General features: G+C 68.5%; 45 protein-coding genes, 3 pseudogenes and 1 CRISPR repeat array. Of the genes and pseudogenes, 32 read left to right on the plus strand and 16 right to left on the minus strand.

The window, feature by feature from the left end; genetic code table 11:
• Positions 1-449 precede the first annotated feature (449 nt).
• Positions 450-1,011: direct repeats of the CRISPR family, unit length 36 nt; unit sequence GTTGCAAACCACATAGCCCCGTAAGGGGATTGCGAC.
• A gap of 120 nt (positions 1,012-1,131) precedes the next feature.
• A complete protein-coding gene (locus tag ABJK26_RS03420) occupies positions 1,132-1,842 on the minus strand; it encodes a pseudouridine synthase (protein WP_347240827.1) in 711 nt (236 codons plus the stop codon).
• 142 nt (positions 1,843-1,984) lie between these two features.
• Between ABJK26_RS03420 and ABJK26_RS03425 the strand changes: the two genes are divergently transcribed.
• Positions 1,985-3,106 carry an alanine--tRNA ligase-related protein gene (locus ABJK26_RS03425; protein WP_347240828.1) on the plus strand — a complete coding sequence of 374 codons (1,122 nt, stop codon included), beginning with the start codon at positions 1,985-1,987 and terminating at the stop codon, positions 3,104-3,106.
• 4 nt (positions 3,107-3,110) lie between these two features.
• A complete protein-coding gene (locus ABJK26_RS03430) occupies positions 3,111-3,881 on the plus strand; it encodes a glucose 1-dehydrogenase (protein WP_347240829.1) in 771 nt (256 codons plus the stop codon).
• A gap of 2 nt (positions 3,882-3,883) precedes the next feature.
• Here ABJK26_RS03430 and ABJK26_RS03435 read toward each other — a convergent pair whose 3' ends face one another.
• On the minus strand, positions 3,884-4,426 hold the full coding sequence (locus ABJK26_RS03435; RefSeq protein WP_347240830.1) for an FAD-dependent oxidoreductase: 543 nt from the start codon (positions 4,424-4,426) through the stop codon (positions 3,884-3,886).
• 57 nt (positions 4,427-4,483) lie between these two features.
• Here ABJK26_RS03435 and ABJK26_RS03440 point away from each other — a divergent pair, with 57 nt between their 5' ends.
• The 11 genes from ABJK26_RS03440 (at position 4,484) to ABJK26_RS03490 (ending at position 14,050) form a co-directional block, all read left to right on the plus strand.
• Positions 4,484-5,608: a PASTA domain-containing protein gene (locus ABJK26_RS03440; protein WP_347240831.1), complete on the plus strand. Its 1,125-nt coding sequence runs from the start codon at positions 4,484-4,486 to the stop codon at positions 5,606-5,608.
• Positions 5,596-5,934 (plus strand): YraN family protein, encoded by a 339-nt coding sequence (locus tag ABJK26_RS03445; RefSeq protein WP_347240832.1) that lies wholly within the window; start codon positions 5,596-5,598, stop codon positions 5,932-5,934. Before ABJK26_RS03440 ends, ABJK26_RS03445 begins: the two co-directional genes overlap by 13 nt.
• 16 nt (positions 5,935-5,950) lie before the next feature.
• On the plus strand, positions 5,951-7,774 hold the full coding sequence (locus ABJK26_RS03450) for a menaquinone biosynthesis decarboxylase (RefSeq protein WP_347240833.1): 1,824 nt from the start codon (positions 5,951-5,953) through the stop codon (positions 7,772-7,774).
• 67 nt (positions 7,775-7,841) lie between these two features.
• Positions 7,842-8,792: a tRNA (guanosine(46)-N7)-methyltransferase TrmB gene (trmB, locus tag ABJK26_RS03455; RefSeq protein ID WP_347240834.1), complete on the plus strand. Its 951-nt coding sequence runs from the start codon at positions 7,842-7,844 to the stop codon at positions 8,790-8,792.
• Between the two features lie 4 nt (positions 8,793-8,796).
• On the plus strand, positions 8,797-10,158 hold the full coding sequence (gene glmU, locus ABJK26_RS03460; RefSeq protein ID WP_347240835.1) for a bifunctional UDP-N-acetylglucosamine diphosphorylase/glucosamine-1-phosphate N-acetyltransferase GlmU: 1,362 nt from the start codon (positions 8,797-8,799) through the stop codon (positions 10,156-10,158).
• 142 nt (positions 10,159-10,300) lie between these two features.
• Positions 10,301-10,522: a twin-arginine translocase TatA/TatE family subunit gene (gene tatA / locus ABJK26_RS03465; protein ID WP_347240836.1), complete on the plus strand. Its 222-nt coding sequence runs from the start codon at positions 10,301-10,303 to the stop codon at positions 10,520-10,522.
• The gene (gene tatC / locus ABJK26_RS03470; protein WP_347240837.1) at positions 10,519-11,259 is read left to right on the plus strand and encodes a twin-arginine translocase subunit TatC; all 741 of its coding nucleotides are present in this window, start codon (positions 10,519-10,521) and stop codon (positions 11,257-11,259) included. Before tatA ends, tatC begins: the two co-directional genes overlap by 4 nt.
• Before the next feature lie 33 nt (positions 11,260-11,292).
• Complete coding sequence (locus tag ABJK26_RS03475; protein ID WP_347240838.1) at positions 11,293-12,360, plus strand: bifunctional 3-deoxy-7-phosphoheptulonate synthase/chorismate mutase; 1,068 nt, start codon at positions 11,293-11,295, stop codon at positions 12,358-12,360.
• Positions 12,360-13,304: a 4Fe-4S dicluster domain-containing protein gene (locus ABJK26_RS03480; protein WP_347240839.1), complete on the plus strand. Its 945-nt coding sequence runs from the start codon at positions 12,360-12,362 to the stop codon at positions 13,302-13,304. Before ABJK26_RS03475 ends, ABJK26_RS03480 begins: the two co-directional genes overlap by 1 nt.
• Positions 13,305-13,313: 9 nt before the next feature.
• Positions 13,314-13,712, plus strand: a complete 399-nt coding sequence (mce, locus tag ABJK26_RS03485) for a methylmalonyl-CoA epimerase (RefSeq protein ID WP_347240840.1) — start codon at positions 13,314-13,316, stop codon at positions 13,710-13,712.
• Complete coding sequence (locus ABJK26_RS03490) at positions 13,712-14,050, plus strand: VanZ family protein (protein ID WP_347240841.1); 339 nt, start codon at positions 13,712-13,714, stop codon at positions 14,048-14,050. Before mce ends, ABJK26_RS03490 begins: the two co-directional genes overlap by 1 nt.
• Here ABJK26_RS03490 and ABJK26_RS03495 read toward each other — a convergent pair.
• The 5 genes from ABJK26_RS03495 to ABJK26_RS03515 are packed head-to-tail and all read right to left on the minus strand — an operon-like array spanning position 14,004 to position 20,199.
• A complete protein-coding gene (locus tag ABJK26_RS03495) occupies positions 14,004-14,687 on the minus strand; it encodes an SDR family oxidoreductase (protein WP_347240842.1) in 684 nt (227 codons plus the stop codon). The genes ABJK26_RS03490 and ABJK26_RS03495 overlap by 47 nt on opposite strands.
• Positions 14,688-14,691: 4 nt before the next feature.
• A complete protein-coding gene (locus ABJK26_RS03500; RefSeq protein ID WP_347240843.1) occupies positions 14,692-15,681 on the minus strand; it encodes a hypothetical protein in 990 nt (329 codons plus the stop codon).
• Positions 15,678-18,152: an LPS-assembly protein LptD gene (locus ABJK26_RS03505; protein ID WP_347240845.1), complete on the minus strand. Its 2,475-nt coding sequence runs from the start codon at positions 18,150-18,152 to the stop codon at positions 15,678-15,680. Before ABJK26_RS03505 ends, ABJK26_RS03500 begins: the two co-directional genes overlap by 4 nt.
• On the minus strand, positions 18,149-19,192 hold the full coding sequence (locus ABJK26_RS03510; RefSeq protein WP_347240846.1) for an LptF/LptG family permease: 1,044 nt from the start codon (positions 19,190-19,192) through the stop codon (positions 18,149-18,151). Before ABJK26_RS03510 ends, ABJK26_RS03505 begins: the two co-directional genes overlap by 4 nt.
• The gene (locus ABJK26_RS03515) at positions 19,189-20,199 is read right to left on the minus strand and encodes an LptF/LptG family permease (RefSeq protein WP_347240848.1); all 1,011 of its coding nucleotides are present in this window, start codon (positions 20,197-20,199) and stop codon (positions 19,189-19,191) included. The genes ABJK26_RS03510 and ABJK26_RS03515 overlap by 4 nt, the downstream gene beginning before the upstream one ends.
• A 273-nt stretch (positions 20,200-20,472) precedes the next feature.
• Between ABJK26_RS03515 and ABJK26_RS03520 the strand changes: the two genes are divergently transcribed.
• Positions 20,473-20,901 (plus strand): hypothetical protein, encoded by a 429-nt coding sequence (locus ABJK26_RS03520; protein WP_347240849.1) that lies wholly within the window; start codon positions 20,473-20,475, stop codon positions 20,899-20,901.
• Positions 20,902-21,013: 112 nt separating this feature from the next.
• On the opposite strand, the gene gyrB is transcribed toward ABJK26_RS03520, so the two are convergent.
• Positions 21,014-22,918 (minus strand): DNA topoisomerase (ATP-hydrolyzing) subunit B, encoded by a 1,905-nt coding sequence (gene gyrB, locus ABJK26_RS03525; RefSeq protein WP_347240850.1) that lies wholly within the window; start codon positions 22,916-22,918, stop codon positions 21,014-21,016.
• Between the two features lie 139 nt (positions 22,919-23,057).
• On the opposite strand from gyrB, the gene ABJK26_RS03530 reads away from it, so the two are divergent.
• Positions 23,058-23,441: a hypothetical protein gene (locus ABJK26_RS03530; RefSeq protein ID WP_347240851.1), complete on the plus strand. Its 384-nt coding sequence runs from the start codon at positions 23,058-23,060 to the stop codon at positions 23,439-23,441.
• On the opposite strand, the gene ABJK26_RS03535 is transcribed toward ABJK26_RS03530, so the two are convergent.
• Both ABJK26_RS03535 and ABJK26_RS03540 read right to left on the minus strand, forming a co-directional pair.
• On the minus strand, positions 23,428-24,714 hold the full coding sequence (locus tag ABJK26_RS03535; RefSeq protein ID WP_347240852.1) for a TaqI-like C-terminal specificity domain-containing protein: 1,287 nt from the start codon (positions 24,712-24,714) through the stop codon (positions 23,428-23,430). The two genes, ABJK26_RS03530 and ABJK26_RS03535, sit on opposite strands and share 14 nt — an antisense overlap.
• Positions 24,715-25,902, minus strand: coding sequence for a glycine C-acetyltransferase (locus ABJK26_RS03540; protein WP_347240853.1), 1,188 nt, complete (start codon positions 25,900-25,902; stop codon positions 24,715-24,717). It abuts the gene before it with no gap.
• A gap of 64 nt (positions 25,903-25,966) precedes the next feature.
• On the opposite strand from ABJK26_RS03540, the pseudogene ABJK26_RS03545 reads away from it, so the two are divergent.
• From ABJK26_RS03545 to trpD, 8 genes and pseudogenes are all read left to right on the plus strand, one after another.
• Positions 25,967-26,155 (plus strand): annotated as a pseudogene (locus ABJK26_RS03545) (transcriptional regulator); the annotation flags it as partial.
• A 343-nt stretch (positions 26,156-26,498) separates the two neighbouring features.
• Positions 26,499-27,011, plus strand: a complete 513-nt coding sequence (locus ABJK26_RS03550; protein WP_347240854.1) for a CsgG/HfaB family protein — start codon at positions 26,499-26,501, stop codon at positions 27,009-27,011.
• An 80-nt stretch (positions 27,012-27,091) separates the two neighbouring features.
• Positions 27,092-27,751 (plus strand): GntR family transcriptional regulator, encoded by a 660-nt coding sequence (locus tag ABJK26_RS03555; RefSeq protein WP_347240855.1) that lies wholly within the window; start codon positions 27,092-27,094, stop codon positions 27,749-27,751.
• Positions 27,748-28,671, plus strand: coding sequence for a proline dehydrogenase (locus ABJK26_RS03560; RefSeq protein ID WP_347240856.1), 924 nt, complete (start codon positions 27,748-27,750; stop codon positions 28,669-28,671). The genes ABJK26_RS03555 and ABJK26_RS03560 overlap by 4 nt, the downstream gene beginning before the upstream one ends.
• A gap of 16 nt (positions 28,672-28,687) precedes the next feature.
• Positions 28,688-30,238 (plus strand): L-glutamate gamma-semialdehyde dehydrogenase, encoded by a 1,551-nt coding sequence (gene pruA / locus ABJK26_RS03565; protein WP_347240857.1) that lies wholly within the window; start codon positions 28,688-28,690, stop codon positions 30,236-30,238.
• A gap of 154 nt (positions 30,239-30,392) precedes the next feature.
• Complete coding sequence (trpE, locus tag ABJK26_RS03570) at positions 30,393-31,781, plus strand: anthranilate synthase component I (RefSeq protein ID WP_347240858.1); 1,389 nt, start codon at positions 30,393-30,395, stop codon at positions 31,779-31,781.
• A gap of 90 nt (positions 31,782-31,871) precedes the next feature.
• Entirely contained in the window at positions 31,872-32,453 is a 582-nt protein-coding gene (locus tag ABJK26_RS03575; RefSeq protein ID WP_347240859.1) for an aminodeoxychorismate/anthranilate synthase component II, read from the plus strand.
• Entirely contained in the window at positions 32,441-33,439 is a 999-nt protein-coding gene (gene trpD, locus ABJK26_RS03580; RefSeq protein ID WP_347240860.1) for an anthranilate phosphoribosyltransferase, read from the plus strand. The genes ABJK26_RS03575 and trpD overlap by 13 nt, the downstream gene beginning before the upstream one ends.
• Here the strand turns inward: trpD and ABJK26_RS03585 are convergent.
• Genes ABJK26_RS03585 through ABJK26_RS03610 form a run of 6 tightly spaced genes read right to left on the minus strand, consistent with a single transcriptional unit; the run spans position 33,406 to position 37,957 of the window.
• Positions 33,406-33,969 (minus strand): Uma2 family endonuclease, encoded by a 564-nt coding sequence (locus ABJK26_RS03585; protein WP_347240862.1) that lies wholly within the window; start codon positions 33,967-33,969, stop codon positions 33,406-33,408. The two genes, trpD and ABJK26_RS03585, sit on opposite strands and share 34 nt — an antisense overlap.
• A gap of 20 nt (positions 33,970-33,989) precedes the next feature.
• A complete protein-coding gene (locus tag ABJK26_RS03590) occupies positions 33,990-35,216 on the minus strand; it encodes an adenylosuccinate synthase (protein WP_347240863.1) in 1,227 nt (408 codons plus the stop codon).
• Between the two features lie 32 nt (positions 35,217-35,248).
• Entirely contained in the window at positions 35,249-35,917 is a 669-nt protein-coding gene (locus ABJK26_RS03595) for a queuosine precursor transporter (RefSeq protein WP_347240864.1), read from the minus strand.
• Positions 35,914-36,450 carry a hypoxanthine phosphoribosyltransferase gene (gene hpt, locus ABJK26_RS03600; protein WP_347240865.1) on the minus strand — a complete coding sequence of 179 codons (537 nt, stop codon included), beginning with the start codon at positions 36,448-36,450 and terminating at the stop codon, positions 35,914-35,916. The genes ABJK26_RS03595 and hpt overlap by 4 nt, the downstream gene beginning before the upstream one ends.
• 5 nt (positions 36,451-36,455) lie before the next feature.
• Entirely contained in the window at positions 36,456-37,172 is a 717-nt protein-coding gene (locus tag ABJK26_RS03605; protein WP_347240866.1) for a pseudouridine synthase, read from the minus strand.
• Positions 37,169-37,957 (minus strand): enoyl-CoA hydratase/isomerase family protein, encoded by a 789-nt coding sequence (locus tag ABJK26_RS03610; RefSeq protein ID WP_347240867.1) that lies wholly within the window; start codon positions 37,955-37,957, stop codon positions 37,169-37,171. Before ABJK26_RS03610 ends, ABJK26_RS03605 begins: the two co-directional genes overlap by 4 nt.
• Positions 37,958-37,992: 35 nt before the next feature.
• Between ABJK26_RS03610 and truB the strand changes: the two genes are divergently transcribed.
• The 9 genes and pseudogenes from truB to ABJK26_RS03655 all read left to right on the plus strand — a co-directional run.
• A complete protein-coding gene (gene truB / locus ABJK26_RS03615) occupies positions 37,993-38,931 on the plus strand; it encodes a tRNA pseudouridine(55) synthase TruB (RefSeq protein ID WP_347240868.1) in 939 nt (312 codons plus the stop codon).
• A 1-nt stretch (position 38,932) separates the two neighbouring features.
• Complete coding sequence (ald, locus tag ABJK26_RS03620; RefSeq protein ID WP_347240870.1) at positions 38,933-40,042, plus strand: alanine dehydrogenase; 1,110 nt, start codon at positions 38,933-38,935, stop codon at positions 40,040-40,042.
• A gap of 1 nt (position 40,043) precedes the next feature.
• Positions 40,044-40,385, plus strand: coding sequence for an Asp23/Gls24 family envelope stress response protein (locus ABJK26_RS03625; RefSeq protein ID WP_347240871.1), 342 nt, complete (start codon positions 40,044-40,046; stop codon positions 40,383-40,385).
• The gene (locus ABJK26_RS03630; RefSeq protein ID WP_347240872.1) at positions 40,378-41,943 is read left to right on the plus strand and encodes a DAK2 domain-containing protein; all 1,566 of its coding nucleotides are present in this window, start codon (positions 40,378-40,380) and stop codon (positions 41,941-41,943) included. Before ABJK26_RS03625 ends, ABJK26_RS03630 begins: the two co-directional genes overlap by 8 nt.
• Before the next feature lie 220 nt (positions 41,944-42,163).
• Positions 42,164-42,592 carry a hypothetical protein gene (locus ABJK26_RS03635; protein ID WP_347240873.1) on the plus strand — a complete coding sequence of 143 codons (429 nt, stop codon included), beginning with the start codon at positions 42,164-42,166 and terminating at the stop codon, positions 42,590-42,592.
• Between the two features lie 19 nt (positions 42,593-42,611).
• Positions 42,612-43,727 (plus strand): FtsX-like permease family protein, encoded by a 1,116-nt coding sequence (locus ABJK26_RS03640; protein ID WP_347240875.1) that lies wholly within the window; start codon positions 42,612-42,614, stop codon positions 43,725-43,727.
• A 36-nt stretch (positions 43,728-43,763) separates the two neighbouring features.
• Positions 43,764-43,887 (plus strand): annotated as a pseudogene (locus tag ABJK26_RS03645) (DUF3341 domain-containing protein); the annotation flags it as partial.
• A 145-nt stretch (positions 43,888-44,032) separates the two neighbouring features.
• The gene (locus ABJK26_RS03650) at positions 44,033-44,497 is read left to right on the plus strand and encodes a cytochrome c (RefSeq protein WP_347240876.1); all 465 of its coding nucleotides are present in this window, start codon (positions 44,033-44,035) and stop codon (positions 44,495-44,497) included.
• A pseudogene (locus ABJK26_RS03655) lies at positions 44,481-44,927 on the plus strand (hypothetical protein); the annotation flags it as partial. The gene ABJK26_RS03650 and the pseudogene ABJK26_RS03655, both read left to right, overlap by 17 nt.
• Between the last annotated feature and the right edge of the window lie 204 nt (positions 44,928-45,131).

The raw sequence follows: 45,131 nt of genomic DNA on the forward strand, positions 1-45,131 counted from the left end.
AGCCCCTGGGGGAGCTCTTACCAGGCCCGGCGCCTGAAGGCCGCCCTCTTGGGACGGGAGCGCTACACGCCCTTTTACTTGCGAAAGCGCTAGTTGCTACACTTGTGCGCAAAATTGCGGGGCAAAGCCGTCTTTTAAAGCTTTCTCATCTGGTAGCTTCGTCCTGAAGGTTTCTTTCCTCGCAAAAGTGGACTTGGTACACCGTTGCCCTCATGTGCTATACTGACCCTAACCCGGACCTCCGGGTGGGGACCTTGAAAGCCAGTTCTTCCCTTGGGGATGGGCAATATGCGTTTTCCCCTTCTCATCGCCCCTTTCTCCTGTGGCTTTTCATCGGCACAAACCCCCGAAAACCCCCGTTATTCGCCGTGTGCATATTCCAAGCTTCATCTTTCTCATAAACCCCCCTCTGGCGGTGCCGTCCAGGACGGGGTTCTTAGAGGGGTAGAGTTGCAAACCACATAGCCCCGTAAGGGGATTGCGACCTCCCCTGAGGAGGAGGGAGAGCATCGATGCCATGAGGGTTGCAAACCACATAGCCCCGTAAGGGGATTGCGACTGAAAAAAAGTTGCGGCGACCCCGATTCCCTTGATTTCTAGGTTGCAAACCACATAGCCCCGTAAGGGGATTGCGACTTAGATAGCGTAGCTTCCGCGACCAAGGTCGTGAGGTAGGCCGGTTGCAAACCACATAGCCCCGTAAGGGGATTGCGACCCGGGGGAGTGGCTCATCACGATAACCCCCGCCTGCAGTTGCAAACCACATAGCCCCGTAAGGGGATTGCGACATGCTCAGGATGGTCCTCGCATACTGCAGCTTTTCGTTGCAAACCACATAGCCCCGTAAGGGGATTGCGACTGGACCGCTCCAGCAACCGGAAGGCTACCGGTTGAGCCTGTTGCAAACCACATAGCCCCGTAAGGGGATTGCGACACGTTGAAGACGAGGGGGCCATAGACCCCGTACCACCCCTCGTTGCAAACCACATAGCCCCGTAAGGGGATTGATACTGTCTTGAGCGTCAAGCCACCCCCTGGGCCAACCGACCGGCGTAGTACTCCCTGAGCCGCCCCATCATCCGCCTGAGGAGCTTGTGGGCCACGGCCGCCCACCCGGCGCGGGTCGGCGCCTCACGGCAGAAGGCCTACGGCGGCGTAAAGGGCCTTTTCCTCTTCCTCCGTGAGAAAGCGGGCCTTTCCCGGGGGGAGGTCCCCAAGCCCCAGGGGGCCGAGGGAGAGGCGCTTGAGGTAGAGGACCCGGTTATCCCGGGCCTGGAACATGCGCTTCACCTGGTGGAAGCGGCCCTCCCTCAGGACCACCTCGGCCCAGGTGGGGTCTTCTAGGGGGTAAAGCTCGGCGGGGAGGGTCTTCTCGCCGTAAAGGAGAATCCCCTCCCGGAAGGCCTCCACGTCCTCGGGCCCCACGGGCCGCTCCAGGTGCACCAAGTAGCGCTTTTCCACCTTGTGCCGGGGGTGGGTGAGGCGGTGGAGGAGCTCGCCGTCCGTGGTGAAGAGGAGGAGGCCCTCGGCGTCCTTGTCCAGGCGGCCCACCGGGGAGAGGTCCCGGGTGGGAAAGCCCTCCAGGAGGGCGTAGACCGAGGGCCCCTCGGCCCGGCTCGTCACGAAGCCCCTGGGCTTGTAGAGGAGGACGTGGTGGTGGCGCCGCACCTCCAGGGGCTTCCCCTCCACCTCCACCCCGGCCCCCTCCGGCAGGAGGAAGCCGGGGTCCCTGACCACCTGGCCCAGGACCCGCACCTTCCCCGCCCGCACCAGCCGGGCCGCCTCCTTGCGGCTTCCCAGGCCCAGGCGGGCGAGGATTTTATCCAGCCTCTCCCCCCTCATGCCCTTTCCCGTGCTCCATGGAGGCTTTGCCGGGAGCGTGGGGCGGCGCCTTCCGGCCACCCAAGGGCCTCCACCCGTACCAGGTTAAACCCTGGAGGGCAACCTGGGCTTTCTGCACCCGGCCTTCCTTATCCTAAGGGGCGTGAGGCTTTACCAAGAGGACAGCTACGCCACCCGCTTCCGGGCCCGGGTGCAAAGGGCCTGGAGCGACGAGAAGGGCCACTACGCGGTGCTCTCCGAAACCCTCTTCTACCCCGAGTCCGGAGGCCAGCCCGCGGACACCGGGGTCCTCCGGGGGCCTTTCGGCGAGGTCCGGGTCCTCGAGGCCTACGAGGAGGAGAAGGCCTTCGGGGACGTGGTCCACGTGCTTTCCGCCCCCATCCCCGAGGGGGCGGAGGTGGAGGGGGAGATTGACTGGGGAAGGCGCTTCCGCCACATGCAGCGCCACACCGCCCAGCACCTCCTCTCCCAGGCCCTTCTCCGGGCCGGGGGGTACCACACCGTGGCCGTGAGCCTGGACTCCCCGGTGTGCACCGTGGACCTCGAGGAGGAGGCGGAGGAGGCCCGGGTGCGGGAGGCGGAGGCCCTGGCCAACTTCGCCGTCTACGCCGACTACCCGGTGGAGGCCTTCTTCGTCTCCGAGGAGGAGCTCGCCCAGTACCCCTTGCGGCGCCCCCCCAAGGTGCGGGGCAAGGTGCGCCTGGTAAGGATCGGGGACTTTGACCTGGCGGCCTGCGGGGGGACCCACCTCAAGACCAGCGCCCAGGCGGGGCCCATCAAGGTCCTGAAGTGGGAGCGCTACAAGGGGGGGACGCGGGTCCACTTCATGGCCGGGTGGGAGGCCCTGGAGGACTACCACGCCAAGCACGCCCTCCTTTCCCGCCTGGCCCTCGCCTTCTCCACGAACCCCCTGGAGCTGGAAAAGCCCATCAAGAGGCTCCAGGAGGAGCTCTACGCCCTGAAGGGGGAAAACCAAGCCCTGAAAGAGGCCCTGGTGGAAGCCCTCCTGCCCCGGGCCCTGGAGGAGGAAGCCCTCCTCGTGCCGGAGGCGGTCCTGGGGGAGCTCGCCAAGAGGCTCCTCGCCTGGAGCCAAAGGACCTTCCTCCTCGTGAGCCCGGAAGGGCGCTTCGCCCTCCTCGGCCCGAGGGCCCAGGAGGTCCTGGCGAGGCTCAAGGCCCTGGGGGCCAAGGGGGGCGGCAGGGAGGTGGTCCAGGGAGCCCTGCCCCGGGAAAGGGCCCTGGAGGCCCTGGGGCTTTTAGGCTAGGGGCATGGGGCTTTTTGAGGGCAAGGGAGTCTTGGTCACGGGGGCGGCCCGGGGCATCGGCCGGGCCATCGCCCTGGCCTTCGCCCGGGAGGGGGCCATGGTGGCCCTGTGCGACCTTTTGCCCGAGGGCCGGGAGGTGGCCCGGGAGGTGGGAGGGTTCTTCGTCCAGGCGGACCTCGCCGAGGAGAAGGACCGGGTGCGGTTCCTCGAGGAGGCGGCCCGCGCCCTGGGGCGGGTGGACGTCCTGGTGAACAACGCCGCCACCGCCCATCCCGGCTCCGTCCTCACCGTGCCCCTCCCCGCCTGGCGGCGGGTCTTGGAGGTGAACCTCACCGCTCCCATGCACCTCTCCGCCCTGGCCGCCCGGGAGATGCAGAAGGTGGGGGGCGGGGCCATCGTGAACGTGGCCAGCGTCCAGGGCCTCTTCGCCGAGCAGGAAAACGCCGCCTACAACGCCTCCAAGGGAGGGCTCGTCAACCTCACCCGCTCCATGGCCTTAGACCTCGCCCCCCTGGGCATCCGGGTGAACGCCGTGGCCCCGGGGGCCATCGCCACCGAGGCGGTCCTGGAGGCCATCGCCCTCTCGCCGGACCCCGAGAGGACCCGCCGGGACTGGGAGGACCTCCACGCCCTAAGAAGGCTCGGGCTTCCCGAGGAGGTGGCCGAGGCCGTGCTCTTCCTGGCCTCGGCGAAGGCCAGCTTCATCACCGGGGCCATCCTCCCCGTGGACGGGGGGATGACCGCGAGCTTCATGATGGCGGGCCGCCCGGTGTAGGCCTACTTGGCGTGATCCTTATAGGGCTCGCCCCGCAGGTCCGAGACCAGGTGCACGGCCACGTAGGCCCCGTCCCCGGCGCTCACGATGGCGTGACCCGGCACCTTACCCCGGGCCACCCCGGCGGCGTAGACCCGGGGGTAGCTGGTGCGCCCTCCCTCGTCGGTGTCCAGGAAGGTGCCCCGGCGGGCGAGGCCTAGGAGGGAGGGCAGGGTGGGGTCCTTGTGGGTGCAGAGGAGGAGCCTCTCCGCCTCCTCCAGGCCTCCGTCGGTCTCCACGGCGAAGACCCCGCCCAGGTCCCGCACCCCCCGCGCCAGGCCCCGCCGCACCTCGGCCCCGTAGCGCTCGGCGTGCTCCCGCAGGCGTCTTAGGAGTTCTTCCCCGGAAGGTTCGTCCAAGAGCCCCGGGTAGTTGGGCACCTGGCTTACCTGGGCGATCTTGGCGTGGCCGCCGTCCAGCACCAGGACCTTGAGCCCGGCCCGGGCCAGGAAAAGGGCGGCGGAAAGCCCAGCAGGCCCCCCACCCACCACGAGAACGTCCCACATAGCACTTCCAAGTATAGGCGAGGGAGGGGCTCTGGCGGCGGGTATAATGGGCCACGCATGCTTTTGGACGACCGCTACCCGGTTTTGGAGACCCTGAGGGCCCAGGAGGGCGTCACCCTCTACCGGGTAGAGGGGGGGCTGGTCTTCCTCTTTGACGTGAAAACCCCCGAGGACAAGGAGCGCTTCTACCGCTACCGGGCCGCCGTGCGCCGGCTTCAGGAGCTCGGCCTTCTGGAGGCCCAGGTCTCCGCCAAGCCCGGGAGGCACTACGTCTTTTTCCCGGAGAAGCCCCTGGCCCGCAAGGCCCCGCCCAAGGCGGCCCTCGAGGCCCTGGCCCCCCTGGGCTTTGGGCGGGAGCACCTGGCCATGGCCGAGGACGGGGTGGCCTACCTCGCCCCCTGGCCCCTCCAGGGGGGGCTTCCCAGGCCCAAGGGGAGAAAGCCCGGGGAAAGGCTTCTAGGGGTGGTCCCGGGCCTTTTCCTTTCCCTCCTGGGCCTCTTCCTTTTGGGCCAGGCCTTCTACCGCTACTTCAACCCGCCGGAGTACACCGTGCCTGACCTCGTGGGCAAAAGCGCCCGCGAGGCCTTCCTCCTCCTCAAGGACACGGGGCTTAGGGTGGAGGCGGCCGCGGGCAACGACCCCACCAAGCCCAAGGACGTGGTCCTGGCCCAGGACCCGGCCCCGGGCACCCGCCTGAGGGAGGGGCGGGCGGTGCGCCTTCTCCTGAACCAGGCCCGCTTCAACCCCTTGCCCGACCTCGGGGGTCTTAGGGAGGAGGAGGCCGAGGCCCGTCTTGCCGAGCTGGGGTTTAAGGTGGCGAGGAAGGCCTATCTCCCGAGCCAGGAGCCTCTGGGCGTGGTCCTGGCCCAGGACCCCGCCCCCGGCACCCCCGTGCCCCCGGGGGGCGGGGTGCGCCTCCGGGTGGCGGTGCGGGGGGGGGTGCTCCTGCCTCCCGCCCCTCCCGAGCCCCAGGCCCGAACGGTGAGCCTGGCCTTGGACCTCCCCCCGGAGGCGGAGGGCAAGGGGGTGCGCCTGGTCCTCCTGGACGAGCGGGGGGAGCGGGTGGTCTACGAGGGGATGGGGCGGGAGGGTTTAAGGCTGGAGGGAAGCTACCAGGTCCAGGGGGAGGCCCGGTTCCGCCTCTACCTGGACGGGGAGCTCTTCCAGGAATGGGCGCCTTGAGGGGAAGGTGGGCCGAGGAGGAGGCTCTCCGCTTCCTTCTCGGCAAGGGCTACCGCCTCCTGGGGAAAAACCGCCGTACCCCCTTCGGCGAGGTGGACCTCTTTCTGGAGAAGGAGGGGGTCTACGTGGTGGTGGAGGTGAAGCAGAGGGGCTCCTCGGCTTTCGGCACGCCCCTCGAGGCCATCACCCCAAAGAAGGTGGAAAGGCTCCTAAAAAGCGCCCGCTTCCTCCTCGGGCGGGACGACCTCCCGGTGCGCCTCGAGGCCGTCCTGGTCCGGGGTACCCCTCGGGACTTCCGCTTAGAGCACCTTGTTCTGGAGCTCTAGGGGTAAGCTAAGGCCCGTGTTTCGGAACCTTCGGGCTTACCTCGAGGCCCTGGAGAGGCGGGGAGAGCTCAGGCGCATCCGCGTCCCGGTGAGCCCCGAGCTGGAGATCGCTGAGATCGCGGACCGGGTGGTGAAGGCGGGGGGCCCCGCCCTCCTCTTTGAGCGGGTTTTGGGCAAGGACTTCCCCGTGGCCATCGGCCTTTTCGGCACCCGGGCCCGCACGGCCTTCGCCCTGGGGGTGGAGGACCTGGACGAGCTGGCGAGGAAGGTGGAGCTCCTTTTGCAGCTCAAGCCGGGGAAGGGGGGGCTTTCCGCCCTCATGGGGCTTATCCCCAAGCTCCCTCTCCTTAGGGGCTTCTTCCCGAGGAGGGTGCAGAGGGCCCCGGTGCAGGAGGTGGTGCTCCGGGGCGAGGCGGTGGACCTAGGGCGCCTTCCCGTCCTCAAGACCTGGCCCCTGGACGGGGGGCCCTTCCTCACCCTGCCCCTCGTCATCACCAAAGACCCGGAGACCGGGGAGCTCAACCTCGGCATGTACCGCATGCAGGTCCTGGACCGAAGGAGCACCGCCATGCACTGGCAGCTCCACAAGGTGGGCCGCCGCCACCTGGAGAAGGCGAAGAAGCTGGGGAAGAGGCTGGAGGTGGCCGTGGCCTTGGGGGGGGACCCGGTCCTCACCTACGCCGCCACCGCCCCCCTGCCCCCTCTGCCGGGGGTGAGCGAGTTCCACCTGGCGGGCTTCCTCCGGGGAGCCCCCATTGAGCTCGCCCGGGGGGTGACCGTGGACCTTCCCGTGCCCGCCGAGGCGGAGTTTGTCCTCGAGGGCTACATAGACCCCGAGGAGCCCTGGGTGGAGGAAGGCCCCTTCGGCGACCACACGGGCTTCTACACCCCCATAGACCTCTACCCCCGCTTCCACGTCACCGCCCTCACCCACCGCAAGGGGGCCATCTACCCCGCCACCTTGGTAGGGGTCCCCCCCATGGAGGACGCCTACCTCATTGAGGCCACGGAGAGGCTCTTCCTCCCCGCAATCCGCCTCGTCCTCCCCGAGGTGGCGGACTACCACCTGCCCCCCGAGGGGGTGGCCCACAACTGGGTGAACGTGGCCCTGCGCAAGGAGTACCCGGGGCAGGCCTACAAGGTGGCCTACGGGATGCTGGGCCTCGGGCAGATGATGTTCGCCAAGGTCCTCGTGGCCGTGGACGAGGGGGTGCCGGTGAAGCCCGGGTTTTCCGCGCTCCTCGAGGCCCTCAAGCACGCCCTCCCCGGGCGGGACACCCTCCTCCTAAGGGGCCCCTTGGACGTCCTGGACCATAGTTCCCGGGCCTTCGCCTTCGGGGGGAAGCTCGTCATTGACGGCACGAGGAAACTCCCCGAGGAAGGGGGGGAGGTGGCCTTCACCCCGAGGGTCCACCCCGAGCTCCCCGAGGACCCCGAGGTCCTGGCCCAGAGGCAGTGGCCGGGCCTCTGGGGGGCGGTGCTGGAGAAGCGCCGCCCCCACCAGGCCTGGGAGGTGGCGGAGAGGCTCCTAAGCACCCCGCAAAGCGCCGGGGTCCGCCTCCTCCTACTCGCCGACGGGGATACCGCCCTAACCCCGGAGGAACTCCTCTGGTACGTGCTCAACAACATAGACCCCGAGCGGGACGCCCGGGTCATGCCGGGGGCGGAGGGGCCGGTTCTGGTCCTGGACGGCACGAGGAAGCTTCCCGAGGAGGGGTTCCAGCGGGTCTGGCCCGAGAGGATCCGCATGGCCCCCAAGGTGAAGGCCCTGGTGGAGGCGAGGTGGGAGGAGTACGGCCTTATTGGGTCCACCGAGCGGATGTACCCGGGCTTGAGGTAAAGGGTGGTGGGCGGGATGTCCTTAACTCCCTTTGAAGGCGCTGTGAAAACCCCTATAATCGCTCCTCGTGCTGGTGCGCCCCGCCCTCCTTCCCTCCTGGCCTCCTGGCCCCGTGGACCTCTTCGGGCGGGAAGGCCCCTTGGTCCTGGAGATCGGCTTCGGGGACGGGCGCTTCACGGCGGAGCTCGCCAGGGCCCACCCCCACTGGCTCGTTCTGGGGGCCGAGGTCTCGGCGGCGAGCGTGCTCAGGGCCTACCGGAGGATGCGCCGGGAGGGCTTGGGGAACGTCCGCCTCTACCACGGGGAGGGCCCCTTCGCCCTAAGGAACCTGGTGCCCCCGGGGAGCCTTCACCGGGTCATCGTCAACTTCCCCGACCCCTGGCCCAAGAAGCGTCACCAAGAAAGGCGCCTCCTGCAGGAGGGGTTTTTCCGGAAGCTTTCCACTAGGCTTGCGGAAGGGGGAAGCCTCCTCCTCACCACCGACCACGAGGAGTATTTCCGCTTCGCCCTCGAGGAAGCCGAGAAGACGGGGCTTTACCGCATAGAGGTGAGGCCCCCCCCGGAAAGCCACCTCCGCACCAAGTACGCCCTCAAGTGGAAGGAGGCGGGGAGACCCTTTTTCCACGCCGTCTTTACCAAAGTGGCCGAGGACCCCACCCCTTGGCCCCCCGTAAGGAGGTACGCGGTGGCCCACGCCCTTTTGGAAGGAACCTTGCCCGAGGCCCTGCCCCTGGCCAAGACCCCCCTGCCCCTGGAAGGCGGGGTGGCGGTCTTCCTGGAGGTGGCCCGGGGAGAGCACGGCTTCTACGTCCTCACCCACGTGGAGGAGGAGGACCTGACCCAGGACCTCCTCCTGGAGGTGCGCACGAGCGCCCACGGGATCTACGCCGGGGTGAGCCGCTTCGGAAGCCCCCTCATCACCGACGGGGTCAGGGAAGCGGTGGCGGCCCTGGCGCGCTTTCTGCAGACCCTGGGCTTAAAGGTGGCGCAGGACCACACCGGAAAGGGGCTAAGATAGCTTTATGCACGCCCACGTGATCCTGGCCGCGGGGCAGGGGACCAGGATGCGGTCCCGCCTGCCCAAGGTGCTTCACCCCCTTTTGGGAAAGCCCATGCTCCTCTACGCCGTGGAGGCGGCTTTGGTCCTTAGGCCCGAGCGCCTCGTGGTGGTGGTGGGCCACGGGGGGGAAAAGGTGGTGGAGGCCCTGGAGGGCTACCCCGTGGAGGTGGCCTGGCAGAAAGAGCAGCTCGGCACCGCCCACGCCCTCCTCCAGGCGGAAAGCCTCCTCCAGGGCTTCCCCGGGCCCTTCCTCGTTACCCAGGGGGACACCCCCCTCCTTTCCCCGAAGACCCTGGAGGCCCTTCTCCAAAGGGTGGGGGAGGGGGCGGGGATGGCCCTCCTCACCGTGGAGCTCCCTGACCCCACGGGCTACGGCCGGATCCTCAGGGAGGGGGAGGAGGTCTTGGGGAACGTGGAGGAGAAGGACGCTTCCCCCGAGGTGAAGGCCCTCCGGGAGGTGAACGCCGGGGCCTACGCCTTTGACGGCTTCCTCTTCCGGGCCCTCAAGGAGGTGAAAAACGAAAACGCCGCCCGGGAGTACTACCTCCCCGACCTCCTCGCCATCTATCGCGCCCACGGCAAAAGGGTGGTGGCGGTGCGGGGCGTGGCGGAGGAGGCCTTGGGGGTGAACACCCGGGAGGAGCTCGCCCGGGTGGAGGGGGTGCTTCTTAGGAGGCTTCGCGCCGAGTGGATGGGGAAGGGGGTGCGGATGATCCTCCCCGAGACCATCTACCTGGAGCCCTCGGTGGAGCTCGCCCCCGACGTCACCCTCTGGCCCGGGGCGGTCCTTAAAGGGAGGACCCGGATCGGCGAGGGGTGCGAGGTGGGGGCCTACAGCGTCCTCGAGGACACGGTGTTGGAACCCGGGGCCAAGGTCCTCGCCCACACCGTGGCCCAGGGGGCCCACCTCCACCCCGGGGCCTCCGCCGGGCCCTTCGCCAGGCTCCGCCCGGGGGCGGTCCTCATGGGGGAGGCCCACGTGGGGAACTTCGTGGAGGTGAAGAAGAGCGTCCTCCACCGGGGGGTGAAGGCGGGGCACCTGGCCTACCTGGGGGACGCCGAGGTGGGGGAGGGGACCAACATCGGGGCCGGGGTCATCACCGCGAACTACGACGGCAAGAGAAAGCACAAGACCCAGATCGGCAAGAAGGCCTTCATCGGCTCCAACAGCGTCCTCGTGGCCCCGGTGCGGGTGGGGGACCGCGCCTTGGTGGGGGCGGGGAGCGTCATCACCCAGGACGTGCCCGAGGGCGCCCTGGCCGTGGCCCGGGAGAGGCAGAAGAACCTCGAGGGGTACGCCCTGAGGAAGCTCGGGGAAGGGTAAGTACCCCACCGCGGCTTTTGCCGCAGTGGGGGCCCCAAAATTTCCCACGGCCAAAGCTTGGGCATCCGGTGTTGCAAAGCCAAGGTGCGGGCACTTGGCTTCCTTCATCTCCCTTTCAGCTCCGGGGTGCTAAACTTAGGGCATGACCCTCGGCATGCCGGAGATCCTCGTCATCCTCCTCGTCGCCCTCCTCATCTTCGGGCCCAGGAAGCTCCCCGAGCTCGGCCGCGCCCTGGGGCAGAGCATCCGCGAGTTCAAGCGGGGGGCCCAGGAGATCCGGGAGGAGCTGGAGAAGAGCCTTGAGGTGAAGGACCAGCCCAAGCCCACGACCGCTCAGGAGGCCAAGGAGGAGCCCAAGGCTTGAAGGAAGCCCCCCTGGTAGAGCACTTAGAGGAGCTCCGCGCCCGGATCCTCTGGTCCCTCCTCGCCTGGGCGGTGGGGACGGGTGTGGCCTGGACCTTCAGGGTCCAGCTTTTGGAGTGGTTGAAGAGGCCCTTGGACCTTGCGGCCAAGGCCCACGGCATCCAGGTTAACCTCATCGTCCTGGACATCACCGAGCCCTTCCTCGTCTCCCTGAAGGTGGCGGCCTTCGGGGGGCTTGTGCTCGCCCTTCCCTTCATCGTCTACCAGGTCTGGGCCTTCATCGCCCCCGGGCTCTACGAGCACGAGAAGCGTCTGGCCGTGCCCTTCCTCCTGGGGGCGGGGTTCAGCTTTGCCCTCGGGGCGCTCTTCGCCTACTACGCCTTCTTGCCCTTCGCCGTCCCCTTCCTCCTGGGCTTTCTGGGGGACGTGGTCACCCCCCAGATCTCCATCGGCCGCTACATGGGCCAGATCCTCATGATGATGGGGGTCATGGGCATCGTCTTTGAGATGCCGGTGGTGAGCTACCTCCTCGCCCGCCTGGGGATCCTCTCCTCCGCCTTCCTCGCCCGCAACTGGCGGGTGGCCGTGGTCCTCCTCCTCACCTTGGCCGCGGTCATCACCCCCACGGTGGACGTGGTCTCCCTCTTCATCGTGAGCGGGCCCCTCCTCGTCCTCTACTGGGTCTCCGTCCTGGTGGCCCGGCTCGCGGAGAGGCAGAGGCCCCAGGAGGCCGCTTGACACCCTGAGGGCGGGGGGGCCATAGAATAGGCCATGGACGAGCGCATCCAGGCCCTCCGCAAAGAGGTGGACCGGGTGAACCGGGAGCTTCTTAGGCTCCTCTCGGAGCGTGGAAGGCTTGTTCAGGCGATCGGCCGCATCCAGACGGAGCTCGGCCTTCCCCACTACGACCCCAAGCGGGAAGAGGAGATGCTCGCCTACCTCACCCGGGAAAACCCGGGGCCCTTTCCCAACGAGACCATAAGGAAGCTCTTCAAGGAGATCTTCCAGGCGAGCCTGGACCTCGAGGAGCGCCAGGACCAGAAGAAGTTCCTCTACTCCAGAAAGCACAGGCCCGAGCCCACCCGGGTGCGGGTCAAGGACGTGGTCTTCGGGGAGAGGCCCCTCCTCATCGCCGGACCCTGCTCCATTGAGGGCGAGGAGCAGATCCTGGAGACGGCCCGCTTCCTCGCCAGCAAGGGGGTGAGGGTCCTGAGGGGCGGGGCCTTCAAGCCCAGGACCAGCCCCTACGGCTTCCAGGGCCTCGGGGTGGAGGGGCTTAGGCTTGGCCGCAAGGCGGCGGACGCCTTCGGCATGGTCTTCGTCACCGAGGTCATGGACACCCGGGACGTGGAGGTGGTGGCGGAGTACGCCGACATCCTCCAGGTGGGGGCCCGGAACATGCAGAACTTCGCCCTCCTCAAGGAGGTGGGGAAGGCCCGGCGCCCCGTCCTCCTAAAGCGGGGGCTTGCCGCCACCATAGAGGAGTGGTTCTACGCCGCCGAGTACGTCCTCGCCCAGGGGAACGAGGCGGTGATCCTGGCGGAGAGGGGGATCCGCACCTTTGAGCGCTGGACGCGGAACACCCTGGACCTCTCCGCCGTGGCCCTCGCCAAGCAGGAGACCCACCTTCCCGTGGTGGTGGACGTGACCCACGCCGCCGGGCGCACGGACCTTTTGGCCCCCCTGGCCCGCGCCGCCTTGGCCGTGGGGGCGGACGGGGTGCACGTGGAGGTCCACCCCAACCCCAAGGTGGCCCTCTCCGACAACCAGCAGCAGATGGACTTCGCCCAGTTTGAGCGCTTCCTGGAGGCCATCCGGGACCTCCTCCCGGAGGGCTGATGGGCCTTTGGGACAACCTCCTCAACGCCTTCCTCAAGGCCACGGACCCAAGGCCCCGCTACACCGAGGCCCGCTGCCTCCTCTTTAAGAACAGCGTGGGGGGGTGCGACAGGTGCTACCAGGCCTGCCCCAAGGGGGCGGTGCGGCTCGAGGGGTGGCGGGTGGAGCTGGACGAGGTCTTGTGCACGGGGTGCGGCCTCTGCACCGGGGTCTGCCCCGGCCTCGCCCTGGAGTACCCCCTTGGAGGCATCCAGGAGGCCCTCATCCGGGGGAAGGGGAAGCTCAGGTGCTCCCAGGCGGAGGGCAAGGGGGAGGAGGTCCTCTGCCTGGGCCGCCTCACCCCGGGGCTTCTCGCCGAGGCGGGAAGCCGCTTCGGGAAGGTGGTCCTCGCCCGGGGGAACTGCGCGGAGTGCAGAATCGGGGGCCTCGAGGTCCCCGAGCACCTCGCGCGGATGGCCGAGGAGGCGAGGCGCTACCATCCCGTGGAGGTGGAGGTGGTGGAGGGGGAGCTTCCCGGGGAAAGGGTGGGGAGGCGGGAGCTCTTCCAGGCCCTCCTGGGAAGCGCCAAGCGCACCGCCGCCGACTTTGTTCCCGAGCTTCCCCTGCCCGCCCCGGAGGAGAAGGAAGGGGAGCTTCCCGCCGAGCTCCGCCTGAGGCGCCTCGCCGCAAGCCGCGCCCCCGAAGCCCATTGGCCGAGGATCCGGGTGGAGGAGGGGTGCACCCTCTGCCCGGTGTGCACCAACGTCTGCCCCACGGAGGCGGTGAGGCGGGTGAGGGAGGGGGAGGAGTACGTCCTCTACCTGAAGGTGGAGGCCTGCACGGGGTGCGGGGCCTGCGTGGAGAGCTGCCCGCCCCAGGTGATCCGGCTGGAGGAGGCCCCTAAGGAGGAGGTGGGGAAGGAGCTTGAGCTCTTCCGGGGCAAGCCCCCCTGGTACGACCTTTAGAATGGGCCCATGCGGCTCCACCACGTGGGCATCGCCGTGGAGGACCTCGAGGAGGCCAAGGCCCGCTACCGGGCTCTGGGCTTTCAGGTGGTGGCGGAAGGGGAGGTGGCCGCCCAGGGGGTGCGGGTGGCCCTCCTGGAGGGGGAAGGGGAAACCCTCCTGGAGCTCCTCGCCCCCCTGGGCCCGGATACCCCCGTGGGGCGGTTTTTGGCCAAGCGGGGCCCCGGCCTCCACCACCTGGCCTTCGCCACTTCCGAGACCGAGATAGAAAAGGCCCTCGCCCGGCTTAAAGCGGAGGGGGCGAGGCTTATTGACGAGGCCCCAAGGCCCGGCTTCGGGGGCCACCGGGTGGCCTTCCTCCACCCATCCTTCGGCCTCGGGGTCCTTTGGGAACTGGTGGAGGCCTAGTGCGCTCCCTCTACGCCCTCCTCGCCCTCCTCTGGATGGGGGCGCTCTGGTGGCTTTCCGACCGGCCCGCCCCGGGGGCCGGGCTTCCCCACCCTTGGGACAAGCTCGCCCACTTCCTGGCCTACGCCCTTTTGGGAGCCCTTTGGCGGCGGGGCCTTTCCCGCTTTGCCCCGGCCTTTCTCCTTTCCGCCCTCTACGGCGTGGTGGACGAATGGCACCAAAGCTTCGTCCCCGGGCGGGAGGCCTTCGGCCTGGACCTCGTGGCGGACTTCCTCGGGGCCTACCTGGGGGCTAGAGGGGCGGGTAGATGGGAAGCTCAAGAAGCCTCCCGCCCTTAGCCTTGGCCGCCTCCACCACCATCTCCGCCACGAGCTCGGGGGCGATCCAGCGGGAAAAGTCCGCCTCGGGCATGGCCTTGCGGTTGGCCTCGGTGTCCAGGGTGCCCATGGGGTAGACCACGAGGAAGCGCACCCCCTCCACCTCCCCCTGCAAGGACCTTAGGAGGCTCGCCAGGGCGGTCTTGGCCGCGGTGTAGAGGGCCCTTCCCGGGCCCACTCCCGTCCAGGCGGGCCCGGCGGCGAAGGCGGCGAAGAAGCCCTCTCCCCGCTTCTCCAGGTAGGAGAGGACGGCCCGGAGGAGGTTGTAGGCGGTGCGGAGGTTCAGGTCCAGCATCCAGTCGTAAAGCCCGGGGTCGGAGTCCAGAAACCGCCCGGCGGCGAAGCCCCCCACGGTGTGGACCACCCCGTGGAGGGGGGCCTCGGCCTCCACGAAGCGGGCGAGGGCCAGGGCCTCCTCCGGTTTGGTGAGGTCGGCGACGAAGGTCTTGGCCCCCACGGCTTTGGCCCTCTCCGCCATGCGCTCGGGGCGGGGGTCGGAGAGGAAGAGCCTGGCCCCCGCCTCGTGGAAGGCGGGGATGAGGGCCCGGGCCAGGGCCCCTCCGGCCCCGGTGATGAGAAAAGCCTTCCCTTGGAGCATGCCCCTATTCTACGGGGAGGAAGGCCAGGGCCTTAGGGGCGAAGCCCAAGGAGGGGGTGGCCACCCTCTGGGGCGGGGAGGGGACGAGGTCGTAGACGTAGAGGAGGCTTCCCGAGGCCAGGTACAGGTACCCGTCCTGCCCCACCAGGCCGGCGGCGAAGTCGGCGTAGGCCTCGAGGACCGGGGAGGCCTTGGGCTCCAGGGCCTGGAAGCCCCGGCCGTAGACGGCGAGGCCCGCCACCGGGTCCAGGGCCAGGTGGGGGGTGCCGAAGAAGTCCCCCAGGACCTTCTGGCTTCCCAGGGCCTCCCCCTGGAGGGTGTAGAGGCGGGCCTCGGTGGCGGTGGCCCCGAGGCCAAGAAGCCTCCCCTTGGCGGCGTCCGCCCGGAGGTCAAAGGGGGCCTGGTCCAAGGGGGGGCTCAGGGGCTTTTCCAGGGAAGGGGTTCCTTGGGGGTCCTGGGCCGGGCGGAAGCCCAGAACGCCCCGGGTCAGGTAGGCCAGGAGGTCCAGGCTCCCCTGGGGGAGGAGGGCGAGGCGGGAAGCGGGGTCCAGGCCCGTGAGGTCCGCCTCCTCCAGGCTTCCGCTCCCGTCCAGGCTCCAGAGGAAGGCCCGCCCCGCCCCCGGGCAGTGGGCGAGGAGGCGGGCCTGCCCCAGGCGGAGGTACCCCCCCGTGCAGTCCACGCCCCCAGGAAAGGCCTGGACCGAGGGGGTTCCCTTGGGGACCGAGGCCTCCGTGAAGCCCGCGGCGTCGTAGGCCTCCACCCGGTCGGGGAAGAGGAGGTAGAGCTTGCGGGAAGGGGTGCTGTAGGCCAGGTCCTGAAGCCCGGGCGCGCTCCAGGTGTCCACGGGGGCCGCCGCGCCCCCTTGGAGGTCCCGGGCGCGGTAAAAGCGCACCTCATTCTCCCCCCCCGCGGCCAGGAGGGCGGGGAGGGGGGGCTCCTGGCTTCCCGTGCAGGCGGTGAGGAAGAGCAGGAGGAGAAACCCAAGCCGCTTCACGGCAGACCTCCCAAGCGCACGCCTTCCTCGTCCATGAGCACCTCCGCCGCCTGCCCCCCGTAGAGGAAGGCGAGGCGCACCTCGTTCTTGGCCGCGTCCAGGGTGAAGCGCATGGCCCAGCAGCAGCGGTCCAGGGTGAGGAGGAACTTGGGCTTTAAGGGGGTTCCCGGGAGGTTTTGGGTGAGGAGGGCGGAGAGGTGGAGCTTGGTGTTCTCCCGGCCGAGGAAGGTGAGGGTGGGCCCGAAGTTCCGGAGGGCGAGGGCGTAGCCTTCCGGGCTTGTGGGCCTTCGGGTGTAGGTGAGGCTTCCTGAAAAGGAAAGCCCGGGGAGGGCGTTTTCCCCGCTTTCGTCGGGCGGGGTGGGCCCCCAAAGCTCCACGCCGCCGGAGAAGGCGAGGTCCTTGAGGTAGACCCCCCCGTCCTCCACCTCCGGCAGGTGGAGGTTCGCGGCGAGGCGGAAGCCCACCTCGGGCAGGGCCTGGGCGAGGCCGAGGCGGAGGTTAGTTTCCCGGAAGCCCTCCCGGTACCGCCCCGAGAGAAGGAGGTCCCAAAGGGGCCCCGGGGCGCTTCCCGAGCGGAGGCCCGCCTGGTAGGCGAGGGCCTGGGGGTCCAGGGCGGCCTGGAGGGAGAGGCTATGGGGCCCAAAGATGGCCTGCCCCGAGGCCTGGAGGGTGTCCTTCGTCCAGTCCCTTCGGGCCTGCAGGGTGTAGGCCTCCTGCCCCTCCCGGAAGGCCAGGGTGAGGCTCGTGTCCAGCGCCCCCTCCCCGTTCAGGCCGTGGCGGTGGGCGAGGTTGAGGCTTCCCCCGGGGAGGGCGTAGCCGGCCTGGAGGAGGAGGGGGTCAAAGCGGGCCCCCTGGTGGTCGTAGCGGAGGCTCGCCCGCAGGGAGAAGGGGTAGGGGGTGAGGCTTCCCTCGGCCCGGGTTTCCAGGGGGCCTTCCTCCAGGCCCCGCTTGTGGTAGAGGAGGAGGCCATACCCCTGGTCCTGAAGCCTCGCCTCGGCCTCCAGGGGGAGGTACTTCCCGCCCTCCAGGTCCCGCCCCCCCTTGAGGGAGAGGGCGAGGGGCCTTTCCTGGAAGCCGAGGCCCAGGGTGGCCTGGTGGGCCTTCCGCTGGGGCAGGGCGTCAAAGCGGAAGGGGCTTTCCCCCTCCTGGACGCTCCTCAAGTAGCCCGCCTCGAGGCTAACCCCCCCCAGGGCCTGCCGGAGGGCCAGGCGGGTGGTCCAGTCCACCTGGCGCTCGTGCTCCCCGTCCGGGTTTTGGGTGGTGTAGTAGAAGCCCCGGAAGCGGTTCTCCCCCTGGAGGCTCGCCCCGGGCCAGGGGGAGAGGGCCAGGGTTTCCGCGTGGGCCAGGAGAAGCCTTCCCGCCTCGGCGTAGGGCCCGAGGGCCCGGGCGGAGCGGTTTAGGGGGTTGGTCTCCGCCAGGTAGCGCCCCGCCTGGAGGCTTCCCTGGAGGCTGAAGGGGCCTTCCCGGAAGGTGGGGCTTTGGACCTCCAGCTCGGGGAGGCGCTGGAGGGTGCGGGGCGGGGGGGTGGCGGGGTCGTGGTCCAGGAAGCCCTCCAGCCTCAGGGCGTAGCGCCAGTCCTGTGGACTTGGGGCGCCGGGGAGGAGGGCCGAAAGGCGGAAGCGGGTGAGCTTCTCCCGGGTGTCGTCCCGCTCCACGAGGGCCGCCACCGAAAACTCCCCCCGCTTCAGCTCGTACTCGCCCCGGTAGCGGAAGGTGTCCGGGGGCTTGTGGTAGAAGAAGTAGCCCTCCTTGGCCTCGCCCACGCCGAAGTGGTCCAGGCCGAAGCCGTAGCCCCGGCCTTGGTAGTAGCCGAGGAGGGTGTAGCCCAGGCCGAAGGGGCTGGCGTAGGGGAGGGCGGCCTCGAGGTAGAGCCCTCCCTCGTCCTGGCCCACCTCGAGGCGGGGCCGCCTCTCCGAGAGGTAGAGGAGGAGGACGGGGAGGGTGAGGACGGGCTTCTCCTGGACCAGGAGGGTCACCCCCCGCGCCACCACCCGGTCCCCGGGGTAGAGGACGAGCTCCTGGGCGCGGAAGGCGTAGTCGGGGACCTCCTGGCCGCACCCGAAGCAGGGGGTGGCGTAGCCCTCCTTGAGGAGGATGGCCCCCGCCGCCCGCTGGCAGAGGGGGCCGGTGAGGAGGAGGTCCTTGGCCTCTATGCGGATCTCGAGGGCGTCAAAGCCCTCGTCGGCGAGGTCCACCTGGAGCTCCTCGGCCTCAATAAGGCGCCCCTCCCGGTCCCGGTAGCCCACCTTCCCCGAGAGGAGGAGGAGCCTCTTCCCCCTCAGGTAGACCACCCGCTCGGCTTCCAGGGCCTCCCCCTCCCTTTCCAGCCGCACCGGGCTTCCCGTGAGGACCAAGACCTCCTCCCCCCCCTCCTCCCGAAGCTCCAGCCTTTCCGCCTCCAGGACCTTGATCACCTTCTCCTGGGCGAGGGCGGGGAGGAGGAGGAAAAGGAGGAGGGGAAGCCACCTCACCGCCGCCCCCCCAGGAAGAGGAGAAGGCCCAAGGCCCCGTAGAGGAGGTTGGGCCCGAAGGCGGCGAGGAGGGGGTCCAGGGCGTTCTGCTCCCCCATGATCCGCCCCACGCTCCAGGTGGCGTAGTAGAAGAAGGTGAGGACGGCCACCCCCACGAGGCCCAGGCTCCGGCTTCCCCCGAGGAGGTAGAAGGCGAGGCCCGTGGCGAAGAGGGCGAAGACGGGGGCGGCCAGGGGCTCGGCGAAGCGGCGGTAGTAGGTGGTGGCCTCGAGGCCGGCCCGCACCCCCATCTGGCGGAGCCTTCTCACCTCCTCCCGGAGCTCGGCCAGGGTCATCCGGTTCGCCGGGTTCGGCCAGGGGTCAAAGGTGAGGTCCTGGAGGAAAAGCTCCCCCCTTTGAAAGCGGGTCAGGGTGCGGGGCCGGTCCCCCTCGTAGGTGACCCTCAGGCCCTCCTCCACCCGCAAAACCCCCCCCTGGAAGCGGCCCCTCTCCGCCAGGAGCACCTCTTCCCGGGAGAGGACCCTAAGCTTCCCGATCTCCTCCCCCCGCACCTCCCCCACGTAGACCACCCGGCCCTTGGCGTCCTGAAAGGTGGTGCCGGGGGTGAGGAGGGCCCTCGGGCGCTCCAGGACCTCCCGCCTCAGGAGGTCCTGCCCCTGGGCGAGGGCCCGCGGCACCAGGCCCTCCCCGAGGAGGAAGGCGGCGAAGGCGATGGCGGCCCCGAGGAGGAGGAGGGGAAGGAGCAGGCGCTCCCGCCGCACCCCCAGGGCCAGGAGGGCCTTGAGCTCCGCGTCCTCCCCCAGGCGGGAGAGGAGGACGAGGAGGGCGAAGAGGTAGGCCACGGGCGCCCCCCGCGCCAGGGCCTCGGGGGTGCGGAAAAGGAGGTAGCGGAGGAGGGTGTAGGGGTCGGCCCCCTTGGCCACCAGGGGGGCCAGGACCTCGTACACCGCCCCGCCCAGGAAGAGGAGGACGATGACGAGGAGCCCGCCGCCGAAGAGGGGCAGGGCTTCCCGCAAAAGGTAGCGGTCCAGGGTCTTCACCGCAGCCTCCAGGCGAGCGCCCCCGCCAAGGCCCCGTAAAGGAGGTCGGGGAGGTAGGCGAGGAGGGGGCTTACGTCGTAGCGGGCGAGCTGGGCGGCCAAGGTCCAGAGGACGTAGTAGCCGAAGATGAGGAGGACCACCCCCAGAAAGGCCCAGGCGGCCTCCCGCAGGGAAAGGCCCAAGGCGGCGGCCGCCGCCCCCAGGACCAGGCCCCCCAGGGCGTCGGCCAGGCGGCGGTGGAAGGCGAACCGGGCTTCCGGCTCCACCTGGGCCCGGGCCCAGAGCTCCTCGAGGGGGGTGGAGTCGTAGGGGTCCCGGGAGCCCAGGCTCTCCTTGGGGCGGAACCGGGCGGGAAAGGGGAGGACGCCCTCGAAGGCCCGGACCTCCTCCCCCTCCACCACGTAGCCCTTTAGGTGCCACCCCTCCTCGTCCCAAAGGCCCTCCTCGGCGCTGTAGACCCGGCCCTTTTCGTCCACCGCCCGCACCCCCCGGAGCCGGTTTTCCTGGGGCTCGGGGTAGACCTCCTCGGCGAAGTACACGCCGAGGCCCGGGGGGGCGTAGATCTGGCGGCGGAGGATTCCGGAGGCCCCGCCCTCCCCGTAGAGGATGCGGCCCAAGAGCCCATCATAAGCCTCCTGGGACCGGGGCCTCAGCTCCGCCAGGTTGAGGAGGTTGAGGAGGCTTACGGCGAGGGCGAGAAGGACGAGGGGCCTGAGGAGGGCCAAGGGGGGAACCCCCGCGGCGTAGGCCGCCTTGAGCTCCGAGCGGCGGATGAGCCCCGCAAGCCCTACCAGCACGGCGAAGACCAGGCCCAGGGGGAGGGCGAGGCTTAGGGTCCAGGGCAGGCGGTAGAGGACGAGAAGCCCCACCTCCCGGGCCCCCACCCCCCGGCTCAGGAGGACCCCCGAGAGGCTGGAGAGGAGGTCAAAGGTGAGGAGGGCGGCGAAGAGGAAGACCCCCGCCAGGTAGGGAAGGAGGACCTCCCGAAGCAGGTAGCGCCCGAGCACGGGTGAAGTATACGGGGCCTTGGTGAGAAAGGGACGAGCTTCCCCAGGGGCCCACCATGGGGGCTTGGGCGGGGCAAGAGGGTGCGCCCATGCTTTTTGGAATGGAAGCGATGAACCCCGCGCCTCGCCCCGGGAGCCCGCTTTCCCAGGGCGTTTGCTGCATACCACTTTACATACGGGCAACCCGTGATAAAATAAAGAAGTCCGAGCAGAAAGTGGGTGCAACCAAACCAACCCTGGACCCGCCCGTTCCCTTTAGGGTACGCTCTTTCGGTGGTGCACCTCCTGGACCTCTCCGGGGTCTACTTTGAGCCTCTGGAGCCCCACCTCCTCCGGCTTCTTTCCGAGAGGAGCGGCGAGCCCCTCTTTTACCTCTCCCAGGCCTTCTACGGGCTTCTGCCCCGCCTCAAGGAGGAAGGCCCGGGGGTTCTGGAGGCCCTGTTTCCCGGGGCTTCCCGCCTTTACCCCTTGGCCTTTCGGCGGCGGCCCCACGCCTTCCCCGAGCCCTTCTTCCTGGTTTCCGACTGGCCCCCTCCCGAGGGGGTTTCCGCCTTTTTCCATCCGGAAAAGATCCAGGCCCTCGCCCTGGCCCTCGAGGCCCTGGGTCTTCCCCCCGAGGGGGTGCGCTACTGGGACGATAACCCCCTATGGGTGGAGCGGGCCCGCGCCCTCGGGGTGAGGGCCGAGCTCTTCCGGCCCTAGGGGGGCGCCCTTCGGGGCCCCCGCCCTTGGGGAAGGACGGAAGCCCCGCCCAAACCGGAGGCGGGGGGACCCCTTTTCCGGGCCCCCACGCCTTGGGCTGGCATAGGGGGTATTAGACGTCCAGCTCGGCGTAGCGGGCGTGCTCCTCAATAAATTCCCGCCTCGGGGCCACCTCCTGCCCCATGAGCTTCTCAAAGAGCTCGCTGGCCTCGAGGGCGTCCTGGAGCTCCACCCGCTTTAAGACCCGCTTCTCGGGGTTCATGGTGGTCTCCCAAAGCTGTTCCGGGTTCATCTCCCCCAAGCCCTTGAAGCGCTGGACCTCGTAGCTCTTTCCTTCCAGCTCCTTGAGGCGGGCCTGGAGCTCCTCGTCGGAGTAGAGGTACTCCACCTTCTTCCCCACCTGCAGGCGGTAGAGGGGGGGCTGGGCGATGTAGACGTGGCCCCGCTCAATGAGGGGGCGCATGTAGCGGTAGAAGAAGGTGAGGAGAAGGGTGCGGATGTGGCTCCCGTCCACGTCGGCGTCGGTCATGATGATGATCTTGTGGTAGCGGAGGCCCTCGAGGTCAAAGTGGGCCTCCCCCTCCCCCCCGATGCCCACGCCGATGGCCGAGACCATGGCCCGCACCTCGGCGTTCTTCAGGGCCTTGGAAAGCCCCGCCTTCTCCACGTTGAGGATCTTGCCCCTAAGGGGCAGGATGGCCTGGAAGCGGCGGTCCCGGCCCTGCTTGGCGCTTCCCCCCGCCGAGTCCCCCTCAACGATGAAAAGCTCCGCCTCCTCGGGGTTTTCCGTCTGGCAGTCGGCGAGCTTTCCGGGAAGCTCGTCGGACTCCAGGGGGTTTTGCCTGCGGACAAGCTCCCTCGCCTTCCTCGCCGCCTCCCGGGCCTGGGCGGCCCTTAGGGCCTTCTCGTAGATGGTCTTGGCGATGCGGGGGTTCTCCTCCAGGATCTCTAGAAGCCTCTCGTAGACCACCTGGCCCACGGCGGTTCCCGCCTCGGGGTTCAGGAGCTTCCCCTTGGTCTGCCCCTCAAACTGGGGGTTGGGAAGCTTCACCGAGACCACGGCGTAAAGCCCCTCCAGAAGGTCGTCCCCCGTGGGCTGGGGCCCTTTTTCCTTGTTGAGGCCCGCCTTCTTGGCGTACTGGTTCAGGGCGCGGCTGTAGGCGGACTTGAAGGCGGTGAGGTGGGTGCCCCCGTCCCGGGTGGGGATCATGTTGGCGTAGGTGAGGATCTCGGCGTTGTACCCCTGGGTGTGAAGGAAGCCCACCTCCACCTCCACCTCCCCGTGGGTGCCCCGGATGAGGAAGGGCTTCTCGTAGAGGAGATCCTCCCCCTCGGCCAAGGCCTTGGCGAAGGAGGCCACGCCCCCCCGGTCCTGGAAGACCTCCTCCTTGCCGTGCTGGCGGTCCTGGAAGACGAGCTTGAGCCCGGCCACCAGGTAGGCCACCTCCCGGAGGCGGGCCCGGATCTTGCTCGGGTCAAAGCGGAGGTTCCCGAAGATCTCGGGGTCGGGCTTGAAGGTGACCCGGGTTCCGGTCTTCCCCCTGGGGGCCTCGCCCACCACCCGGAGGGCTTCTGTGACCTCGCCCCGGCTGAAGGCGATCCGGTAGTGCTTCCCCCCCCGGAAGACCTCCACCACGGTCCACTCGGAAAGGGCGTTCACCACGCTCGCCCCCACCCCGTGGAGCCCCCCGGAGACCTTGTAGGCGCCCTGCTCAAACTTGCCCCCGGAGTGGAGGGTGGTGTAGATGACCTCCACGGCGGGCTTCCCCTCCTCGGGCATGAGGTCCACGGGGATGCCGCGGCCGTTGTCCTCCACGGCGAGGGAGCCGTCCTCGTTGAGGCGCACCAGGATCTCCGTGGCGTAGCCCGCTAGGGCCTCGTCCACGGCGTTGTCCAGGATCTCCTTGAAGAGGTGGTGGTAGCCCTCCACCCCCGTGCCGCCGATGTACATGGCCGGGCGGTGGCGGACCCCCTCCAGGCCCTTGAGCACCTTAATGGCGGAAGCGTCGTAGCTCACCCCTTCAGTATACCACAACCGGAGTGGGGTTTTTCCCCTTGCGAAGGAGGCTCTCCCCGCCTGGGCCCGGAAAGTTTATCGGACTGGGGCCAGCGTATCGGCGCTTCCCGCCCGGGCGTTCCCCGGGTATCCTGCCCTCATGGTTGGGATCTTCCTGCACGCCTCCTTGGGCCTTTTCCTCCTGGTTGCGGTGCCCGCCTTGGCCCTCGTGGGCCTCTTTGGCTTCTTCCGCCCCCTCCCTTCCCGCTTCTACGCCTTTCTTCGGGGGGTGGCCTGGGCGGCCATCCTCCAGGTCCTCTTGGGCTTTCTCCTCCTCCCCCAGGGCCTCAGGCCCAAGGACGGCCTCCACCTCCTCTACGGCCTCCTCCTCGCCGCCGGGCTCCACTACCTGGGGGGCCTCGAGCCCGGAGGGTGGCTCCACCGCGGCCTGAAAGACCCCCCGAAGCGCCCCGAGCTTTTCGTGGCCTTGGGACTCCTCTTCTCTTTGGGGCTCGTCCTCCGGGCGTACTTCACGGGCCGGTGAGGGCTTCCTGGGCCACCCTTTCCCAGCGGACTGGGCTTGTGTGGAAGCCATATTCCCTCCTCAGGGGAAGCCTTTCTAGCATCCTCAGCGTCAGGTGGGGTACGAAGTCCCGATAAAGGGTCCTAACGTGCGCCTGCATTTCTTCGGAGTTTAACCATTGCGCCAGGAGCAAGGGATCTAGCCTCACACCTTCCTTGGGGAGAAGGTGGAACTCCTCCCGCCAGGGATAGGCCCTTTCGTCCCAAGCGGCCACCACCTTGGTCCCCTTGGTGTGGGCCACCACCAGGTGGGGCGTGGCATAAAAGTCCCTGAGCTCCTTGGCCCTCTCCTTGGGCATCCAAAGGCCCGAGTGATTCTTCTCGTAGTCTATCCAGCCTGGCTTGAGATTCCTTCCCGTGAGGACGGGCACCAGGCCTGGCCCCGGTTCCCTTTGGACGGCGGGGTGCCTTTTGAACTCCGGGCTCCTCGCGGCGAAGCGTATGCGGAAGAGCTTGCCGAGGGGCGTTCCGGAGGCTTCCAGCCTTCGGGTTTCCTCGGTTTCGAAGCGAACCATCTCTCCTCGCCAGTCGGGGTACTCTTCCCAAAGCGCGGGAACGAATTCCCCCCCCTCCCGCTTCGTGTCCCAGAGGGCAAGGCCCTTCCCTCCCTTCTGGAATCGGAGGACCACGGCGCTCACCCTTCTTCCGGGGAAGACCTCGCCCAGGTAGTACACCTCCACCCTTCCCTCCTGGGCCAAAAACGCCCTAAGGAGGGAGAAATCGTCCAAGACGAGCCACGTGGCGGGGACCACGAAGACGAGCATCCCGCCAGGTCTTAGAAGCCGGACGGACTTCTCTATGAAAGCCCCATACAGGTTGTATTTCCCCCTCCAGGTGGAAAAGGCCTTCTTGTAGAGGCCCTTGACCTCTTTGAGGACGTGGATGGGGTACTTGCTGGCCTCTCCTACAATACCGTAGGGCGGGTTCCCCAGGACCAGGTCGAAGGCTTCCCCAGGCGGCTCCCAAAGGAGGAAGTCCGCCACCACCCCTTCCGCCCAAGGGGGAAGGTCCAGGGCGGAGGGGTCGATCTCCACCCCGAAGAAGCGGTAGCCCGTCCCGTGGACCTCACGGAAGGCCCTTAGGAAGGGCCCGTGGGCGCAGGCGGGCTCCAGCACCCTTCCCCCTTTCGGGGCCTCGGCCAGGCCCACCATGAAGCGCACTACCTCGGGGGGCGTTTCCACCCGGCCCAGGCTCCGCCCGGAGGGCGTGGGAGGGAGGGAAGGGGGGAAGAACATTTAGCGGATTATACCGAGCCTCCTGCCCACCTTCTCGTAGGCCTCGAGGGCCCTATTCAGCATCTCCTTCGTGTGGGCGGCGGTGACGATGTTGCGGATCCTCGCCTTGCCCCGGGGCACGGTGGGGAAGCCGATGCCCACGGCGAAGACCCCCTCCTCCAGGAGGAGGCGGCTCGCCTCAAAGGCCAGGGTCGCCTCGCCGAAGAGGACCGGGGTGATGGGGGTCTCGCTCCCCAGGGTGTCGTAGCCCAGGCGGGCGAGCTCCCGCTTGAAGTAGCGGGTGTTCTCCCAGAGCCTTTCCACCCGCTCGGGTTCCTTCTGGATGAGCTCTAAAGCCCCGAGGAGCGCCCCCACCACCGCGGGCGGGTGGCTCGTGGAGAAGAGGAAGGGCCTCGCCTTGTTGACGAGGAGCTCCTTGAGCTCCAAGGCCCCCGCGGCGTACCCCCCGATCCCCGCCCAGGCCTTGGAGAGGGTGGCCACCTGGACCACGTCGGGGTCCTGGTGGAAGCCGAAGTGGTGGACCGTCCCCTTCCCCATCTCCCCCAAGACCCCGCTCCCGTGGGCGTCGTCCACGTAGACCACCGCCCCGTACCGCTTGGCCAGGGGGACGATCCGGTCCAGGGGGGCGATGTCCCCGTCCATGGAGAAGACCCCGTCGGTGACGATGAGCTTGAGGCCGTCGGTGTCGTGGGCCTTGAGGAGCTCCTCCAGGTGGGCCACGTCGGCGTGGCGAAAGACCAGCCGGGTGGCCTTGGTGAGGCGGAGGCCGTCGATGATGCTGGCGTGGTTCAGCTCGTCGGAGAAGACCAGGTCCCCCTCCTGGAGGAGGGCCCCCAGCACCCCCTGGTTGGCGGTGAAGCCCGACTGGAGCACGAGGGCGCTTTCCGTCCCCTTGAAGCGGGCCAGGGCCTCCTCCAGCTCCAGGTGGTAGGGGAAGGTTCCGGCGATGGTGCGCACCGCCCCGCTTCCCGCCCCCCACCGCTCCAGGTACTGGCGGGCCCGCTCCTTGAGGTAGGGGTGGTTGGCGAAGCCGAGGTAGTTGTTGGAGGCGAGGTTCACCACCTCCCGCCCCTCCACCCGGGTGATGGGCTCCTGGGGGGCCTCGAGGACCCTGGGGCGGATATAGAGCCCCTCCCGCTTAAGCCTTTCCAGCTCTGCCTGCACGCGGGTCCGCAGGTCCAAGGCCATGGCCCTATCTAACCCCTCGGGCGCCCGGTTGTCCAGGGGCGCTTGTCCGCCCTCTCACGCTCTTTTGGGACTCCTTAAGGACTTCCCAGGCCGCACTGAGGCCGACTTCTACCTCTGGGTCATGGACCACCGCTACTTCCTGGCGAAGGAGCTCGGGGTGGACCCCGGCCCCGAGGGGGCGGCGAGGAGCTACGAGGTGCGATTTGGACCTTACTGGAAGCGGTGGGGGGGGGATGGTTCAAAGAAATGCTAAAAAAGCCCTAGGCTAGAGAGGAAAAGCCGACATCATCACCCAAAAATCTTTCGTCAGGTTTGAGTGGGCTTGCTCTCCCTTTACTATATCTAATAGACTGTTCACCGACCCCCCCATGGGGGTGGATGAGCAAGGAGGTAAAGGTTTCGTGCGGAGGACCTGGCTTCTTCTGGTTGGAGCGGTAGTTTTGGGCGCTTGCGCACCCCAGGTAACAACCAAGGTGGACTCGGGGCTTTCCCCAGATAACCCCTACCTTGACTACACGGGGCCCCGGGCGAAGGTAGTCGTGGCTTCCTTTCCGTGCAAGGCAGAAAAGTGTGGCCCAGGTGTGGACTCCTCACAAGTGGGTGTGGCTATTCTGGGTAAGCTCTTCGGCGTTGAGGTTTCAACCAGTAAGGGTGACGTGGGCGCTGGCATATCCGATATGCTTATTACCGCCCTTATTAACTCCAATCATTTCATTGTTTACGAACGATCTGTGTTAGAGCAGCTGCAGAAGGAGAGCCAAATTGGTAACCAGGCCCAGCAGCTGCAAGGGGCGGAGATTTTGATAACTGGGACCATCACGGCCTTCGAAACAGATGCTGGGGGTACACGTGGCGGAGGCTTGATGGGAGGCCTCTTGGGAGTTTTGGGAGGAGGGCAGAAGAAAGCGTACGTAGCTGTGGATTTCGTAGCTGTGGATTTCCGTGCGGTTGATGTGAGGACGGGCGCCGTTGTGGCCGCTTTCCGGGTGGAGGGTAAGGCCCTGGCTGTAATGGTGAGCAAGGCCGTTGAGGAACTAATTCGTCGTATTCCGCCCTCTTACTTCAAATACGGCCCGGACGGGCAACCGTTGCCTCAGCCTGCTAAATAGCCTCAATAAAGGCCAGGGGTGGCCCTAGGAGCCGCCCTTGGCTTGACTTTTGGGTACGCTTGGTACATCCTGTATACAGGATGCAGACCCTGGGCTTCCGCCGCCCCAACCAGGTGCGCGAGGCGGTCTACCGCCACCTCAAGGACCTCCTCCTCTCGGGGCGCTTTTCCCCGGGGGAGAGGCTCTCCGAGCCCCTTTTGGCCCAGGACCTGGGGGTCTCCCGCACCCCCGTGCGGGAGGCCCTGATGCGCCTCGCCGAGGAAGGCCTGGTGGAGCTCGTCCCGGGGAAGGGGGCGAGGGTCAAGGCCTTCACCCCGGAGGAGGTGGAGGAGGTCTACGGGGTGCGGGCGCTTTTGGAGGGGGAGGCGGCCCGGGAGGCGGCCCTTAGGGCCACGCCCTGGGAGCTTGAGGAGCTTTCAGGGCTTCTTCGGGCCATTGACGAGGCCCCCCGGGAGGACTACCCCGAGCAGATGCGCCGGGACCTGGAGTTCCACCGCGCCCTGGTGCGGCTATCCGGGAACCGGACGCTTTACCGCCTCTACGAGGACCTCCTCGCCACCCTGGCCCTGGCCCGGAGCGCCCTCCCCACCCTCTCCCAGGACGAGGCCACGAGGCGGGAGCACCGGGCCATCCTCGAGGCCCTCTCCCGCAAGGACCCGGAAGGGGCGAGGCGGGCGGTGGAGGCCCACGTCTTCCGCTTCCGCGACCTGGTGGTGGGGCGGCTGAAAGGAGGGGTATGAACCTAGACCTGGCCTATCGGTCCTTTGTCCTGGAGGTGGCGGGCAACCCTCAGGTGGAGCGCCTTGTTCGCACCCGGGCGAAGGGCCTGGTGCGGCGCTACGTGGCGGGGGAGACCCTGGAGGAGGCCCTGAAAGCGGCGGAGGCCCTGGAGCGGGAGGGCGTCCACGCCATCCTGGACCTTTTGGGCGAGATGGTGCGCACCGAGGAGGAGGCCCGGGCCTTCCAGCGGGGGCTTCTTGAGCTCGTCTGGGCCTTGGGGGAGAAGCCCTGGCCCAAGTACGTCTCCTTGAAGCTCACCCAGCTCGGCCTGGACCTCTCCGAGGACCTCGCCCTCTCCTTGCTCCGGGAGATCCTCAAGGAGGCGGAGGCCCGGGGGGTCTTCGTGCGGCTGGACATGGAGGACTCCCCCCGGGTGGAGGCCACCTTGCGCGTCTACAAGGCCCTGAGGGAGGAGGGCTTTTCCGGGGTGGGGATCGTTTTGCAAAGCTACCTCTACCGCACGGAGAAGGACCTTTTGGACCTCCTCCCCTACCGGCCCAACCTCCGCCTGGTGAAGGGGGCCTACCGGGAGCCCAAGGAGGTGGCCTTCCAGGACAAGCGCCTCATTGACGCCGAGTACCTGCACCTGGTAAAGCTCGCCCTTAGGGAGGGGCTTTACGTGGCCTTCGCCACCCACGACCCCAGGCTCATCGCCGAGGTGAAGCGCTACACGGAGGCCATGGGCATTCCCAGGGAGGGCTTTGAGTTCCAGCTCCTCTACGGGGTGCGCTCCGAGGAGCAGAGGAGGCTCGCCCGGGAGGGGTACACGGTGCGGGCCTACGTGCCCTACGGCCGGGACTGGTACCCCTACCTCACCCGGAGGATCGCGGAAAGGCCGGAGAACCTCTTCCTGGTCCTGAGGAGCCTGGTCTCCGGCTAGAGGAGGTGAAGTGAGGATGACGGTGGAACCTTTCCGGAACCAACCCATTGAGACCTTCCAGACGGAGGAGGCCCGGCGCGCCATGCGCGAGGCCCTGAGGCGGGTTCGCGGCGAGTTTGGCCGCCACTACCCCCTCTACCTCGGGGGGGAGTGGGTGGACACGAAGGAGCGCATCGCCTCCCTCAACCCCTCGGCGCCGAGGGAGGTGGTGGGGACGGTGGCCAAGGCGGGAAAGGCGGAGGCGGAGGCCGCCCTCGAGGCCGCCTGGAAGGCTTTCAAGACCTGGAAGGACTGGCCCCAGGAGGACCGAAGCCGCCTCCTCCTCAAGGCGGCGGCCCTCATGAAGAGGAGGCGGCGGGAGCTCGAGGCCACCTTGGTCTACGAGATCGGCAAGAACTGGGTGGAGGCCAGCGCCGAGGTGGCCGAGGCCATTGACTTCCTGGAGTACTACGCCCGCCAGGCCCTGAAGTACAAGTACCCCTCGGTGGAGGTGGTGCCCTACCCCGGCGAGGACAACGAGAGCTTTTATATCCCGTTGGGGGCCGGGGTGGTCATCGCCCCCTGGAACTTTCCCATCGCCATCTTCACCGGGATGATCGCCGGGCCGGTGGTGGTGGGAAACACCGTGGTGGCCAAGCCCGCCGAGGACACGGTGGTCATCGCCGCCAAGGTCTTTGAGATCTTCCACGAGGCGGGCTTCCCCCCGGGGGTGGTGAACCTCCTCCCCGGGGAGGGGAAGGAGGTGGGGGCCTACCTGGTGGAGCACCCCAGGACCCGCTTCATCAACTTCACGGGGAGCCTCGAGGTGGGCCTCTGGATCCTCCAGGCGGCTTCCCGGCTGGCCCCAGAACAGAGGTGGATCAAGCGGGTCTTCCTGGAGCTCGGCGGCAAGGACGCCATCCTCGTGGACGAGACCGCCGACCTGGAGGCCGCCACCGAGGGCATCCTCGTCTCCGCCTACGGCTTTCAGGGGCAGAAGTGCTCGGCGGCGAGCCGCCTCATCCTCACGGAGAAGGCCTACGAGCCCGTCCTGGAGCGGGTCCTCAGACGGGCGGAGAGGCTCGTGGTGGGCCCTGCGGAGGAGAACCCCGACCTGGGCCCCGTGGCCTCCAAGGCCCAGGAGGAGAAGGTCCTCGCCTACATTGAGATCGGCAAGGGGGAAGGGCAGCTCGTCCTCGGGGGGAAGCGCCTCGAGGGGGAGGGGTACTTCATCGCCCCCACGGTCTTCACCGAGGTGCCCCCCAAGGCCAGGATCGCCCAGGAGGAGATCTTCGGCCCGGTGCTCTCCGTGATCCGGGTGAAGGATTTCGCCGAGGCCCTGGAGGTGGCCAACGACACCCCCTACGGCCTCACGGGCGGGGTCTACTCCAGGAAGCGGGAGCACCTGGAATGGGCCCGGCGGGAGTTCCACGTGGGCAACCTCTACTTTAACCGCAAGATCACCGGGGCCCTGGTGGGGGTCCAGCCCTTCGGCGGCTTTAACCTCTCGGGCACGGACACCAAGGCGGGCGGTCCCGACTACCTCCTCCACTTCCTGCAGATGAAGACCGTGGCCGAGCGCTTCTAGGGCCGCCCCGGAAAACCCCTAGACCCCGCGAACCTTTTGGGCTATCCTGGGAGCATGACCCTGACCCTCCTTCGCTGGTGGCCCGGTTAGGCCCCGGGAGGGAGGCGGTCTTTCCCCCGGGGCGCACGCCCCGGGGCTTTCTTTAGGAGGCGGCATGGAGACCATAAGACCCTTTCGCAAAACCCTCCTGGCGGACCTGGAAACCCCGGTGACCGCCTACCTGAAGCTCTCCGAGAAGGCCCCGGTGAGCTTCCTTTTGGAGTCGGTGGAAAGGGGCCGGCAGAGCCGCTTCTCCATCGTGGGGGTGGGGGCCCGGCGCACCTTCCGCCTGAAGGACGGGGTCTTCACGGTGAACGGGGAGCGGGTGGAAACGGAAGATCCCTTGCGTGCCCTTTACGAGCGGGTCTATGCTCCCCTGGAGCGCCACCCCGACCTTCCCCCCTTCTTCGGCGGGGTGGTGGGCTACGCGGCCTACGACCTCATCCGCTACTACGAACGGCTTCCCAGCCTCAAGCCCGACGACCTGGGCCTCCCCGACCTCCTCTTCGTGGAGCCCGAGGTGGTGGCCGTCTTTGACCACCTCAAAAACCTCCTCCACCTCGTGGCCCCGGGGAGGGACCTCGAGGAGGCGGAGGGCCGCCTCGCCTGGGCGGAGAGGAGGCTCAAGGGCCCCTTGCCCGGGGTGCCGGGGGAGCGGGCGGGGGGGAGGGCCCGCTTTCGGGAGGACCTTTCCCGGGAGGCCTACCTCGAGGCGGTGGAGAAGGCCCTCCGCTACATCCGGGCCGGGGACATCTTCCAGGTGGTCCTCTCCTTGAGGCTCTCCTCCCCCCTCACCGTCCACCCCTTCGCCCTCTACCGGGCCTTGAGGAGCGTGAACCCGAGCCCCTACATGGGCTACCTGGACCTGGGGGAGGTGGTTTTGGTCTCGGCGAGCCCGGAAAGCCTCCTCCGCTCGGACGGCAAAAAGGTGGTCACCCGGCCCATCGCGGGCACGAGGCCGAGGGGGAAGGACGAGGAGGAGGACCGAAGGCTTGCCGAGGAGCTTCTCAAGGACGAGAAGGAGCTCGCGGAGCACGTGATGCTCCTGGACCTTTCCCGCAACGACCTCGGCCGGGTCTCGGCCTTCGGCACGGTGCGGGTCCTCGAGCCCATGCACGTGGAGCACTACTCCCACGTGATGCACCTGGTCTCCACGGTGGAAGGGGTCTTGGCCGAGGGGAAGACCCCCTTGGACGCCCTGGCCAGCGTCCTGCCCATGGGCACGGTCTCCGGGGCCCCGAAGATCCGGGCCATGGAGATCATTGAGGAGCTGGAGCCCCACCGCCGGGGGCCCTACGGGGGGAGCTTCGGCTACCTGGCCTACGACGGGGCCATGGACATGGCCCTCACCCTGCGCACCTTCGTGGTGGCGAAGGGGTGGATGCACGTCCAGGCGGGGGCGGGGATCGTGGCGGACTCGGTGCCGGAGCGGGAGTACGAGGAGTGCTGGAACAAGGCGCGGGCCCTCCTCAAGGCGGTGGAGATGGCGGAGGAGGGGCTATGATACCCCTCATGCCGGCCCCTGCCGGCATGGGGGCCCCGGTAAGGAGGCCTGGCAGGTGTTTCCGTTGGCGGAGCGAAGGGGAGAGAGGTTATGAGGGTCTTGGTGGTGGACAACTACGACAGCTTCACCTACAACCTGGTGCAGTACCTGGGGGAGCTTGGGGCAAGCCCCATCGTGTGGCGGAACGACCGCTTCCAGCTGGAGGAGGTGGAGGCCCTGGACCCGGACCGGATCCTCATCAGCCCCGGGCCCTGCACCCCCTTGGAGGCGGGGCTTTCCGTCCCCGTGATCCAGCGCTACGCTCCCCGCTACCCCATCCTGGGGGTCTGCCTCGGGCACCAGGCCATCGGGGCGGCCTTCGGGGGGAAGGTGGTCCCCGCCCCCGTCCTCATGCACGGCAAGGTAAGCCCCATCCACCACGACGGCACCGGGGTCTTCCGAGGGTTGCCGAGCCCCTTCCCCGCCACCCGGTACCACTCCTTGGTGGTGGAGGAGGTGCCGGAGGCCCTTTTGGTGAACGCCTGGGCGGAGGAGGCGGGGGGGCGGACGGTGATGGGCTTCCGCCACCGGGACTACCCCACCCACGGGGTGCAGTTCCACCCGGAAAGCTACCTCACGGAGGCGGGTAAACGCATCCTCAAGAACTTCCTGGAGGACCCATGGACGCGGTGAAGAAGGCCATTTCGGGCGAGGTTTTGGCGGAGGAGGAGGCCTACGAGGTCATGCGGGCCCTGATGGCGGGGGAGGTCTCCCCGGTGCGGGCGGCGGGGCTCCTCGCCGCCATGGCGGCGAGGGGGGAAAGGCCCCACGAGATCGCCGCCATGGCGAGGGCCATGCGGGAGGCGGCGAGGGGCCTCAGGGTGCATAGGCGTCCCCTTCTGGACATTGTGGGCACCGGGGGGGACGGGAAAGGGCTCTTAAACCTCTCCACCCTGGCCGCCCTGGTGGCGGCGGCGGGGGGCGTGGCCGTGGCCAAGCACGGGAACCGGGCGGCGAGCTCCAGGGCGGGGAGCGCGGACCTCTTGGAGGCCCTCGGGGTGAATCTGGAAGCCCCTCCCGAAAAGGTGGGGGAGGCCATAGAGGCCCTGGGCTTCGGCTTCCTCTTCGCCCGGGTCTTCCACCCCGCCATGCGCCATGTGGCCCCGGTGCGGGCCGAGCTCGGCGTGCGCACCGTCTTCAACCTCCTCGGACCCCTCACCAACCCTGCTGGGGCCGACACCTACGTCCTAGGGGTCTTCAGCCCGGAGTGGCTTGCCCCCATGGCCGAGGCCCTGGAGCGGCTTGGGGCCCGGGGCCTCGTGGTCCACGGGGAGGGGGCGGACGAGCTTGTCCTCGGGGAGAACCGCGTGGTGGAGGTGGGGAAGGGGGCCTACCCCCTTACCCCCGAGGAGGTGGGCCTGGGGAGGGCCCCCCTCGAGGCCCTGAAGGGGGGAGGCCCCGAGGAAAACGCGGCCCTCGCCCGCCGCCTCCTCAAGGGGGAGGAGAAGGGCCCCCTGGCCGACGCCGTGGCCCTGGCCGCGGGGGCCGGGTTCTACGCCGCGGGGAAGACCCCTTCCCTAAAGGAGGGGGTGGCGTTGGCCCGGGAGGTCCTGGCCTCGGGGGAGGCCTACCTCCTCCTGGAGCGCTACGTGACCTTCCTTAAGGGGAGTCCCCGGTAGAGCTCCTCCAGATCCAGGACCGCCCCTATGCAGGGAAGCTCTACCTGGCCCTTTTCCACCACCTCGTAGCGCCAAGCTCCGTCGGGGAGGCGGCGGTAGATCTCCACCCGCCTGGCCTCCTGGGCCACGAGGGCGTAGGCCTGAAGGCCGGGAAGCTCGCGGTAGCGGAGAAGCTTTTCCCCGCGGTCTATGGCCTCCGTTCCCGGGGAGAGGACCTCCACCACCAGGCAGGCGGTCTCCTTGAAGGGGGCCCCGTTTAGGGTTTCCTCGCAGGTGACGAAGAGATCGGGGTAGTAGGCGGCTTCGCCCACCTTGAGGAGCACGCCTTCGGCGAAGGCCTCGCACCCCTTCTCCTCGGCTTTGGGGAGAAGCTTCAGGAGGAGGCGGGCCACCAGGCGGTTGTGGATGTCCGTTCCCCCGGCCAGGGCGAAGACCAGCCCCTCCACCAACTCGTGGCGTTCGGGAGAGGAGGCCTCCAAGGCCAGGAACTCTTCAAAGGTGGCCCGGCGCAGGGGGGCGCTCCGGGGCATGGCTTTAGTATACGGGGGCGCTACACCCAGCTCACCGCTCCGAAGGTGTCCTCCCGCCTGGGGCTCGTGGAGAAGAGGACCACGGGGACCTCGGTGTATTCCTCCACGAGCTCCAGGTAGCGGAGGAGGTTTGCGGGGAGGTCCTCCCGGCGCTTCACGTGGGAGAGGTCGCCCCAGCCGGGGAGCTCCAGGTAGCGCACCGCTTCGGGCCTCGCCTCCCCGGGCCGGGCCCCGTCCAGGTACTCCACGGCCACCTTCACCTTGGGAAGCCCGGAGAGCACGTCCAGCTTGGTGAGCACCAGGCCGTCAAAGCCGTTCACCTCGGAGGCGTACCTCAGGGCCACCAGGTCCAGCCAGCCCACCCGCCTCGGCCTTCCCGTGGTGGTCCCGTACTCCCCGCCCTTTTCCCGGAGGTGGTGGGCGAGCTCCCCCTGGAGCTCCGTGGGGAAGGGGCCTTCCCCCACCCGCGTGGCGTAGGCCTTGGCCACGCCGTAGACCTTGGTGAGGGCCTTGTGGGAGAGGCCCGTCCCCACCAGGATCCCCCCCACGGTGGGGTGGGAGCTCGTCACGTAGGGATAGGTGCCGTAGTTCAGGTCCAAAAGGGTGGCCTGGGCCCCCTCAAAGAGGAGGCGCTTCCCCTTCTTCCAGGCCTCCCGGAGGAGGGCCCCGGTGTCGGCGATGTAGGGGCCTAGGATCTCCCGCATGCGGCGCAGGTCGGCGAGGGCTTTTTCCTCCGTGTCCCAGCCCGCTTCCTTCGTGGAGTTGGGCTTCTCTAGGAGGAGGCGGCGCACCCTTTCCCTCAGCACCTCCTCGTCCAGGAGGTCCCCCGCCCGGATCCCTACCCTTCTCGTCCGGTCGGAGTAGGCCGGGCCGATGCCCCTTCCGGTGGTCCCCACGAAGTTGTGGCGGCTTTCCACCTGCTTGTGGTGGGGGAGGACCAGGTGGGCCCGCTCCGAGACCAGGATCTTGGGGTGGAACCCCTCCTTCCGCAGGTTTTCCACCTCCTCCTGGAAGCGGAAGGGGTCAATGACCATCCCGTCCCCCAGGACGTTCACCGCGTGGGGGTGGATGACCCCCGAGGGGAGGAGGTTCAGCTTGAAGACCCGCCCCTCGGCCACCACGGTGTGCCCGGCGTTGGCCCCGCCCTGGTAGCGGATCACGTAGTCGGCTTCCCGGGCCAGGACGTCCACCACCTTGCCCTTGCCCTCGTCCCCCCACTGCGCCCCGATGATGGCGATCCCCGGCATCCCCCTAAAGCTTACGCCACTTCCTCCGGGGCTCAGGCCAGGCGGAAGGGGTTGAAGTCCGTGTCCCGGTCGTAGACGTCCAGGCCCTCGGCCCGCTTGAGGAAGCCCACCACGGCGTAGGTGAGGGGGAGCATGACCGCCTCCACCCCGAGCTTGAAGGCGTAGTTGGAGAGGAAGACGGCGAGGAGCACCTCGTTCGGGAAGACCCCGTAGAAGGCCACGAGGAGGAAGACCCCGGTGTCTAGCCCCTGGCCCACCAGGGTGGAGGCGAGGGCCCGGAGCCAGAAGAACCGCCCTCCGGTGCGCACCTTGAGCTTGGCGAGGACGTAGGCGTTGGCGAACTCCCCCAGGAGGTAGGCGAGGAGGCTTCCCAGGACGATCCTTGGGGTGAGGCCGAGGAGGAGGCCGAAGGCCTCGGCGAAGCGGCGGCTCTCCGCGTCTTTCGGCGTGGGAAGGGCGGCCACCGCCTGGAAGGTGAGGGTGGCGAGGAGGAGGGCGAAGAAGCCCGCCCAGATGACCCTGCGGCTTTTCCGGTAGCCGTAGACCTCGGTGAGGACGTCCCCGAAGATGTAGGCCAGGGGGAAGAGGAGGGTGCCCCCGTCAAAGGTGAAGGGCCCCAGGACCACGAGCTTGGTGGAGGCCACGTTGGAGACGAGGAGGACCGCGGCGAAGAGGGCGGTGAGGAGGTCCAGGTACCTCATTCCTCCTCCGGGCGGATGGAGGTGATGAAGGGCAGGTTGCGGTCAAACTGGGCCCGGTCCAGGCCGTAGCCGTAGACGTAGGCGTCCTCAATCTCAAAGCCCAGGTAGTGGATGGGGACCTCCACCTGCCGCCTCTGGGGCTTGGAGAGGAGGGCGGCCACGCGGAGGGAGGCGGGCTTGCGGGCCTCGAGGTAGTCCAGGAGGTAGGAGAGGGTGAGCCCCGTGTCCACGATGTCCTCCACCACGATCACGTCCCGGCCGTGGATGGGAAGGCGGAGGTCCTTGAGGAGCTCCACCTCCCCGCTGGACTTGAAGGCGTTCCCGTAGGAGCTGATGGCGATGAAGTCCAGGGTGAGGGGCAGGGGGATGGCCCGCACCAGGTCGGCCATGAAGATGAAGGCCCCGTTCAGGACGCAGATCAGGTGGGGGGTCTTGCCCTGGTAGTCCCGGGCGATCTCCCTCCCCAGCTCCTCCACCCGCCTCTTTATGGCCTCGGCGCTGATCTGCACCGGTCCGTCCCCCGGCGTGAACATGGCCCTTATTCTAACGGGCCTTTCCCCACCGCCTCCTCCAGGGCCCGCACCTCCTCCTCCGAAAGCCTCCGCCACTTCCCAGGGGGAAGGTCCCCGAGGCGGATGGGCCCCACCTTTAGCCTGAGGAGGCGCTTTACCGGGTAGCCCACCGCCTCGAGCATCCGCCGCACCTCCCGCTTGCGCCCTTCCCCCAGGACGAGGACCGCTCCCCCAGGGGCCGGGCGGCAGGCCAGGGCCCGGGCGGGGCCGTCCTCGAGGTCCACGCCCAGGAGGAGCCTCCTGCACGCCTCCTTGGGCAGCGTTCCCCCTTCCGTCCAGACCCGGTAGACCTTCCGCACCCCGAACCGGGGGTGGGTGAGGCGGTGGGTGAGGGCCCCGTCGTTGGTGAGGAGGAGAAGGCCCTCGGAGTCCCGGTCCAGGCGGCCCACGGGGTGGAGGCCGGGGATCTCGGGGAGGAGGTCAAAGACGGTCTTCTGGGCGTGGGGGTCTTGGCGGGTGGTGGTGTACCCCTTGGGCTTGTGGAGGGCGAGAACCACCCTTTCTTGGGGCAGGGCCACCCGCTTCCCGTCTACCTCCACGAGGTCTAGGGGCCCCACCTTCTGGCCGAGGCTGGCCACCTCCCCGTTCACCCGCACCCGCCCCTGGCGGATGAGGTCCTCCGCCTTGCGGCGGCTCGCCACCCCGGCTCGGGCGAGGAAGGCCTGGAGGCGGAGCGCCTTCATGGGAACCGGGGCGGGCGCTTCTCCTTGAGGGCCCTTAGGCCCTCCTCCAGCTCCTCTCCGGAAAAGCCCCAAAACTCCAGGGCCAGGGAGAGGTCAAAGTGGGGGAGGAAGCTCCGGTACCAGTGGTTGAGGGCGTGCTTGGTGTGGCTTAGGGCCTCCAGGGGGCCTTGGGCGAGCCTTTCCGCCACCTCCAAGGCCTTCTCGTAGACCCTTTCGTCCTCCACCGCTAGGGCCACGAGGCCCAGGCGCTCCGCCTCCTCCCCCAGGAGGGGCTCGTTCAGCAGGAGGTGGTACTTGGCCTTGGCCATGCCCACGAGGAGGGGCCAGAGGAGGACAGCGTGGTCCCCCGCCGCCACCCCGAGGCGGAGGTGGCCGTCCAGAAGCCTCGCCTTCTTCCCCACCACCGCGATGTCGGCGGCGAGGGCCAGGGCGAGCCCCGCCCCCACGGCCACCCCTTCCACCGCCGCCACCACGGGCCTCGGGAAGTCCAGGGGCCCGAGCACCAGCTCCCGCGCCTCCCGGAAGACCCGGAGGAGGGCCCTGCGGGAGGCCCGCATCTCCTCAATGAGGCCGAAGGAGCCCCCGGCGGAGAAGACCCCGCCCGCCCCCCTAAGGAGGACAGCCCGCAGGCCCTCCACCCCTTCCAGGTCCCGCCACACCCGGGCGAGCTCCCGGTGGGCGGCGGGCCCCAGGGCGTTCAGCTTCTCGCCCGCCAGGGTGATCTCCAGCACCCCGGGCCGGGGCCAGGCGAAGCTTAGGCTGGGATACCGCCCTTCCAGGTCCACCCTTCCATTCTAGTTGGTGATACAATCCCTTAGGCATGGCCCTCTTTGCGGTGGACAAGCCCCTCCACCTCACCTCGCACGACGTGGTGGAGGAGGCGAGGAAGCGCCTCTCTACCCGCCGGGTAGGGCACACGGGCACCCTGGACCCCTTGGCCACCGGGCTTCTCCTTCTGGTCTCCGAGGAGACCACCAAGCTGGTCCCCTTCCTTTCCGCAGAGGACAAGGAGTACCTGGCCTGGGTTTCCTTTGGGGCCACCACCCCCACCCTGGACGCCGAGGGGCCCATCAGCGAGGAGGCCCCGGTGCGCTTTGACCGCCGGGAGCTGGAGATGGCCCTGGCCTCCTTCCTCGGGGTCAAGGAGCAGGTGCCCCCCCTCTTCTCCGCCATCAAGGTGGGGGGGAAGCGGGCCTACGAGGCGGCCCGGGAGGGCAAGCCCCTGGAGCTTGGGCCAAGGCCGGTGCGGTACCTCGAGGTGGAGCTTTTGGCCTGGGACCCCGAGCCCACCCCCCACCCCATCGCTCCCTCGGCCAAAGGGTGGCGCCTCGCCGAGAAGGGAGGGCGGAAGGTGGAGCTCCCCAAGCCCTTGGGGCCTTACCCCACCGCCGTGGTGCGGCTCGTGGTGGGGCCCGGCACCTACGTGCGGGCCTTCGCCCGGGACCTCGGGGAGAGGCTCAGGACCAAGGCCTTTCTCTCCGGCCTGGTGCGCACCCGCATCGGCAAAATCGGCCTGGAGCGGGCGGTGAGGCTTGGGGAGCTTGCCCCCGACAAGGCCATTCCCGAGGTGGACGCCCTTCCCTTTCCCGTGGTGGAGCTTTCCCACACCGAGGCCCGGCGGGTCCTGGAGGGGGTGCCCCTCCCCATCCCCGCCCTGGGCTACGTGACCCTGGTGGACTCCCGGAGGCGGCTTTTGGCCATCGCCGAGGGGGATGGTTTTAAGCTCAAGATCAGGCGCATCTTCGTGAAGGAGGTCTAGCATGGTGATCGGCGTACCCAAGGAGATCAAGACCCTGGAAAACCGCGTGGCCCTTACCCCCGGGGGGGCGGAAAGCCTGGTAAGGCGGGGGCATACCGTTTTGGTGGAGCGGGGAGCGGGGCTAGGCTCGGGCCTCACCGACGCCGAGTACGAGCGGGCGGGCGCCTTCTTGGTGAGCCGGGAGGAGGCCTGGGGGGCGGAGATGGTGGTGAAGGTGAAGGAGCCCCTGCCCGAGGAGTACGGCTTCCTGCGGGAGGGCCTCGTCCTCTTCACCTACCTGCACCTGGCCGCAGACCGCGGCCTCACCGAGGCCATGCTCCGTAGCGGGGTCACGGGCATCGCCTACGAGACCGTCCAGCTCCCCGATGGCTCCCTCCCCCTCCTCGTGCCCATGAGCGAGGTGGCGGGGCGCATGGCGCCCCAGGTGGGGGCCCAGTTCCTGGAGAAGCCCAAGGGGGGCCGGGGGGTCCTCCTCGGGGGGGTGCCGGGGGTGGCCCCGGCCAGCGTGGTGATCCTGGGGGGCGGGACCGTGGGCACCAACGCGGCCAAGATTGCCCTCGGGATGGGGGCCCAGGTGACCATCCTGGACGTGAACCACAAGCGCCTCCAGTACCTGGACGACGTCTTCGGCGGGCGGGTGGTGACCCTCGCCGCCACCGAGGCCAACATCAAGAAGAGCGTCCAGCACGCCGACCTCCTCATCGGGGCGGTCCTCGTGCCCGGGGCCAAGGCCCCCAAGCTCGTTACCCGGGACGTGCTCCCCCTGATGAAGGAGGGGGCGGTGATCGTGGACGTGGCCGTGGACCAGGGGGGGTGCGTGGAGACCATCCGCCCCACCACCCACGCCGAGCCCACCTACGTGGTGGACGGCGTGGTCCACTACGGCGTGGCCAACATGCCGGGGGCGGTGCCCCGCACCTCCACCTTCGCCCTCACCAACCAGACCCTGCCCTACGTCCTAAGGCTTGCGGAGAAGGGGCTTGACGCCCTCCTGGAGGACGAGGCCCTCCTCAAGGGCCTCAACACCCACAAGGGCCTCCTCACCCACCCCGGGGTGGCCGAGGCCTTCGGCCTGCCCTACACGCCTCCGGAGGAGGCCCTGAGGAGGTAGGATGCAAGGGCGGATCACCCTCACCGAGGGCGCTTTGGCCTCCCTCCTGGCCCTGGCGGCCCACGAGGTGCCGGGGGTGGTGGGGATGGCCCCGGCGGGTCTGAAGGAGCAGGTAGTGCGGATCCTGGGGCGGCAGGAGGCCAGCGAAGGGGTCCTGGTCCGCCCTGACCCCCAGGCCCCGGGGAAGTACCAGGTGGACTTTTACGTGGTGGTGGCCCCGGGGGTCCGCATCCCCACGGTGGTGGAGTCCCTGGCGGAGCGGGTGGGGTTCGCCGCCCAGAAGCTTGCCGGCGTGGAGCTCTCCCAGGTGCAGGTCCACGTGGTGGGGGTGGGGGGTGGCTAGCTGGGGACCTGAGGCCTTGGCGGAGGCCTTCCGCTACGCCACGGACTGGTTCGCGGTCTACGTGGAGGAGCTCAACGCCCTCAACGTCTACCCCGTGCCCGATGGGGACACGGGCACCAACATGCACCTTACCCTCCAGTCCGCAAGGCGCGAGCTGGACCTGGCCGACACCTCGAGGATGCCCGAGGTGGCCCGGGCCATCGCCTACGGGAGCCTCCTCGGGGCCCGGGGCAACAGCGGGGTCATCCTCTCCCAGATCCTCCGGGGCTTCAGCGAGGCCGTTCGGGAGAGGGAGGCCCTGGAGGCCCAGGCCCTGGCCGAGGCCCTGCGCCTTGGGGCAAAGACGGGCTACCGGGCGGTGATGCGCCCGGTGGAGGGGACCATCCTCACCGTGGCCCGGGCGGCCGGGGAGGGGGCCAGGGGGGAGACCCTGGAAGAGGTCTTGGAAAACGCCCTGAAGGCCGCCCGCGAGGCCCTGGAGAGGACCCCTGAGCTTCTGCCGGTCCTTAAGCAAGCGGGGGTGGTGGACGCCGGCGGGGCGGGGTACGTGCGTTTCCTGGAGGGCTTGAGGGGCTACGCCCTTAGGCTTCCCCTTCCCGAGCCCCCCAAGGTGGAACGCTACGCCCAGACCGCCTTCGCCACGGAGGCCTTTGGCTACTGCACCGAGTTCCTCATGGAGGGGGTGGAGGTGCCCATAGAGCGCATCCGTGAGGCCGTGGCCCCCTTTGGGGACTCCCTTCTGGTGGTGGGGGCCGAGGGCTACGTGAAGGGGCACATCCACACGGACGACCCCGATGGCCTTCTTTCCACCGTGGCCCGCTTTGGGCGCATGGTGCGCACCAAGGTGGAGGACATGGCCGAGCAGCACACGGAGATCCTGGCCATGGCGGGCCTCCTGGACGAGGCCCCTCCCCCCACGGGCCTGGTGGCGGTGGCCCTGGGGCACGGGGTGGCCCGGGCCTTCCGCAGCCTGGGGGCCAGGGTGGTGGCGGGCGAAAAGACCCAGAACCCCAGCGTGGAGGAGCTGCTTTCCGCCATCCGAAGCGTGCCCAACCCCAAGGTGATCCTCCTGCCCAACAACCCCAACGTCTTCCTGGCGGCGGAGCGGGCGGCGGCTTTGGCCAAGGAGAAGGGGAAGGAGGCCTTCGTGCTCAAGAGCCGCACCCTGGGCCAGGGCCTGGCGGCGGCGGTGCGCTACACCCCGGAAAGCCTTCCCGAGGAGCTCCTTCCCGAGATGGAGGAAGCCATGAAGGGGGCGGCGACCCTCGAGGTCACCTGGGCCAGCCGCGATGCCGAGGTGGACGGGCTCAAGGTCCTGAAGGACAAGCCCATCGGCCTCCTGGACGGGAGGCTCGTCCTGGTGGGGGAGACCCCGGAGGAGGTCCTCGAGGGCCTCATCCGCCTGGCCAAGGAGGGGAAGGAGGTCCTCACCCTTTTCCTCGGGCCCAACACCCCCAAGGAGAAGGCCGAGGAGGTGGCGGAAAAGTTCCCCGAGCTCGTGGTGGAAATCCTTCCCGGCGGCCCCGACCTCTACGCCTACCTGGGCGTGCTGGAGTAATTTCCAGCACGCCCTGCCCTTAGGCCGCCTTTGAGTGGAATGAAAGAAAGCTAAGGGCTATTATTAGTTTTCTCATCTAACCCCCCTAAAGAAGGTCCCTTTGGGGCGGGGATTTTGAGTTTTCAGAGCGCATCTAAAATAATGATGCCCCCTTCCCATGAGGAGGGGGCCTCACGGTTCTTAGGTTCCTCCCGTACTCCCGGGCATACTCGGGTTCGCTATGCGGGTTTGGCTTTGGCCTCTCCTCCTCGCCCTCGCCGTTGCGGTGGCCTTCGCAAAGACGGGCGACAAGAAGGTCCTAATCTTGCAGGCCACGGCCTACACCTCCAGCGTGCGGGAGACCGACAGCACCCCCTTCGTCACCGCCACGGGGATGCGCACCCGCCTGGGCATTCTGGCGGTGAGCCCGGACCTTCTGAAGGTGCTCCCCTACGGGACCAAGGTGCGCCTCGTGGACCTAGACTCGGTCTACGGCCGGGGCCGGGGGCAGTTTGACTACCTCTTCGCCGAGCGCCTCTTCGTGGTGGCCGACGTGATGCACCCCAGGATGCGGGAGAAGGTGGACGTGTGGCTTCCGGACCGGGCTACCGCCTTGCGCTTCGGCCGCCGCCTGGTGCGGCTAGAGGTGGTGGAGTACCCCAGGCGCTAGACCCCATATCCTAAGGAGCGTGCGGTTCGCCCTCTTTCTGGCCCTGGCCCACTTGAGGCGCCGCCCCCTGCAGACCGCCCTGGCCTTGGGAGGGGTGGGGGTGGGGGTGGCGGTGCTCCTGGCGGCCCTTTCCCTCGCCAACGGCTTCACCAGCGGCCTGGTGCGGGCCACCTTGAAGGCCTACCCCCACCTGGTCCTCTTTCGCCTGGGGGAGGGGCTTCCCCCCTTGCCTCCCCACCCCGAGGTGGAGGCCAGCGCCCCCTTCGCCGCCACCAAGGCCCTTTTGGTGCGCCCGGCCGAGGGGGCCAGGGGGCCGGGGGTGGACTTCGCCACCCTGGTAGGCCTGGGGGAGGGAGGGGAGTCCCTTTACCCGGAGCTCGGCCTGAGGCTTGCGCCGGGGGGGATCTACCTGGGGGCGGCCTTGGCGCAGAGCCTTGGGGTCTACCCGGGGGAGTCCCTCACCGCCCTTTCGGCCACCCAGGAGCGGCTGCGCCTGAAGGTGCTGGGTTCCTTCCGCACGGGGAACTACCTTCTGGACTCGGGATACGCCTTCGTGGACCTGGCCACGGTGGAGGGCCTCTCCGGGATGAAGGCCCAGGGCTACCAGGTGCGCCTCAAGGACCCCTGGAGGGCCAAGGAGGTGGGGCAGGCCCTGGCGGGCACCCGCTTCTTTCCCCAGGCCTGGCAGGACACCCAACGCACCCTTCTGGAGCAGCTTTACCTGCAGAAGCGGGTCCTGGGCCTCCTGATTTTCCTCATCGTGGCCGTGGCCGCCCTGGGGGTGGCCAACCTCTTGGTGCTCAAGGTGGTGGAAAAGGTCCCGGAGATCGCCCTTCTCCGGGCCATGGGGGCCTCGAGGCTCACCGTGGGGATGGTCTTCGCCTGGGAAGGGGCGCTTTTGGGCCTGGGAGGGGTGGCCCTGGGAAACCTCCTGGGCTACCTCCTCTGCCTCTACCTCTCCTGGCGCCCGGTGGGCCTGCCGGGGGAGCTTTACTTCCTCACCCACCTCCCCGTGGAGATGCGGGCATCCGACTTTTTGCAGGTAAGCGGGGCGAGCCTTCTCGCCACCTTCCTTTCCGCCCTTCTTCCCTTGGCCCGGGCCCTGAGGGTCCAGCCCGGGGTGGTCCTCCGTTAGGCGCAAAGGCCCCTCCCCCGAGGAGGGGGGACATTTGAGGCCCTGGTGGACCGGCCCGCCCTCCTTCGTCTACGCCACCGACCCCCGGTTTGACCTCGAGGCCACCCGGGCCCTCTTGGAGGGCCTCGGGGCGGAGGTGGAGGAGGTACGCCGTGGCTAAGTGCCCACACCTTGGCTTCGCAACACGGGATGCCCAAGCTTTGGCTTTAGGAAAGCTCTTTTGGGGCCCCCACCGCGGCTTTGGCCGCGGTGGGGTACTTAGGCTTTGGCTCCTCTTCCTCCCTCTCCTCTCCGCCTGCGGCTGGATGTGGGACCAGCCCAAGGTCAAGGCCTTTCGGGAAAGCCCCCTCAAGGTGGAGGTGCCCCCCGAGCGGGTGCCCTTCGGGGAGAACCTGAACCCCGAGATGCGCCTGGGCCTCAAGCCCGAAGGGGGCTTCGCGGAGAACCCCTTCGCCTTCACCGAGGAAGACCTTCTCCGGGGAAAGAGCCTTTACCGGAGCTTCTGCGCCATCTGCCACGGCCCAAACGCCCAAGGGGACGGCCGGGTCATCCCCTTGGGGGTGCCGAGGCCCCGGTCCTTCCACGACCCTGGGGTGAAGGCCATGCCCGAGGGCTACTTCTACTTCGCCGCCACCAACGGCTTTGGCCGCATGCTCTCCTATAGGAGCCGCATCCCCGAGCGGGAGCGCTGGCTCATCGCCCACTACATCAAGCGGTGCCTCCTCCTGGAGGCCTGCCCCTTGGAGGTGGTGAATGCAGAGGTCTATTGAAGCGAAACCCCCGTGGCCCTGGGCCTTGGGGCTAGGCCTTTACGCCTCGGCCTTTCTCCTGGGGGCCCGGGCCGCCTACTTCCCCTTCGCCTTCTTCCTCCTGCTTTCCTTAGGAGCCCTTCTCGTTCTCCTTCTTCACAACGCCCTCTCAAGCCGCTGGGGCCTTCCCTTGGAACCCTACCTCTACCCCTTGGCCCGCCTCCTGCCCCTGATGGGCCTTTTGGGCCTGCCCTTCTTCTTCCTTCCGGAGCTCTTCCCCTGGGCGAGGCCGGGGGCCAGCCTGGACCCCGGCCTCGCCCACCGGAGCCCCTACCTGAACGCCCCCTTCCTCCTCCTGCGCTACGCCCTCTTTTTCGCCCTCTTCGCCCTCCTCCTCGCCAGGCTCAGGCCGGGGGAGCACCGGGCGGAGGTGGGGGCCTGGGGGCTTCCCCTGGCTCAAAACTTGCACCTCCCGCATACCCCGCATAAACCTTCACCTTCTCTACTTATGCCCGCAGCGAACAAGTGCAAGTTTTGCGTTGACGATACTTCACAACCGGTGCTAGGCTCATATCGGGCCTCCTGTGTGGGTAGGAAGCTCTAAGATAACCCAAGTTGCTACCCAGCCATTTTCTGGGCCATGAGGCCCAGGTTG

The organism is Thermus sp. (assembly GCF_039793865.1).
GTDB lineage: Bacteria > Deinococcota > Deinococci > Deinococcales > Thermaceae > Thermus.

What these genes read in the sequence shown, in the direction of transcription:
- ABJK26_RS03595 (WP_347240864.1), bottom strand. Translation starts at nt 35,917, where the DNA reads ATGAGGTACCTGGACCTCCTCACCGCCCTCTTCGCCGCGGTCCTCCTC.
- ABJK26_RS03440 (WP_347240831.1), top strand. Translation starts at nt 4,484, where the DNA reads ATGCTTTTGGACGACCGCTACCCGGTTTTGGAGACCCTGAGGGCCCAG.
- pruA (WP_347240857.1), top strand. Translation starts at nt 28,688, where the DNA reads ATGACGGTGGAACCTTTCCGGAACCAACCCATTGAGACCTTCCAGACG.
- ABJK26_RS03635 (WP_347240873.1), top strand. Translation starts at nt 42,164, where the DNA reads ATGCGGGTTTGGCTTTGGCCTCTCCTCCTCGCCCTCGCCGTTGCGGTG.
- ABJK26_RS03495 (WP_347240842.1), bottom strand. Translation starts at nt 14,687, where the DNA reads ATGCTCCAAGGGAAGGCTTTTCTCATCACCGGGGCCGGAGGGGCCCTG.
- trpE (WP_347240858.1), top strand. Translation starts at nt 30,393, where the DNA reads ATGGAGACCATAAGACCCTTTCGCAAAACCCTCCTGGCGGACCTGGAA.
- tatA (WP_347240836.1), top strand. Translation starts at nt 10,301, where the DNA reads ATGACCCTCGGCATGCCGGAGATCCTCGTCATCCTCCTCGTCGCCCTC.
- mce (WP_347240840.1), top strand. Translation starts at nt 13,314, where the DNA reads ATGCGGCTCCACCACGTGGGCATCGCCGTGGAGGACCTCGAGGAGGCC.
- trpD (WP_347240860.1), top strand. Translation starts at nt 32,441, where the DNA reads ATGGACGCGGTGAAGAAGGCCATTTCGGGCGAGGTTTTGGCGGAGGAG.
- ABJK26_RS03575 (WP_347240859.1), top strand. Translation starts at nt 31,872, where the DNA reads ATGAGGGTCTTGGTGGTGGACAACTACGACAGCTTCACCTACAACCTG.
- ABJK26_RS03590 (WP_347240863.1), bottom strand. Translation starts at nt 35,216, where the DNA reads ATGCCGGGGATCGCCATCATCGGGGCGCAGTGGGGGGACGAGGGCAAG.
- glmU (WP_347240835.1), top strand. Translation starts at nt 8,797, where the DNA reads ATGCACGCCCACGTGATCCTGGCCGCGGGGCAGGGGACCAGGATGCGG.
- ABJK26_RS03560 (WP_347240856.1), top strand. Translation starts at nt 27,748, where the DNA reads ATGAACCTAGACCTGGCCTATCGGTCCTTTGTCCTGGAGGTGGCGGGC.
- ABJK26_RS03430 (WP_347240829.1), top strand. Translation starts at nt 3,111, where the DNA reads ATGGGGCTTTTTGAGGGCAAGGGAGTCTTGGTCACGGGGGCGGCCCGG.
- ABJK26_RS03480 (WP_347240839.1), top strand. Translation starts at nt 12,360, where the DNA reads ATGGGCCTTTGGGACAACCTCCTCAACGCCTTCCTCAAGGCCACGGAC.
- ABJK26_RS03530 (WP_347240851.1), top strand. Translation starts at nt 23,058, where the DNA reads ATGGTTGGGATCTTCCTGCACGCCTCCTTGGGCCTTTTCCTCCTGGTT.
- hpt (WP_347240865.1), bottom strand. Translation starts at nt 36,450, where the DNA reads ATGTTCACGCCGGGGGACGGACCGGTGCAGATCAGCGCCGAGGCCATA.
- ABJK26_RS03420 (WP_347240827.1), bottom strand. Translation starts at nt 1,842, where the DNA reads ATGAGGGGGGAGAGGCTGGATAAAATCCTCGCCCGCCTGGGCCTGGGA.
- ald (WP_347240870.1), top strand. Translation starts at nt 38,933, where the DNA reads ATGGTGATCGGCGTACCCAAGGAGATCAAGACCCTGGAAAACCGCGTG.
- ABJK26_RS03535 (WP_347240852.1), bottom strand. Translation starts at nt 24,714, where the DNA reads ATGTTCTTCCCCCCTTCCCTCCCTCCCACGCCCTCCGGGCGGAGCCTG.
- ABJK26_RS03555 (WP_347240855.1), top strand. Translation starts at nt 27,092, where the DNA reads ATGCAGACCCTGGGCTTCCGCCGCCCCAACCAGGTGCGCGAGGCGGTC.
- ABJK26_RS03475 (WP_347240838.1), top strand. Translation starts at nt 11,293, where the DNA reads ATGGACGAGCGCATCCAGGCCCTCCGCAAAGAGGTGGACCGGGTGAAC.
- ABJK26_RS03540 (WP_347240853.1), bottom strand. Translation starts at nt 25,902, where the DNA reads ATGGCCTTGGACCTGCGGACCCGCGTGCAGGCAGAGCTGGAAAGGCTT.
- truB (WP_347240868.1), top strand. Translation starts at nt 37,993, where the DNA reads ATGGCCCTCTTTGCGGTGGACAAGCCCCTCCACCTCACCTCGCACGAC.
- ABJK26_RS03650 (WP_347240876.1), top strand. Translation starts at nt 44,033, where the DNA reads ATGTGGGACCAGCCCAAGGTCAAGGCCTTTCGGGAAAGCCCCCTCAAG.
- ABJK26_RS03625 (WP_347240871.1), top strand. Translation starts at nt 40,044, where the DNA reads ATGCAAGGGCGGATCACCCTCACCGAGGGCGCTTTGGCCTCCCTCCTG.
- ABJK26_RS03435 (WP_347240830.1), bottom strand. Translation starts at nt 4,426, where the DNA reads ATGTGGGACGTTCTCGTGGTGGGTGGGGGGCCTGCTGGGCTTTCCGCC.
- ABJK26_RS03445 (WP_347240832.1), top strand. Translation starts at nt 5,596, where the DNA reads ATGGGCGCCTTGAGGGGAAGGTGGGCCGAGGAGGAGGCTCTCCGCTTC.
- ABJK26_RS03605 (WP_347240866.1), bottom strand. Translation starts at nt 37,172, where the DNA reads ATGAAGGCGCTCCGCCTCCAGGCCTTCCTCGCCCGAGCCGGGGTGGCG.
- ABJK26_RS03585 (WP_347240862.1), bottom strand. Translation starts at nt 33,969, where the DNA reads ATGCCCCGGAGCGCCCCCCTGCGCCGGGCCACCTTTGAAGAGTTCCTG.